Annotated in this window: 57 protein-coding genes and 1 pseudogene (1 of these 58 running past the window's edge); 41 read left to right on the plus strand and 17 right to left on the minus strand. The window is 43.1% G+C overall.

The features are described from left to right. On the plus strand, window positions 1–334 hold a 334-nt coding region (locus G475_RS25240; protein ID WP_035711335.1), incomplete at its 5' end, for an aldehyde dehydrogenase family protein. A 103-nt stretch (window positions 335–437) separates the two neighbouring features. On the opposite strand, the gene G475_RS25245 is transcribed toward G475_RS25240, so the two are convergent. Continuing rightward, a complete protein-coding gene (locus G475_RS25245; protein WP_051302564.1) occupies window positions 438–773 on the minus strand; it encodes a hypothetical protein in 336 nt (111 codons plus the stop codon). A 306-nt stretch (window positions 774–1,079) separates the two neighbouring features. On the opposite strand from G475_RS25245, the gene G475_RS28050 reads away from it, so the two are divergent. Then, complete coding sequence (locus G475_RS28050) at window positions 1,080–1,316, plus strand: ester cyclase (protein WP_084414139.1); 237 nt, start codon at window positions 1,080–1,082, stop codon at window positions 1,314–1,316. Window positions 1,317–1,755: 439 nt separating this feature from the next. On the opposite strand, the gene G475_RS27280 is transcribed toward G475_RS28050, so the two are convergent. Beyond that, complete coding sequence (locus tag G475_RS27280) at window positions 1,756–1,929, minus strand: hypothetical protein (protein ID WP_156911727.1); 174 nt, start codon at window positions 1,927–1,929, stop codon at window positions 1,756–1,758. A 99-nt stretch (window positions 1,930–2,028) separates the two neighbouring features. Here G475_RS27280 and G475_RS0114600 point away from each other — a divergent pair, with 99 nt between their 5' ends. The 15 genes from G475_RS0114600 to G475_RS0114675 all read left to right on the plus strand — a co-directional run bounded on the left by G475_RS0114600 (window position 2,029) and on the right by G475_RS0114675 (window position 19,117). Next, the gene (locus G475_RS0114600; RefSeq protein ID WP_051302566.1) at window positions 2,029–2,871 is read left to right on the plus strand and encodes an alpha/beta hydrolase family protein; all 843 of its coding nucleotides are present in this window, start codon (window positions 2,029–2,031) and stop codon (window positions 2,869–2,871) included. Window positions 2,872–3,060: 189 nt separating this feature from the next. Continuing rightward, window positions 3,061–3,741, plus strand: coding sequence for a response regulator transcription factor (locus G475_RS0114605; RefSeq protein ID WP_035711337.1), 681 nt, complete (start codon window positions 3,061–3,063; stop codon window positions 3,739–3,741). After that, window positions 3,738–5,081, plus strand: coding sequence for a sensor histidine kinase (locus G475_RS0114610; RefSeq protein ID WP_026701909.1), 1,344 nt, complete (start codon window positions 3,738–3,740; stop codon window positions 5,079–5,081). The genes G475_RS0114605 and G475_RS0114610 overlap by 4 nt, the downstream gene beginning before the upstream one ends. A 132-nt stretch (window positions 5,082–5,213) precedes the next feature. Further along, window positions 5,214–6,140 (plus strand): ABC transporter ATP-binding protein, encoded by a 927-nt coding sequence (locus G475_RS0114615; RefSeq protein ID WP_026701910.1) that lies wholly within the window; start codon window positions 5,214–5,216, stop codon window positions 6,138–6,140. Then, a complete protein-coding gene (locus tag G475_RS0114620; protein ID WP_026701911.1) occupies window positions 6,118–6,849 on the plus strand; it encodes an ABC transporter permease in 732 nt (243 codons plus the stop codon). Before G475_RS0114615 ends, G475_RS0114620 begins: the two co-directional genes overlap by 23 nt. Window positions 6,850–6,890: 41 nt before the next feature. Beyond that, a complete protein-coding gene (locus G475_RS0114625; protein WP_026701912.1) occupies window positions 6,891–7,070 on the plus strand; it encodes a hypothetical protein in 180 nt (59 codons plus the stop codon). 164 nt (window positions 7,071–7,234) lie between these two features. Continuing rightward, a complete protein-coding gene (locus G475_RS0114630) occupies window positions 7,235–7,894 on the plus strand; it encodes a response regulator transcription factor (protein ID WP_026701913.1) in 660 nt (219 codons plus the stop codon). A 343-nt stretch (window positions 7,895–8,237) separates the two neighbouring features. Continuing rightward, the gene (locus G475_RS0114640) at window positions 8,238–8,420 is read left to right on the plus strand and encodes a plantaricin C family lantibiotic (RefSeq protein ID WP_026701915.1); all 183 of its coding nucleotides are present in this window, start codon (window positions 8,238–8,240) and stop codon (window positions 8,418–8,420) included. 97 nt (window positions 8,421–8,517) lie between these two features. Beyond that, a complete protein-coding gene (locus G475_RS0114645; protein ID WP_035711339.1) occupies window positions 8,518–11,706 on the plus strand; it encodes a type 2 lanthipeptide synthetase LanM family protein in 3,189 nt (1,062 codons plus the stop codon). Beyond that, window positions 11,699–13,837 carry a peptidase domain-containing ABC transporter gene (locus G475_RS0114650; RefSeq protein ID WP_233275789.1) on the plus strand — a complete coding sequence of 713 codons (2,139 nt, stop codon included), beginning with the start codon at window positions 11,699–11,701 and terminating at the stop codon, window positions 13,835–13,837. Before G475_RS0114645 ends, G475_RS0114650 begins: the two co-directional genes overlap by 8 nt. Window positions 13,838–13,866: 29 nt before the next feature. Continuing rightward, complete coding sequence (locus G475_RS0114655; RefSeq protein ID WP_035711341.1) at window positions 13,867–14,046, plus strand: class II lanthipeptide, LchA2/BrtA2 family; 180 nt, start codon at window positions 13,867–13,869, stop codon at window positions 14,044–14,046. Between the two features lie 168 nt (window positions 14,047–14,214). Next, window positions 14,215–17,112, plus strand: a complete 2,898-nt coding sequence (locus G475_RS0114660) for a type 2 lanthipeptide synthetase LanM family protein (protein WP_026701919.1) — start codon at window positions 14,215–14,217, stop codon at window positions 17,110–17,112. Between the two features lie 422 nt (window positions 17,113–17,534). After that, entirely contained in the window at window positions 17,535–17,681 is a 147-nt protein-coding gene (locus tag G475_RS27285) for a hypothetical protein (RefSeq protein ID WP_156911729.1), read from the plus strand. Further along, the gene (locus G475_RS0114670; protein WP_026701920.1) at window positions 17,674–18,555 is read left to right on the plus strand and encodes an ABC transporter ATP-binding protein; all 882 of its coding nucleotides are present in this window, start codon (window positions 17,674–17,676) and stop codon (window positions 18,553–18,555) included. The genes G475_RS27285 and G475_RS0114670 overlap by 8 nt, the downstream gene beginning before the upstream one ends. Continuing rightward, the gene (locus G475_RS0114675; protein WP_026701921.1) at window positions 18,542–19,117 is read left to right on the plus strand and encodes a hypothetical protein; all 576 of its coding nucleotides are present in this window, start codon (window positions 18,542–18,544) and stop codon (window positions 19,115–19,117) included. The genes G475_RS0114670 and G475_RS0114675 overlap by 14 nt, the downstream gene beginning before the upstream one ends. 207 nt (window positions 19,118–19,324) lie before the next feature. Here G475_RS0114675 and G475_RS0114680 read toward each other — a convergent pair whose 3' ends face one another. Then, entirely contained in the window at window positions 19,325–20,185 is an 861-nt protein-coding gene (locus tag G475_RS0114680) for a LysR family transcriptional regulator (RefSeq protein ID WP_026701922.1), read from the minus strand. A gap of 117 nt (window positions 20,186–20,302) precedes the next feature. On the opposite strand from G475_RS0114680, the gene G475_RS0114685 reads away from it, so the two are divergent. From G475_RS0114685 to G475_RS0114715, 7 genes are all read left to right on the plus strand, one after another. After that, window positions 20,303–20,875 (plus strand): NAD(P)H oxidoreductase, encoded by a 573-nt coding sequence (locus G475_RS0114685; protein ID WP_026701923.1) that lies wholly within the window; start codon window positions 20,303–20,305, stop codon window positions 20,873–20,875. A gap of 126 nt (window positions 20,876–21,001) precedes the next feature. Further along, window positions 21,002–21,907 carry an ABC transporter ATP-binding protein gene (locus G475_RS0114690; protein ID WP_026701924.1) on the plus strand — a complete coding sequence of 302 codons (906 nt, stop codon included), beginning with the start codon at window positions 21,002–21,004 and terminating at the stop codon, window positions 21,905–21,907. Beyond that, a complete protein-coding gene (locus G475_RS0114695) occupies window positions 21,904–22,641 on the plus strand; it encodes an ABC transporter permease (protein ID WP_026701925.1) in 738 nt (245 codons plus the stop codon). The genes G475_RS0114690 and G475_RS0114695 overlap by 4 nt, the downstream gene beginning before the upstream one ends. Before the next feature lie 6 nt (window positions 22,642–22,647). Continuing rightward, complete coding sequence (locus G475_RS0114700) at window positions 22,648–23,796, plus strand: sensor histidine kinase (protein WP_026701926.1); 1,149 nt, start codon at window positions 22,648–22,650, stop codon at window positions 23,794–23,796. Further along, complete coding sequence (locus G475_RS0114705) at window positions 23,793–24,395, plus strand: response regulator transcription factor (RefSeq protein ID WP_026701927.1); 603 nt, start codon at window positions 23,793–23,795, stop codon at window positions 24,393–24,395. The genes G475_RS0114700 and G475_RS0114705 overlap by 4 nt, the downstream gene beginning before the upstream one ends. Before the next feature lie 14 nt (window positions 24,396–24,409). Continuing rightward, entirely contained in the window at window positions 24,410–24,826 is a 417-nt protein-coding gene (locus G475_RS0114710; RefSeq protein ID WP_026701928.1) for an ester cyclase, read from the plus strand. A 23-nt stretch (window positions 24,827–24,849) separates the two neighbouring features. Next, complete coding sequence (locus tag G475_RS0114715; protein ID WP_026701929.1) at window positions 24,850–25,524, plus strand: O-methyltransferase; 675 nt, start codon at window positions 24,850–24,852, stop codon at window positions 25,522–25,524. Here the strand turns inward: G475_RS0114715 and G475_RS0114720 are convergent. From G475_RS0114720 to G475_RS0114740, 4 genes are all read right to left on the minus strand, one after another. After that, window positions 25,519–26,781, minus strand: a complete 1,263-nt coding sequence (locus G475_RS0114720) for a cytochrome P450 (protein WP_035711345.1) — start codon at window positions 26,779–26,781, stop codon at window positions 25,519–25,521. The genes G475_RS0114715 and G475_RS0114720 overlap by 6 nt on opposite strands. A gap of 180 nt (window positions 26,782–26,961) precedes the next feature. Further along, window positions 26,962–27,840 carry a hypothetical protein gene (locus G475_RS0114725; RefSeq protein ID WP_026701931.1) on the minus strand — a complete coding sequence of 293 codons (879 nt, stop codon included), beginning with the start codon at window positions 27,838–27,840 and terminating at the stop codon, window positions 26,962–26,964. A gap of 22 nt (window positions 27,841–27,862) precedes the next feature. Continuing rightward, a complete protein-coding gene (locus G475_RS25255) occupies window positions 27,863–28,543 on the minus strand; it encodes a TetR/AcrR family transcriptional regulator (RefSeq protein ID WP_051302568.1) in 681 nt (226 codons plus the stop codon). 277 nt (window positions 28,544–28,820) lie between these two features. Then, on the minus strand, window positions 28,821–29,693 hold the full coding sequence (locus G475_RS0114740) for an SDR family oxidoreductase (RefSeq protein ID WP_026701933.1): 873 nt from the start codon (window positions 29,691–29,693) through the stop codon (window positions 28,821–28,823). Between the two features lie 104 nt (window positions 29,694–29,797). On the opposite strand from G475_RS0114740, the gene G475_RS0114745 reads away from it, so the two are divergent. Both G475_RS0114745 and G475_RS25260 read left to right on the plus strand, forming a co-directional pair. Next, window positions 29,798–30,757: a helix-turn-helix transcriptional regulator gene (locus tag G475_RS0114745; RefSeq protein ID WP_026701934.1), complete on the plus strand. Its 960-nt coding sequence runs from the start codon at window positions 29,798–29,800 to the stop codon at window positions 30,755–30,757. Window positions 30,758–30,903: 146 nt separating this feature from the next. Then, entirely contained in the window at window positions 30,904–31,146 is a 243-nt protein-coding gene (locus tag G475_RS25260) for a hypothetical protein (RefSeq protein WP_035711348.1), read from the plus strand. Window positions 31,147–31,166: 20 nt separating this feature from the next. Here the strand turns inward: G475_RS25260 and G475_RS0114755 are convergent, their stop codons facing one another. After that, window positions 31,167–31,535: a hypothetical protein gene (locus G475_RS0114755; RefSeq protein WP_026701935.1), complete on the minus strand. Its 369-nt coding sequence runs from the start codon at window positions 31,533–31,535 to the stop codon at window positions 31,167–31,169. Window positions 31,536–31,768: 233 nt separating this feature from the next. On the opposite strand from G475_RS0114755, the gene G475_RS27955 reads away from it, so the two are divergent. The 3 genes and pseudogenes from G475_RS27955 (at window position 31,769) to G475_RS0114765 (ending at window position 33,083) form a co-directional block, all read left to right on the plus strand. Then, entirely contained in the window at window positions 31,769–31,945 is a 177-nt protein-coding gene (locus G475_RS27955) for a hypothetical protein (protein ID WP_324603220.1), read from the plus strand. A 21-nt stretch (window positions 31,946–31,966) separates the two neighbouring features. Continuing rightward, window positions 31,967–32,317, plus strand: a pseudogene (locus G475_RS27960) (GNAT family N-acetyltransferase); the annotation flags it as partial. A gap of 13 nt (window positions 32,318–32,330) precedes the next feature. Then, a complete protein-coding gene (locus G475_RS0114765) occupies window positions 32,331–33,083 on the plus strand; it encodes a class I SAM-dependent methyltransferase (RefSeq protein ID WP_026701936.1) in 753 nt (250 codons plus the stop codon). 31 nt (window positions 33,084–33,114) lie between these two features. Here G475_RS0114765 and uvsE read toward each other — a convergent pair whose 3' ends face one another. Next, entirely contained in the window at window positions 33,115–34,071 is a 957-nt protein-coding gene (gene uvsE / locus G475_RS0114770) for a UV DNA damage repair endonuclease UvsE (protein WP_026701937.1), read from the minus strand. Window positions 34,072–34,477: 406 nt separating this feature from the next. Then, window positions 34,478–35,833, minus strand: a complete 1,356-nt coding sequence (locus G475_RS0114780; protein WP_026701938.1) for an MFS transporter — start codon at window positions 35,831–35,833, stop codon at window positions 34,478–34,480. A gap of 137 nt (window positions 35,834–35,970) precedes the next feature. Between G475_RS0114780 and G475_RS0114785 the strand changes: the two genes are divergently transcribed. Continuing rightward, a complete protein-coding gene (locus tag G475_RS0114785; RefSeq protein ID WP_026701939.1) occupies window positions 35,971–36,888 on the plus strand; it encodes an aldo/keto reductase in 918 nt (305 codons plus the stop codon). A gap of 432 nt (window positions 36,889–37,320) precedes the next feature. After that, window positions 37,321–37,902 carry a protein-L-isoaspartate(D-aspartate) O-methyltransferase gene (locus G475_RS0114790; protein ID WP_026701940.1) on the plus strand — a complete coding sequence of 194 codons (582 nt, stop codon included), beginning with the start codon at window positions 37,321–37,323 and terminating at the stop codon, window positions 37,900–37,902. Window positions 37,903–37,984: 82 nt separating this feature from the next. Here the strand turns inward: G475_RS0114790 and ppsA are convergent, their stop codons facing one another. The 7 genes from ppsA to G475_RS0114825 form a co-directional block, all read right to left on the minus strand. Further along, window positions 37,985–40,612: a phosphoenolpyruvate synthase gene (ppsA, locus tag G475_RS0114795; RefSeq protein WP_026701941.1), complete on the minus strand. Its 2,628-nt coding sequence runs from the start codon at window positions 40,610–40,612 to the stop codon at window positions 37,985–37,987. Window positions 40,613–40,636: 24 nt separating this feature from the next. Continuing rightward, the gene (locus tag G475_RS0114800; RefSeq protein ID WP_026701942.1) at window positions 40,637–42,241 is read right to left on the minus strand and encodes an ABC transporter permease; all 1,605 of its coding nucleotides are present in this window, start codon (window positions 42,239–42,241) and stop codon (window positions 40,637–40,639) included. Next, window positions 42,241–43,140 (minus strand): ABC transporter ATP-binding protein, encoded by a 900-nt coding sequence (locus tag G475_RS0114805; RefSeq protein ID WP_026701943.1) that lies wholly within the window; start codon window positions 43,138–43,140, stop codon window positions 42,241–42,243. Before G475_RS0114805 ends, G475_RS0114800 begins: the two co-directional genes overlap by 1 nt. A 14-nt stretch (window positions 43,141–43,154) precedes the next feature. Then, window positions 43,155–43,778: a TetR/AcrR family transcriptional regulator gene (locus G475_RS0114810; protein ID WP_026701944.1), complete on the minus strand. Its 624-nt coding sequence runs from the start codon at window positions 43,776–43,778 to the stop codon at window positions 43,155–43,157. 96 nt (window positions 43,779–43,874) lie between these two features. After that, a complete protein-coding gene (locus tag G475_RS0114815) occupies window positions 43,875–44,978 on the minus strand; it encodes a Ger(x)C family spore germination protein (protein WP_026701945.1) in 1,104 nt (367 codons plus the stop codon). Continuing rightward, on the minus strand, window positions 44,975–46,066 hold the full coding sequence (locus G475_RS0114820; RefSeq protein WP_026701946.1) for a GerAB/ArcD/ProY family transporter: 1,092 nt from the start codon (window positions 46,064–46,066) through the stop codon (window positions 44,975–44,977). The genes G475_RS0114815 and G475_RS0114820 overlap by 4 nt, the downstream gene beginning before the upstream one ends. After that, the gene (locus G475_RS0114825) at window positions 46,059–47,564 is read right to left on the minus strand and encodes a spore germination protein (protein ID WP_084414143.1); all 1,506 of its coding nucleotides are present in this window, start codon (window positions 47,562–47,564) and stop codon (window positions 46,059–46,061) included. The genes G475_RS0114820 and G475_RS0114825 overlap by 8 nt, the downstream gene beginning before the upstream one ends. Window positions 47,565–47,714: 150 nt before the next feature. Here G475_RS0114825 and G475_RS25270 point away from each other — a divergent pair, with 150 nt between their 5' ends. From G475_RS25270 to G475_RS0114880, 10 genes are all read left to right on the plus strand, one after another. Then, the gene (locus G475_RS25270; protein ID WP_051302570.1) at window positions 47,715–48,059 is read left to right on the plus strand and encodes a TIGR04104 family putative zinc finger protein; all 345 of its coding nucleotides are present in this window, start codon (window positions 47,715–47,717) and stop codon (window positions 48,057–48,059) included. A 676-nt stretch (window positions 48,060–48,735) separates the two neighbouring features. Continuing rightward, window positions 48,736–49,386: a GntR family transcriptional regulator gene (locus tag G475_RS0114835; RefSeq protein WP_035711352.1), complete on the plus strand. Its 651-nt coding sequence runs from the start codon at window positions 48,736–48,738 to the stop codon at window positions 49,384–49,386. Window positions 49,387–49,469: 83 nt separating this feature from the next. Further along, window positions 49,470–49,706 (plus strand): indolepyruvate ferredoxin oxidoreductase subunit alpha, encoded by a 237-nt coding sequence (locus G475_RS0114840; RefSeq protein ID WP_026701949.1) that lies wholly within the window; start codon window positions 49,470–49,472, stop codon window positions 49,704–49,706. Window positions 49,707–49,735: 29 nt separating this feature from the next. After that, window positions 49,736–51,028, plus strand: coding sequence for a Rieske 2Fe-2S domain-containing protein (locus G475_RS0114845; protein WP_026701950.1), 1,293 nt, complete (start codon window positions 49,736–49,738; stop codon window positions 51,026–51,028). Next, window positions 51,009–52,223, plus strand: a complete 1,215-nt coding sequence (locus G475_RS0114850; RefSeq protein ID WP_026701951.1) for a dipeptidase — start codon at window positions 51,009–51,011, stop codon at window positions 52,221–52,223. The genes G475_RS0114845 and G475_RS0114850 overlap by 20 nt, the downstream gene beginning before the upstream one ends. Window positions 52,224–52,391: 168 nt before the next feature. Next, window positions 52,392–53,783, plus strand: a complete 1,392-nt coding sequence (locus G475_RS0114860) for an Asp-tRNA(Asn)/Glu-tRNA(Gln) amidotransferase GatCAB subunit A (RefSeq protein WP_026701952.1) — start codon at window positions 52,392–52,394, stop codon at window positions 53,781–53,783. A 99-nt stretch (window positions 53,784–53,882) separates the two neighbouring features. Further along, complete coding sequence (locus G475_RS0114865) at window positions 53,883–54,338, plus strand: TRAP transporter small permease (RefSeq protein ID WP_233275790.1); 456 nt, start codon at window positions 53,883–53,885, stop codon at window positions 54,336–54,338. A gap of 12 nt (window positions 54,339–54,350) precedes the next feature. Further along, window positions 54,351–55,670: a TRAP transporter large permease gene (locus tag G475_RS0114870; RefSeq protein WP_026701954.1), complete on the plus strand. Its 1,320-nt coding sequence runs from the start codon at window positions 54,351–54,353 to the stop codon at window positions 55,668–55,670. Window positions 55,671–55,795: 125 nt separating this feature from the next. Then, window positions 55,796–56,842: a TRAP transporter substrate-binding protein DctP gene (dctP, locus tag G475_RS0114875; RefSeq protein WP_026701955.1), complete on the plus strand. Its 1,047-nt coding sequence runs from the start codon at window positions 55,796–55,798 to the stop codon at window positions 56,840–56,842. Window positions 56,843–56,964: 122 nt separating this feature from the next. Next, on the plus strand, window positions 56,965–57,671 hold the 5' portion of the coding sequence (locus G475_RS0114880) for an NAD(P)/FAD-dependent oxidoreductase (protein ID WP_026701956.1). The gene runs 295 nt beyond the window's last position; 707 of the gene's 1,002 nt are visible here — the first part of the coding sequence; its start codon is at window positions 56,965–56,967; its stop codon lies beyond the right edge, outside the window.

Below are 57,671 nucleotides of genomic sequence, written 5' to 3' on the forward strand. Positions count from 1 at the left end.
CGGGGTAACGACCGACATGACGATCGCACAGGAAGAAATTTTCGGTCCGGTGCTGGCGCTGATGAAGGTGGATTCGATGGAAGCTGCAATCAATTTGGCCAACGATGTTGAGTTTGGCCTGAGTGCCTCGATTTTCACCACCAACATCCAGAACATGCTAGATTTCATGGATGACATCGAAGCCGGCCTGGTCCGTGTGAATGCTGAAAGCGCCGGCGTTGAGCTGCAGGCCCCATTTGGCGGCATGAAAAAATCAAGCTCGCATTCGCGGGAACAGGGGGAAGCTGCCATCGAATTCTTTACCGATATTAAAACGGTATTTGTCAAAGGCTAGAACACAATCGGTTATAAAGCTGATTGGTCCAGACTGTAAGAAGTTAGGTCTTTATGGGCGTCCCATAAAGACCTTTTCTGGGCTGTCAGGATAATTTCGTCCCTCACTGTCGCCAGGCAGTGTACCCCTTTGCTGCCACGTAAGCCAAAATAAGCAGAAAAGCAAGGCTGCCGTCTACAATGGCAATAAACAGGGCCTCTCCCGTTTGCTGAAAAAGAAAAAATGCGGAAACGGTCACAGCGAGCTTATGAAAGATGACCAGCTCCCATATCCCAGGGTATTGTCTCGGGCGCAGGGCAAGCAGCAGAAAAATACCGGCAAAAACAATAAATCCGAATAATCTCCAGGCCTCGACTATCATCTGATCGGAAGAAGCAGTCGAAACATTTTCCAAGCCTGTAATAAAAGCAGTAACAGCACTTAACGAACAAACAATCATAAGAAATCCTGCCAGTTTTTCAGCTATGATCTTCAGCTCCTTTCAATAAAATAAAAAATTACGAAATAAATGGAGGGGTTCATACTGAGAGAGGATCCTTTCCAGCGATGTCGAAAATGTTATATAGAAACTATACCATATCGAAAAGGAACTGGTTGGCATGGAGGAGTCCAAAAAAGACATCATTCGCAGATTCTATCAGGAAATATATAATAAAGGGGATTTGAATAAAATGGATGAAATCGTTTCACCGGATTATTAGGTGCAGATTACGATGGAGAGCGGAGTGTATTAACGGTAGAGCATATTCGGGAAGCCTTTCCGGATATTTATTATGAGGTACAGCAGGTTGTCGTTGACGTAGAGATGTCGGCTGTTCATTGGATACCTTCCGGTACACATCAGGGGGGGTTGCAGGCTATCCCGGTACCGCCCACGAACAAGCAGGCGTCAATACGAGGGATCCATTTTCTTCGGTTCTCGAATGGAAAAATTGAAGAAGTGTGCTGCATCTGGAGCTGCTTGGCCTGGCACAGGCATTAGGTGTTGCTCCATCATATATCTTCTGTCTGCTTTGCTTGGTCAGATTTTATCAACCCTCATCCTTTTCTTTACAGCAATTTTTTTGAACAGAAGCGTAATATGGTACACTAATCATACATTAAATGAAAGGCAGGGACAAGATGCCCCTACCTGTTGATTGATGCATCGAATACCCTGCTAAGGGAACAGCCCAATTCAAGATGTGTTAACGAAAACCATCCTTTTAGAGCCGCCACTCTAAAAGGATGGTTTTCATTGTTTCATGCCAGTTACAGAATATCCCAAAGTTTGACATAAGGCCACCCCCGAGTGGCTGTCCACCCTTAAAGAGTTGGCCGTCTGCATCTAAAAACTATTATAAAAAAAGATCTTTATGATCATTTCATAATAGCCTTTCTACTTTAGTTTTGAATATTCGGAACAGCGGAGTTATCTTATTTTATAGTGGGTTGCCGTCTTCATCCGTTTCAATGATTTCATCTTCAAGGGGAAGGTCTGTTCCGTATTCTTCTTCGATTTCCCCGTCTTCTGTGCCCTCCACAAAAGGGTCGGCCACCTGTTCCTGCGGTGTGGGGAAGTCCTCGCCGTCTTTCGGTGTTTTTCTTGGCGGCATCCTCTTATCCTCCTTCCAGCTTTTCCCCTTAGAATAAGCGGATATCGTACGAAATATGTATGGCTTTGTGATACCATGCAGGAAAGGAGGAGATACTTAATGACTGGGATCGAACAACAGCCGTTTACGGTGGAGCTGGGAAATGATTTATTTCTGCGGGGCAATGTACATGCACCGAAGGAACAAACCGAACGCCCCGTTGTTATTATCTGCCATGGTTTTAAAGGGCATAAAGACTGGAACTTTTTCCCTTACGCTGCAGATGAACTGGCAGCAAACGGTTTTTACGCCATTCGTTTTAATTTTTCCTGCAACGGGGTGAACGAGGAAGATTTTGATGAGCTGGAGAAATTTGCAGGGAACACGTATACGAGAGAATTAAAAGATCTGGACGCTCTGTTTGAACAGATGAAAGCACGTACTCTTCCATTTTCCGGGCATTTTGAGATGGACCACATCGGAATGGTCGGCCACAGCCGCGGTGGAGCAAGCAGCATTATTTTTGCCTCAGAACATCCGGAAATAAAAGCCGTTGTCACCTGGAACGGTGTTGCTGAAGTGGACTTTCTTGGAGAAGATCTGAAAAATGAGATCCGGGAAAACGGTGTCGGTTATATTGAGAACAAGCGTACCAAACAGGACATGCCGATTAAATCTAACTTATTAGAAGATATCGAACACAATAAAGAGCGGTTTGATATTGTGGCTACATTAAAGCAGATGAACACCCCGGTTCATATCGTGCAGGGTGGTGCAGACGGACAGTGGCTGCGGGAAGGGGCGGAGAAGATGAATGATACGGCTGCTCAGCATTCGCTTGCCATCATCGAAGGCGGCACCCATACGTTCAATGCCGCTCACCCTTTGCAGGACGTACCAACGCAGCTGCGGGGGGCCTTAATTGAAACAACAGCCTTTTTTCAGCAGCAAATCAAAAAATAAAAGGCTGCTGTACCTCCACACCGCCTCAGTCTTGGTATGATACTCTGAGGCGGGTTTTGTTTTCCATGACGGAATTTACAGGAAAGAATTCCCTGATATAAGGGTTACATCTATTTCAATTCTTTCCGGTTTATGTTAAAAACAATAGTAGTATAGCGGTCTAATGTGTTTGACGAGATAGGGGAGGGAATGGTGTTGGCCAATCACATTTTGTACATTGAGGATGACGAAGAGGTTGCCGATTTGGTGAAACAGGACCTCTTTGATAACGGATATGACGTAACCTGGTTAACGTCGGGATACGATATGGAAGCCTATTTGGACCAAGTCGATCTTGTTATTCTCGATATTATGCTCCCGGGATTGGACGGGTTTACTGTTGGAAAACGGATCCGGGGAAAAAAGAACAATCTTCCCATCTTATTTTTAACAGCCAGAACCGCCATAGAAGATAAACTGACCGGGCTGGAATTTGCCGATGACTACTTGACCAAACCCTTTCATCCAAAAGAACTGTTATTAAGAATCGATATTTTGTTAAAACGATTTGATAAAGTCACAATGGAGATCTTGTACTTAAAGCATTTAAAAATTGATTTACAGATGAATCAAATCATTAATATGGAAACCGGTGAAGAAGTCATATTGACCGAAAAGCAATTTAAAATCTTTCAATATCTGCTGAAAAATGCGAATCACATATTAACGAAAGAACAGATTTATTCGAGTGTATGGCAGGAACCGTACATCGAAGGGGATAAAACGTTAACCGTTCATATCCGCTATTTAAGACAAAAAATCGAAAAAGATCCTCAGAACCCTGAAATTATTGAAACGATCCGCGGGTTAGGGTATAGGGTGAGACGGTGAAGTTATCAACAAAATACATAATAATTATTCTGTTGTCCATTTTGATCTTTCCTGTCTCATTTTTAGGTGTTAATTTTCTGTACTACCTTGTCATTATGCAGCTGGCTGATTTTTCCCCGGAAGAATACTATGCTCCAGAAGAAATAGAAGAAACCTGGGTTCAGGAGATTCAATCTCTGGAAGAACGGGCTACGCAGGACATCACATCATCATTACGGAATGTGGATAGGTATCCGGAGTCTGTTATCTTTTGGGTAAAGGATAACGGGCAATTATTGATGTCAAATCATCCTTCGAAGGATTGGAGCGAGGAGTGGAATGTCTCCAGTTTGATCCGCCATTTGGAAGAGGACAGGGGCGAAGAGTATTTCACGACTTCGGCCTATTTGGAGGGAGCAGAAGACAGCGGCTATGCGTTTTTGCAGATCCCTTCTTCCTATTTAGAAACGAATATTGGAGTGGGGCAGTATCAATACTCCACGATTTGGTTCATTGCCATCGGGTCTTTTTGGTTTTTGTTTATTTATATTTCCTGGTTATTTTTTAATCGAACGAGAAAGCGGCTGGTTCGAATGCAGGAAAAAATGGAGACCAATGAAAACCAGCTCATTCCTTCCAAAATGAAAATAGAAAAGGACGATGAAATAGGGCAGCTGGAACATTCGTTCAACCAGATGGTGGACCAATTAAATGAAAGCCATGAAAAAGAGAAACATGAAGCAATGATACGCAAGCGCCTGATTTCCAGCTTATCTCATGATTTACGGACCCCGTTGTCTATCATGAACGGCCATATCCACAAGTTAAATCAGTATGATTTAAAGGATGACATGGCAGAATCGATTCACGTTATCAACGAAAAGATCGTTTTTCTTTCGGAACTAATCGACAACCTCTCTTCGTTTACGGTGTTAAGCGAGGGGAAATTGCCAATGAATAAGCAACAAACCGATATAACAGGAGTCGTTCGGTCTTCCTTGATCGCCTGGTATCCTGTCTTTGAAGAGCAGGGTTTCGAGATTGATGTAGATTTGCAGGAATCTATTTCCTGGAATGTGGATGAAATGTGGTTCCGGCGGATTTTGGATAACCTCCTGCAGAATGTCCTGCGTCATGCGGCGGGAGGAAAATATGTCTCCGTACGGACGGAAAACGAAAAAGAAACGACCGTCCTGAAAATTCAGGACCGGGGGGAAGGAATGCAAAAACCCTCCAAGAAAAGCGGGGCCGGCATCGGCTTGTCTATTGTTGATATGATGCTGGAACAGATGGATTTAGAAAAAAGGATATTCACCGGCACCAGCGGTACCACGATCACCATTCTCCCCAAAGAAAACTGACTTCTTCTCAAAAGGAAGTCAGTTTTTTTACGGCAGCGGACGTCATTTTTAACCTGTTTTTAACCTCATGCTCCCTTTGGTTTAACCTCAGCTGGTTATAATGGCAGTAAATCGAAAGGCAGGTGCAGACCAATGTCCTCTTTGTTAACAACAGAACATGTACATGTAGAAATGAAGAAAGGACAAATTCTAAAGGATGTGAACCTTTCCTTTGAAAAAGGGAAAATTTATGGCTTGCTCGGCCCTAACGGAGCGGGAAAAACAACATTGTTAAAAACGTTATTAGGAGTATTTCAACCAACATTCGGTGCGGTCCATTTTCAGGGAGAGGATTTATATAATCATCCAGGGAACGACCTTCTGAAATCCATCGGCAGTATTATCGAATTTCCTGGATTTTACGATAACTTAACTCTATCGGAAAATTTAACCCTGCATTTGAGATATTTACAGCAGCAGCCTTCCCAGGAACGTATCGATACCTTGTTGAAAACGGTCGGCCTTTATAACGAAAAGCATAAATTGTTTTCGGATACTTCTTTGGGGATGAAGCAGCGTCTTGGAATAGCAAGATCCATCTCCCACCAACCGGTGCTGTTACTCCTTGATGAGCCCACCAATGGATTGGACCCCCAGGGAATCAAGGAAGTAAGGGAAATGCTCATTAAAGAAGTGATCGAAAACAATACCACGATTATCATTTCCAGTCACTTATTAAATGAAATCAATTTAATGGCGGACGAATTAATCTTTATCAATCACGGCGAAGTTATTTTCGAAACGATCAATATGGATGTATCGGATAACTATTTATATAAACTTCGGACTCCCTTTGAGATTAACCGTGAATTCATGGCTGAACTGGAAGGTCAAATGGTGCTGCGTAAAGGGGATGAGCTCGAGTTTGTTTCGCCGCTGCCCATGGAGGAAATCGAAGCGATTTTGATGCGGAAGCAGATTTCAATAGAAAGGCTCGAGATATTTGAACTGTCTCTGGAAGATTTATATTTAAAGTTGTTGTCGAAAGGAGAATCCTATGAGTATGTTGGTGAAAAATGAATTGATGAAGCTGAAACGGCTGAAAATGGTTTACGTTATTTTAGTGATAAGCTTTATCCCCTATGTGGTTAACACCGGGGGTATGCTGGTAACAGGGGCTATGGATCCTGATAATTACTATTTCTTTGTTTTTAACCAGTATGCAATTTTATTCCCGGCTCTTGTGTTTATTTTTTCCGGTTTCTTTTTCTATACCGAGTTTCAAAATGGAACAACGTTAAACTGGATCTCTTATCCGTTTCATAATTTCCGTTTAATGTTCTCGAAGATGGCAGCTACATTTTTGTTATTGCTGGGGACGTCTCTGATCAACCATGTGATTCATTTGATTACTCTCTGGATATTGTTTAGAACAGAAACAGGGTTCCCAGATATTTTATCCAGATTCTTTCCTTCTTTTCTTTTTACCGTATTAACGCTGCTGGTCATACCAATCGCAGCCCTGCTGGCGTTTGCCACGCGAAATATTTTAAGTGTGGTCATCGCAGGTCTCGGATCCATTTTTATTACCACGGTTTTATTGGGAGCTGATTTTTCCATTGTATTTCCGTTTTCGTTCATTTATCGTGTAACGATTCAATTTTATGATGCAGCCATGGGGTATGAAGGTACGCAGCTTGTGTTTTGGGGAGGACTTCTCTTATTCGTTTATATCAGCCTTTCTCTGTTCGGGCTGTACAAATATTCCCAGAAAGCACGGATGAGTTAGCCGCAGGCTTCACTCTCATTTCTAGTAGAGGAGGGAAAAACATGGAACAAATCGTATTCATCATTGCAATGATTTCATTAGGTGCTGCCCTTGTTCTTTTTATCGGCAGTATTCTAAATTTCGGCCTGAAAGGAATACGTCGGTATAGTAAATGGTTAGCGGCGCTGTTTCTAGTTTACGTCGTGACGTATGCTATCTATCTTTCATTCCAGTTTGTTTAGACGAGACTTGGGTTGTGAGGAATGTCTGGTGAAATGCCGACGGAACTATTTCTTCACAACCTAATTATTATTGTATCCCCTGACCCTTAAAAGGGCTAATGATTCCATCATCTCTTATTTCCCCCTTTTAAGTTTTACTTTAAACATCGTTGAGGGTGAATAGTATGAATAAAATACTTTTGGTGGACGATCACGAAATTGTAGCAGAAGGGATTAAGTTAGTATTAGAGAAAAATAAAACCATGGGCGTGGATATCATCACGGACAGCAGAGAGGTAAAGAACAGAATAGATCAAGAAGAATACGACGCTGTTTTAATGAATTTACATATGCCTTATTTAAATGGGTTAGAGTTATCCAAGCAAATTTTAAAGGAGGATGCAGCGAGAAAGATATTAATTTTTGCCGATGAAAAGGATATTCATGCTTATTTTAATTTACTTGTAGAAGCAGGAGTCTGCGGTTTTATTAATAAAACCGCCTCCCCAAAACGAGTTTTTTTTGCAATAGAGTGTGCGATACAGGGAGAAACAGTACTTCCTGCCAGTCTGCTGCGTCAGTTAAGAAAAACAGAGGACAATACTGATCCCCCCGCTCCATCCCGTAAATTAAAAGAGGTGACATTAACAGAACGGGAACAGCGGATTATTGTATATATCTCGGAAGGGTTAACCAATCGGGAAATTGCTAATAAGCTGTTAGTATGCCAACGATCTGTAGAATACACGTTAACCGGAATCTTCAAAAAGCTGCATGTAAAATCCAGAGCCGGAGCTCTAGCAGAAGCGAGCAGAAAATCGCTGATTACCCATTACAGCATGTGAGGAGGTACGGGAAAACAGCGGATCTTTCTTATTATAAAGGCAGATGATGAAACTTTCCTTTATCCGTGTTGTTTTTATAAACAACATGAACAAAGGATTTTTTTTTTGCGTGATAGCGTGGGAGTTTCCGAAATAGTTCCAGCCTGCAGTTAACGCTGATATTCCTTAAATGGAGATAAAAAAATACGGGTTTTCGAAATAAAGAAATCATTTTTTTCGGAAAGCTGCACAGAAAAATTCGTTTTAACGCATGCAAGTTTTCGGTGAAATATTCTGAATAATATAATACTATGAAATTGAACAAGTTAATATACAAAAAAAACCAAAAAAGGAGGAAGGAGTAATGACAGAAAAATTTTATGCGGCAGCTGGCGACGTTGAACAGGAACTAGAAGACATCTCCCTAAAGTCTATCAATGGCGGTGCAGACGTTGAAACCAGGGGGCTCTCTCAGGGTAATGACGGTGACTATTGCACTATTACCTGGGAATGTGGCATGTGCCCGACTCATACTTGCTGGTGCTAGGTTTCCATTTTACTTAAAAAATCAAGTCATGAAGAAAAGTTGGCAGGGAGGCGGGGTCTTTCCCCTCTCTTCCTTCCTCTATTCAAAGGAGTTGATAATGTTGCCTGTTTTTACCGATATTCTGATGAGCAGAGAGAAAAAAGATCAAGGCTCGATAGTAGAAGAAACACTCTTCGATCGCAATATTAATATTGTGTATAAAGGAGATACTCAATTACTTGAGGACAGTTTGAGCAACGTATTAAATATCAACTCTTTAGAAAAAGTCTATCGGCTTTACAGTACCAGTGAGCATGATTGTGATTATAGAATAAACGTTTACCAATACATAAAAGACCAATTATCCCGCCAGGAAATAGTGGAAACGGATCGTTCCGACAATATTATGTTTCATACATTTGGATTGAAACTTGCCTCCTATTTTGTAAAAGATTTAACAAATTCTTCAAAATACCAAAAGAATAAACATGTTATTAAGAATGAAAACAAATTTTTGGATGACATCTCAGACCAGTTTCAACGTAGTGTACTGAAATTATCCTACCGAACGCTCGTGTTCGATCTAAATGTAAATAGAGAAAAGAAAACGTTACAAGGAAATACAAAAGAAGAAAAATACCAATATTACAATGAAAAGCTGTTAAATGACGCGGATTATATGAATCAATTTTTCGAATTATATCCAAGTCTATTAAGAGTTATTTCGAATGAAATAAGAAAGTTCAAAAAGTTAATCAATGAAGTCCTTTCCAGATATGAAAGGGATAAATGGGAGATTGCCCGCCATATATTCCAGCAGAAGGAGACAGAGCAAATCGAGACGATAGAAACGGGGCAGGGCGACAGCCATTCCGATGGTAGAAAAGTTACTAAACTCATATTGGACAAGCACTTATTAATCTATAAACCCCGTTCGTTAACCGTAGATCTTCTGTACCAAAAGCTCACCCATTATATAAACGAAAAAACCGGGCAATTACGTTACTACCTGTATACGCCCGAGGTCCTCACCAGAAAAAATTATGGCTGGGTGGAATTCATCCATTATGAAGAGTGTACCACCGAGGAACAAATTAAAGACTTTTACCGCAGAATAGGCAGTCAAATTGCCTTATTATATGCCTTAAATGCTGTTGATTTTCATTCGGAAAATCTCATCGCAAACGGCAGCTATCCCGTACTGATAGATTTAGAATCATTATTCCATATTCCCTATGATCAAGAAAATAGAACAGATGCCTACGAAAAAGCGAAAGATAAGTTAAACGTTTCTGTAAAAGCCTTAGGCTTACTGCCGTTCTTTTTTGGTGATAAAAATGTTGATATCAGCGGAATTGGACGGCAGGGAGAGGTTCAATCCTTCATGAAGCTGCCGCAGATCAAAAATCCTAATCAGGAAAATATGAAAATTGAAAGAGAATATGTTTCGCTAAAATCTTCCCCCAATCATCCAAAATTAAACGGAGAGTTTGTTGATTCCAAAGAATATCTTCGTGAAATAGAAGAAGGCTTCTCCAAAATCTACAGGGTCATGATGGACGATGCCGGGGAAATACTAAATAGGATACAAAAGTTTAATGAAAGAGAAGAAGTTTTCGTCCGCTTTATTCCAAAGGCAACAGCAAAATATGCTTCTTTTCATGAGTTAAGTTTACATCCGAGGTTTCTGCATAACACAATGGACCGGGAAATATATTTGGCAAATATATGGAAGGATGCGAGCGAAAATCAGCACTACAGGCCGCTCGCAAAGTATGAATACCGTGATTTAATCAACGATGATATTCCCTACTTTACATTACCGATAGATTCCACTGATTTGTGGACTTCCAGGAATAAATGCATACCGGACTATTTTCGTTATTCCCCGCTGGAGCGGGTATGGGAGAAAATCACAAATCTGAGCAACGAGGATCTGGATTTCCAACGAAAAATGATAGGATTGTCGATGCTCGCTACTGCCAGTGATAGAGAAAAGGCATTAAAAAAATTTGAAACAAAACATCCAGATCATTACACAACTCCGTTTGTGTCTCATGCCTATTTTATTCAAAAAGCAGAAGAACTGGCAGAAATCATTTATGGCGAATCCTTTCAAGGTATTCATCAAGGCCGGACGACCTACTCCTGGATTAATTCGACCCCGGTTGGAGTAGATGAGATTCAATGGAGATCAGCTCCAATGGGAGATACATTGTACAATGGATTGTCCGGTATGGCAATGATGTATTTGTCATTATGGATTGTCACAAAGAAAAGAAAGTACTGGGAGACAGCAGAAGATATTGCAGCAGATCTTCATTCACGGTTTCAAGGACGGGAATGGTTGGATGAAAAAGAAGATACGATATCGATCGGAGCTTTCACAGGAATGTCTTCCATAATCTATGTCCTCATGAATTTCTATCTATTCACCCATGAAGAGAAATATAAAAAATCAGCTTTAGAACTAACCTTAAAGATCCCGGACCTTCTTTATAAAGATGAAGAATTTGACATTATTGGTGGAGCAGCCGGAGCGATTGTTGTTCTAATTAACTGTTACAAAAAGACGAAGCTGGATATATTTTTAAAAACTGCTGCTGAGTGCGGAACGTATTTAATGGAGAACAGGGTAAACATCAACGAGGAGCAAGTATCCTGGATAGGCATAGCGGAACAGCCTCTAACCGGTTTTTCTCATGGAAATGCCGGGATCGTATATGCACTTTCTATGCTCAATGACTATTTGCAGGATGAAACAATGTTTAAGGTGATCTCCAAAGGAATGAATTATGAAAATAGCCAAATGATTCAAAACAACTGGATGGATAAAAGAAAAGCAACAGACGAAGCTTCCGTAGCGTCCTGGTGTCATGGCTCGCCGGGGATCCTATTAAGTCGTACCGGACTTGCCCAATCTTATAAAAAAAGTTTAGCGCAGCAGGCGGAAATAGATAGGAGAAAAGCATTTAATAATATATTCTTCGATGGGTTCGGTAGAGAACACAGCCTCTGTCATGGGGATATTGGAAATGCGATCACGTTAATAGAGTACGCTCGTCAGGCGAACCAGCCGAGTGTGACAGAAATGGCCCAAAATCTCATGCTGGAAAGTGTGGAAAATGGGGCACAAAATGGATACAAATGCGGTGTCGGGGAAGGGGTGCAGGCACCTAATCTGATGGTAGGTCTGGCAGGTATCGTTTATGGACTGGCCTTTGCCTGTGATGAACGGATACCCAACATTTTGAATCTAAACCTTGGTAAAACAAATCCCCAAAGGGGCATACATCATCATGTTTAAAAAGAAAACCCCAGTAATCATGCAGAAAAACAAATATGACTGTGGCATAGCCTGCCTGGCCATGATAATCAGCCGGAGCGAGGGATACAAAGTCGACCCGCGAAAATTGAAAGGCAGCGGCAATTATACAGGAAGAGATGGCACTAACCTCCAGCATTTAAAAAATCTATCCGAAGAATATGGTTATTTATGTAAAGTGTATAAAGTACCCAATCCAAAGGAAGAAAAGAAAAACAATCAACTGGATTTCCCGTTGATGGTTCACTGGGAACAGAACCATTTTGTCCTGCTTGAAAAAATAAGAGGAAATCATGTGATTATTGTTGATCCAGCATCGGGCAGAAAGAAAATGTCATTGGAAGCATTTCACAATTCCTATACTGGAGTCGCTGTTTCGATCACAAAGGAAGCAGAGACAAGCGATGACATTGTGAAAGGGCTTAAAGATGCTTCTTTAGTAAAAAAAATAGGCAAGTATTTGTTTCAGGAAAAAAAAATGCTGGTGTATATTGTTTTACTATCCTTTGTGTTTCAGGGACTAAATGCCGTCACCCCATTTTTGACGCAATATCTAATTGATACTTTCATGGGAAATGGACAGGACATGATTCAGATAGATGTCTTAGCAGGTCTGGCAGGGATCACCGCCCTGTTGTTCTTTGGACTTTCCATATTGCGGATGTTTTGGATTATTAAGCTGCAGGTGCGTATTAATAAAGGGTTAACGAATCAATTTATTAAGAAAATTTTTTCATTGCCGATGAAGTTCTTTGAAGTCAACACTTCCGGAGATATAGCAACCAGGATTCACAATATAGCCGCCATCAGAGAAATTATCTCCAGACTGGCGTCCACCCTTATTTTGGATATCAGCCTGTTAGTTGTCTTTTGTATCGTTATGCTCTATTACTCTCCATTACTATCTGTATTAGTATTTGTTGGAGCTGCGCTGCAAATCATCTTTACCAGTATTTTATTACCTAAAATTGAAATGTTTACGAAACAAGAAGTGAACAGTCAGGCTAAATTTCAAAGTCAGCTTGTTGAACTGTTACGGTCCATGACATTTATAAAGACTGTCGGCAATACTCAATCTATTGAATCTCAAATGAATCATTTGTTCGATGACCAGATAGGATATTTTTCTAAAAGAATGAACACATCAGCGATACTTGGTGGAATATCAAACTCTGTTAATTTATCTCTGCCGTTATTTGTATTAGTTGTCGGTGTTTGGATAGGGGTGCAAAATGGTCTCACCATTGGTGCGATTGTCGCTTTCTCTACCATTGCTGGAAGATTTATGACACCGCTGGGTTCCATTATCGGCAGCCTGGAATCTGTCAAAATGGTGGAAGAAATGGTGGATCGGATTGAAACAGTCCTTCAGGAAGAGGACGAACATTACAATGCAGACAGCAATGTAGTATTCAATCCTTCCAAAGATAAAATCACCCTGGACCATGTTCATTTCAGCTATGACAATGGAGAAGATGTTTTAGCCGATATTAACCTGGATATAAACCCCGGAGAAAAAATATCTTTCATTGGGAAAACGGGAAGCGGCAAATCTACTTTATTTAAGCTGATCTCCGGACTCTATCAACCTACCAAAGGTTCCTTATATTTTGGGTCTCACCCTATAGAAGACATTAATATCATTCAACTAAGAGAAAAAATAGGATTTATTGTACAGGATGTTCATTTATTCAATGACACAATCTTGAATAATATTAAATACTTCACTGATTCTGTGTCGGAAGAAGATGCTGTCCAGGCAGCAGAAGACGCTTGCATTCATGACTTTATCCTAACCCTTCCCATGGGATATCACACACTCATAGGGGAAAATGGGATTAGTCTTTCCGGAGGTCAAAGACAACGGATTGCCATAGCGCGCGTATTAGCGAAAAAACCGCAAATTCTTCTCATAGATGAGGGAACCAGCAATCTCGATAAGGAGACAGAAAAGAAAATACTGGAACATCTTTATGATAAACATATTACCATCATTTCTATTACTCACCGCACTGATGTGATCCAGGAGTTTGAATCTATCTATGAATTAGATAGAGGCAGATTAAAACAGTGGAAGGCAAGAGATATCGGAGAGTTAGAATCAACAAGTTGAACTGAATTCCCTGAAAGGAGGTGAGAAGGATGAAAAAGTACAACGGAGTAGAAGAAATCACAGAGCAGGAATTAAAGGATCTTGCTGGCGCAGCAGATAGTGATCAACAGCCCGCCAGCCATCCAACGACAACGGTTACCATTCCCATTTCTGCTTGGGGCTGCCCAACGACAAAGTGTGCTTCTGTCGTAGAGCCCTGCAATGACTAAAGTACTTATAAGGGCTGTCTGAAGGGGACAGCCCGGTACGATGTGTAACAATAACCCCCGAATGATCCTGGCAGACGTTCAGGGGGTTATTGTTTTTAACTATTCATGCGGAGACCAAAAATGACTTTTTAAACCATCCTGGTAGTTATGAGAAAGGAGAAAAATTCAATGGAGATCATGAAGGAAACACGTGACAATAAAGTTCTCCAGACCAGCTCTCCCCAATCGAAAAAGAAAGAAATATTCGCCCCTTTTTATGTTCACATAGTGTCCAGGTTTGAAAAACGTTTAGATGGTGAATTAGATAAGATTTCGGATACAATGGTTCAGAAAGAAGCTGTATCCCTTTCTTTAGTAGAGAATTATAAAAGAAAGATCTTAGAGATCACTCGAAAAGTGTTGATATATGAATTTCATCAAACGTTTGATGTGTTGGATCCAGGGGATGAATCAAAACATTACAAAGAATTTTGTAAAAAGTTAGAAAGTCCTGATTACATAAGGAATATGCTGAATAAGTATCCTGTATTACAGAATATGATGGAATCCATTGAAATGAATTTTCTTTATAATTGTACGCTAATCATTAAACGATTTCAAGATGACTGTTGCCAAATTGAAAACAGACTGGGGAAACAATTAGGTAAATTGCGGACCCTGGCGTTTGATATGGGCGATACCCACCGCAATGGGAGCAGCGTGGCTGTTGTGGAATGTGAGAACGATAAGATTGTCTACAAGCCCAGATCCTTAAAGGCAGATTGTTTATACGAAAAGGTAATTGCATATTTTAACGAGCAGTATAAACAGGATTTGAAAACAACGAAAACGCTGGATAAAGGGGACTATGGCTGGCAGGAATTTATACGTTTTTCTCCTTGCTCCCGCGAAGAGGATGGCAGGGCATTTTATAAAGAGCTGGGTATGCACCTGGGATTTATCTACATGTTTAAAGGAACAGATTTTCATTATGAAAATATCATAGCCCAGGGAGCGAAGCCGGTTTTGCTTGATTTAGAGACACTGTTTCAATCAACGCTGAATTTCACAGGGGATTCCAGTGAAGATCAGCCGGTGCAGCTTTTTGATTTTCTAAGCCAAACTGTTTATAAATCGCTTGTATTAGACAATATATCGCATCCTGAAGAAACAAGCTCTAATAATTTAAGCGGGTTGTCCAATATGGAACATCAAGCCTATGATGAAGAAAAAGTGTTATATCCTGGCACCGATCATATTTGCATTAAGAAAATAACGGTTGAAATGGATAGAAGCATGAATCTTCCAGCCTGTAATGACCGGGTGGTGGAGATTTTCGGCTTTGAAAAAGAGTTTATGGAAGGGTTCGAACATATCTACCGGTTTTTTCAGACGCATGCAGATGCTGTTATATCCATCATGAGGGAATTTCCGGATTTTCCGGTAAGAATTATTGTGAGGCCGACTTACATCTATGCCAGTTTTCTACAAGCATTGCTGCACCCGAAGTATCTGGGGCGTTCGGAAGAAAGAGAACGGATATTATCGTTTTTTGATACCTCCTATACCTCCTTTCGAACCTTTCAAGAGATTGTGCCATATGAAATGGATGATTTATATGGAGGAGACATCCCTTATTTCTATGCTCCGTTTCATCATCCTACGCTGTACAGCAGCAAGGACACCCTGATACCTTGTGAATTACTTCAATACAGCCCAAACCATGAAGTCCAAAATCGAATGAGAAATTTGTCTGATAAAGATTTAACATACCAAATGGAATTAATTAATATTTCCCTTGCGGCGTCACGCGCGAATCACAAGAAAAAGCACCAGTCCAAACGCAAGAACAATTTGTATCAACGGCCAATAAAAATAAAGGCCATTGAGGATTTCATTAAAGCAGAAACCGAAGAGATTCTAGAAAAACAACTAAAGTATCAGGATCAAGTTCAATGGCTTTCTTTGGCGGTCAGCCCAGGTGGTCAAATGACAGCCGGCCCTTTAAGTTATGGGTTATACGATGGCCTTTCCGGTATTGCTTTGTATTTAGCAGCTTTTGCTCATGTAGAAGGTAAAAACTTAAAAAGCATACAAGAGGATACGGTTCACTCCATAAAAAGTTTATTACACCGCAGCGTCTTAAGCGACCATTTTTCTGCATATTACGGTCTTGCTTCTTATGTATATTATACGGAAAAATTAAGAGAGTGGAAGATGGTACACGAAAAAGAAGCATTTAAAATATATAACGATTTTTGTGATAAGGTGATGGAGCAATATGAAGATATTTCCTCCTCCGATTTCATTGGAGGAGCAGCAGGAGTACTGAAAGTGTTGTGTCTTCTTTATAAGAAACACAAAATATTTTCTGCAAAAAAGGCAGCAGAGCTTGTTTATCAATCGCTGATTTCCAGGGCTTCCGTGGAAAAAGATATGATGTACTGGGCAGATAAGGACTCTTTTAGTAATAACGTGCTGGCAGGATTTTCTCATGGGCTGACAGGTATTTGTTTTGCTTTGTCTGAATATGCAGCTATCTCCTCCGTATCAACAAAAAAACAGGTGGCTGACGTAATAAACCGAGCCCTGCGTTATGAAGACACGTTGTTTCATGAAGAGAGAAACGATTGGAAAGATAATCGGAAAGACTATACGGCATATTCCTATCCCTTTTGGTGTCACGGAGCAGCAGGGACTTTGCTGGGAAGAGTCAGAATTCAGCAAAATATGGGACCGATATGTCAGGTGAGCCATATCCATGAGGCGTTAACAACAACGATGCAGGCCGGTGCTGAGCATTCGCAGGGAAACTCTTTATGTCATGGTCTTCTCGGTAATTTGGATATTTTACTTGAAATCAGAAACGCCCCCTTTTTAGAAAATAGAAAACAAGAAATTGAACAAATCATTGAAACATGGATAAATAAATACGTAAGTGAAATGGAGGAGACCGGCTGGAATAATGGTGTGGAGAAGGATTTTTCAGGCCTTGGGCTGATGCTTGGAAAAGCAGGACAGCTATACACTCTTTTGAGATGGAAAAATCCCAACACAAGTCTGCCGTCCGTTTTATTACTGGACTAAGGTAATCAAGAGGTGGCAGTATCTCCGACAATCCCTCTACGAGACGAGGCAGTACCAGAGATAAGGATGTCGGTTCCTGCATTTTCTAAAGAAAAGTCGGGGCCTCCCTTTCGAAAGCGAGCGGAGTCCATCGGGCCGTTCTTCATTTTACTGCCGATGAAGACGGGAACGAAGTGCATAAGGAAATAGAGGCGTTCTTTTACTTAAATTAAAAATTCAGAAGGCAGGAAAGCGGTGATCTCTTATGAGGAGATCGCCTTTTTTGTTCCGTTAAGCAGTGTGGCTCGTTCATGGCCACTGCAGCAGGACACTAAAAGAAAAATGATAATGTACTGAGAACATCCTTTTTTAATTTCTTCAAAACACAATTGATAAAAATAAAGGTTTACTATGCTTTTAAACAGCGGGGAGTGGGCATATTTGTGGCAGAAGGAGCAAAAAGCCGGCTTCTTGCGGAACGGAAGGAAGATTTTCATATTCAATACGTCAAGCCTATGCTGGAAGAAGCAAAGCGCCTGCAGATGACAAAGGAAGAAATCATTCATTTTATGGAGGAGAAGTATGATTGATATACATGACTTGACGTTTTCCTACGGAAACACAAAAGTAGCAGACCGTCTCACGTTCCGTGAAGATGAACCAGTCATTACCGGCCTATGGGGGCGGAATGGTTCAGGAAAAACGACGTTGATGAAATTGATTTCCGGGCTGGAAAAACCGGGCCAAGGAAGAGTTTACGTGGATGGTATTGCTCCGTATAACAACCCGGAAGCCATGAACCACGTGGCATATATGCAGGAAAGCCATCCATTTTCCTATTTATGGAATGTAGAAGACGCGCTTCGCTTTGGAGCTTATTTCAATGCAAACTGGGACCAGAAGCTTGCCGAGGAACTGGCAGCTGTTTTTGAACTGCCGAGGAAAAAGAAGATTCATACATTTTCAAAAGGTATGCAGACCATGATTAAAATCACGATCGGGCTGGCTAGTAAAGCCCCGGTAACGATCATGGATGAGCCGTCCAATGGGTTAGATGCCCATATGCGCAAGCAGTTTTATGACGTATTACTGGATACGTATGAAGAACATCCCCGATTATTTCTGTTATCGACTCACCATATCGATGAAATCGAACCACTCTGTGAAAAAATCGCGGTCCTTGATCACCAGAGGGTGATCCGCCATGAAGAAACCGAAGATTTGAAAAGGGATGGTATCCATTTAACGGGCAGCACGCCGGCGGTGGAAATACTGATGGAAAACAGCAGAGTCCTTGATGAACGAAAAATCGGAAAGCAATCGAACGTGATGATAGATGAGATGTATACTGCAGAGTGGGAGAGACGGGCGAAGGAAGCGGGTGTCACCATTGAAAAGGCACCGCTCCAGGATTATCTTGTTCAATTGACAAAAAAGGAGGGGAAAAGACATGAATACGTTTAAAGGGCCGTTCCGACTTCTTTTAAAAGAGATGCGCCCAACATTTTATATTAATACCCTCGTTACCTTGGTGTTAATGGCGTTTTTTATCATCCTCGGTTTTTGGACTGAAAGTGCTGATAATTCCACGGTTGCGGTAGGTGTAATTTTTGGGCCGTATTATGCGATTTTTCTCGCGTATCCGTTTATCATTTTTCCAGGCTACCGGTATATTCTTTCGTTAGGAGGGACGAGGAAACAGTTTATGAAGGCGGCTCTAATGTCGGCTGTCCTTTATGTCCTGCTTGCCATGCTTATTCTAAATGGTCTCCACTTTTTGAGCGAATCTATTGTATCGTTTGGAAACCATTCCATTTCCTTTTTTCATATGGCTGACCTTGTAAATGGAGAGAATCCACTTCTATATTTATGGGTGGACATATTATGGTGCTTGTTCCTCTTCGGCGTTGGCATGATTGCAAAATCGATTTGGTTCAACTTTGGCCCCTTAAGAACGTTGATGGCTGTTACAGGGTTGTTGATTCTGGGAATTGCAGCGGTGACGTTTCTTGATCTCAGCCAGTGATAGAGTTTATGGTCGTGGATCACCTATTGTTTGTCCATCTTTTGGCAGGGATTTCTATCCTGTTCATGCTGCTATCGTATCTTATGATGAAAAACGGGCCATTGGAACGAGGGGGAAGAAAGGGATTATTCGAGCCCCGGCCCAATCCAGAATAAAAACGATCATGGGAGCGTTCTATGTCTGACTGACAGGGGAACGCTCCATTTGTTAATGTTTAAGTTTCTCTGCAATAAAATCCATGAAAACCGTTAAGCTGGCAGGCTGCCACTTTTTTTTATGGACAGCGGCATAAATAGTAAGGAGATTTACCGGTAAACTGGTTTTTCTCTCTATGAATTTCCCGGATTCTACTTCTTTTTCCACACAGAAGTGCGGCAGCAGGGACGTGCCAAGTCCGCACATGATACACTTTTTAATCGCCTCTATGCTGGGCAGTTCAATGGTAGTGACATCCTCTGCTTTGTTCGCATGTATCCATTCTTCGAATATCGGCCGCCAACTGCAAGCTTGCTCGTTTAATAACATGGTCTGTTCAGATTGTGCAGGCCCGCTGGCTGTTTGTACCAGCGACACCTTTTCGGTTTTCAGGGGATAGGTTTTTAAGTCTGTTGGTTTCCATCCGGAAGTTTCCACCAGTACCCCGACATCAAATTCTCCTTTTTTTAACTGGGTGGAAAAATGAAGATAATCGATTGATTTTAACGTTAGGCCTACATTCGGGTACCTATTTCTGAATTCCATGATCCATTCGGGCATTTTATATATCATCAGAGACTCAGACGTACCGATGATGAGCGGACCGGATGGTTCTTCGGGTTCATTTACTGCTTCCCGGGAGGCAGCATAGAGGTCGATGATTTCTTCTGCATACGGAAGAAAACGTCTACCTGCCTGGGTGAGTATCACATTCTTTCCGAGACGGTCAAACAACGGCTGATTCAGTTCCTTCTCTAAATCTTTAATGTGAGCAGTAACAGAAGACTGGGCATAGCCCAGTTCCTCTGCGGCTTTCTTAAAACCGCCGGTTTGAATGATAGATTGGAAGGTGAGAAGCTGTCGAAGTTCCATGTTCACTCCCCTTATCAATTATATTGAATTATTAATTTATAAATATCAATTTTACTGATTAGTTTGAACCATTATATACTTTACATACGATAACTTCAAGAGAAGGGGAGAGCGTTTATGAAAGTTTTGACAGTGATTGCCCATCCAAGGCGGGATTCGTTGACATTTGCGGCGGCTAATTGTTTTATAGAAGGTCTTCGTGAAGCAGGGCATGAAACGGAAGTTCTTGATCTTTACAGAACTAATTTTAATCCCATGCTGTGGGAAGCGGATGAACCGGATTGGTTAGCAGCTTCCCAACAGTACTCCCCCGAGGTGGAGTGGGAAATGGAGAGGATGACACGGCAAGATGGGCTTGCTTTTGTTTTTCCGTTATGGTGGTGGAGTATGCCGGCTGTGATGAAGGGCTACATTGACAGGGTCTGGAATTATGGTTTTGCTTATGGATCTGGGAAGCTTACGCATCAGCATGTTCTGTGGCTTACCCTGGCAGGAGCACCGGTGGAACGCTTTGAAAAGCGGGGCTATGACAAAATGATCGATCACTATTTTAATGGGGGACTTGCTGATTATTGCGGAATCTCCAGTTCCAACGTAAAAATGCTGTATGAAACGATCCGCGAAAACCCGGAAAAAAAGGAGAGATTATTGGATAGTGCTTATCTATCAGGACGGCATTATGGGCAATAGCAGAAATGAATTTGTTTCGGAGCAAGTTTTTAATGACACTTGTCATATCAAAAGCATGACACCTTCTACTAAAACCGGGAATAATTCCTGGTTACAATGAAATTAAAATATAGGAGGTGCTGCTTTATGAGTGACATGCTGTGCGTCCAAGATGTCACCAAGCGTTTTAAAGATAAAACGGCTGTCGATCAAGTATCGTTCAGCGTTCAAAAAGGGGAAATTGCCGCCATTCTAGGGCCAAATGGAGCGGGAAAGTCCACCATCATTTCTATGATTCTTGGTCTCCTGCAGCCGACAGCAGGGACGGTTCAGATATTTCAGCAACCCCCGCAAAATAGAAAAGTTCGTGAAAAAACGGGCGTCATGCTGCAGGACGTAAACCTTATGCCAGGAACAAAGGCAAGGGAGCTTCTGAACCTTGTCCGTCATTATTATCCGGCCCCTTTATCTATGAAAACTCTCTCCGATTTAACGGGACTGTCGAGTAAAGATTTGCAAACAAGGACAGAAAAATTATCGGGCGGCCAAAAACGACGTCTTGGTTTTGCTTTGGCTTTATCTGGCGATCCTGAGCTGCTTATTCTGGATGAACCGTCTGCCGGCATCGATGTTACCTCGCGAAAACGTTTTTGGGAAACGATAGGATATATGGCAGAGCAGGGGAAAACGGTGATGTTCTCCACGCATTATTTACAGGAAGCAGAAGAAGCCGCCGAACGAATTTTATTATTCCATCACGGGAAGCTCGCAGCGGATGGCCCCCCTGAAGCGATAAAGAAGCGCGTGGTGAAGCAGGCTGTAACATTTAGAGTGAGGGCTGATGTTTCTTTTTCCCATTGGGAAGGATTTTCTTTCATTCAATCTGTCAGACGTAGACAGGACCGGATCTATATTGAAACCAGCGATACAGATAGAACGCTAGAGCTATTGTTTGAAGAAGAGACCGGGGCTTATGATATCCAGGTAGAAAATGGGAAACTCGAGGCAGCATTTGAACAGCTTACTAGTGCTGAAAGGGGGGCCGTTCTATGATAATGGTACGACTGCAGTGTAAGGCTGAGATCTTGAAAATTCTGCGGAATCCTTACTTTGTATTCTGGTCGTTGGTGATGCCGATCGTTTTTTATTTCATTTTCACCAGGATTGTTAATGCGAATGCTCCGGATGAAAAGTTATGGCAGGCCCATTATTTAATGTCCATGACGACGTTCAGTGTGATGGGATCGGCGATGATGACGCTGGGTCTCCGAATGGTCCAGGAAAGAACCCAGGGCTGGTCGACCTTCATGAAAGTGACCCCCCTGCCGGACAGTATATATTTTTTGGCGCAAATGACCGCCCAAACCATGATCCACCTTTTTTCCATTATTGTTATATTCATTGCAGGAATGCTTATTAATGGTGTGTCTCTGGCACCGCAGGAATGGATCATGTGCGGCTTCTGGATATTACTCGGCTCTGCTCCGTTTCTTGCGATTGGAACATTAGTCGGGGCGATGCAGAAAGTCGAAACGGCCGCCGGAGTGACCAATATCCTCTATTTACTTCTTGCTCTTGCAGGAGGATTGTGGATGCCGCTGGAAATGCTTCCCGACATGATGCAGGCTGTTGGAAAATGGCTGCCTTCTTACAGTTTAGGAAACGGGGCCTGGGAGATAATAAGAGGAAATTTCCCGGAAGGAAAAAACGTTGTGATTTTACTCACCTATTTTGTTTTATTTATGCTACTCTCTAAGTACGTAAGAAGAAAACAAGAAGCGGTGTGATTGGTTATGCAGCTGTTTGGCAATCGAAGGACGTTCCGCCTGTTTCCGAAGATGTATGGCGTCATGCCTTATGTTTTCCTCATCTATTTAACAATCCCTCTGTATTATTTAACAGAGGAGCCCGTCGTAAAAGCCTCCTTGGGCTATGGTATGCTTCTGCTGTTTGTACTTTCCTACCGCCAGCTGTATTTTTCGCTTCAGAATCATGAACGTTATCTGATTGGGTGGCTGGCGGTGCATATCCTCATTATCCTGATTTTCAGCTGTTTTTACGATCTGTTCTATTTATTTTTGGGTTTCTTTCCTGCGAACTTCATAGGCTGGTTTCCGAAGAAAAGACAGTTCCATATCGGCTTGGCCGCGTTATTTATTCTGGGTCTGGTGCCGGTTGTCTATCACAGCCTGACCGCTTCCATCGAAGATGCTTTTTTTCTTCTCCCATTTCTTATCATCATGCTTTTGTCGCCTTTTGGGATCCGTTCCATGAATAAACAGGTAGAACTGGAGCATAAGCTTAAAGCTGCCAATAAACAGATTGATGAACTGGTGAAGCGGGAAGAACGGGTAAGAATTGCCCGGGATCTCCATGATACACTCGGGCATACCCTTTCTCTAATTACCTTAAAAAGCCAGCTTGCCCACAGGTTAATAGAAGTCCAGCCGGAGCGGGCAAAAGCTGAAACAAAAGAAATAGAAACAACGTCCAGGACGGCTCTCCATCAAGTCCGGGAACTGGTAACAAGCATGAAAGCCGTGACGATCATGGAGGAACTTCAAGAAATACAAAAACTGTTAAGAGCGGCGGGGATTACTTTTCATATAAAGAGAGAGGTTTCCCTCGAGGATATTCCGCTATTGACCCAGAATATTATAAGCATGTGCCTGAAAGAAATCACAACAAATGTAGTGAAACACAGTCAGGCCGTAAATTGTTATCTTACGCTTGGAGGTACGGATAAGAACCTTTTTGTGAGGGTGAAAGATGATGGGACGGGGCTGGAACAGAAACACGGGGATGGAAACGGGATCCGCGGCATGAAAGAACGTCTTGCCTTAATTGATGCAAGCCTTTCTGTAGAAAACAGTCAGGGCACCTTAGTGGAAATGGTCATTCCGATTGTGAAAAAGGATAAAAAGGAAGAGGATGCCTTATGATCCGTCTATTTATTGCAGAAGACCAAAAAATGCTGCTGGGCGCGTTAGGTTCTCTGCTTGATATGGAAGATGATATGGAAGTTGTGGGGCAGACGACAGATGGCCAGGAGGCGCTGGCGTGGATCGATAAGCTGACGCCTGATATATGTCTGTTGGATATTGAAATGCCTGGGAAAAACGGGCTGGAAGCCGCAGAAGAAATAAAGCAGAGAAAGAGTTCCTGCAAGGTTATTATCCTGACCACTTTCGCCCGGCCCGGCTATTTTGAACGGGCTGTGAAGAGCGGCGTATGCGGGTATTTAGTAAAAGACAGTTCCATTGATGAATTGGCAGCCTCCATTCGAAAGGTCATGGAAGGAGAAAGGGTTTATAGTCCAGAATTGATGATAGAGGCGATGCAGGAACATAATCCCTTAAGCGCACGGGAACTGGAAGTCTTGCGATTGGCTGCGGAAGGGAAAACGACAAAAGAAATAACTCATTCCCTGTTTCTCTCTTCTGGTACCGTGCGAAATTACATGTCAGAGATTCTACAGAAACTGGAGGCGAAAAACAGGATGGAAGCGATCCGTATTGCAGAGGAAAAAGGATGGTTGTAAGGAGTGTAGAAGAAATGGAAGGGAAACAAGTGTATGAGTTGTGGGTGAAAGCATGGAATGAAGATCTTTCCGTCCTTGATGAGATGGTGCATCCAGAATGTGTTGTTCATCAAGCGAGAACGGATGGTAAATCTTCCGAGGAGGCAAGAGGGTCGGCGGCGTTAAAAGGAATGATTGCAGATGCTGGTGCTTTTTTTTCTGATGTAAAAATGACCGTCACGACGGGTCCGATTGAAGAAAAAGGATACATTTCGGCCCGCTGGCAGTTTAATGGTGTTTACAATGGGAAAATGCCGGGAGCAAAGGCAGAGGCAGGGAAAATAGTCCGCTTTCATGGGATGGACATGTTTCGGCTGGAGGAAGGCCGAATACGAGAATACTGGGTGAGCTCGGACGGGATTGATTTAATGAAACAATTACAATTATTTTAAAAGAAGGAAGGTAAAAGTATACGATGTCCTCACAGGAAGATTGGGCAAAAGTTGACCATTATATCACGGAGGCCTTGGACATAGCAGATACAGATATGGAAAATATCCAGAAGAGAAGTGCAGCCGCAGGGCTTCCTTCCATCGAAGTAGCTCCGAATCAGGGGAAATTGCTGCAGTTAGCGGTGCAGATGAGTGGTGCGGAGAAAATACTGGAAATTGGAACGTTGGGCGGGTACAGTACGGTATGGATGGCAAAAGCCCTGCCTGCGGCCGGGAAGCTGATCACACTGGAAGCGGACCCCCGCCATGCGGAGGTCGCCCGTGCGAATTTTCAGAGCGCCGGGTATGATCATTTGATTGAATTGAGAGAAGGCCCGGCGCTTGAGAGTCTTCCCCGGTTGGAAGGAGAAACGTTTGACCTTATATTTTTAGATGCCGATAAAGAGAATACGCCGGCCTATTTCAAATGGGCGCTGCGGTTGGCACACAAAGGAACCGTTATTATTTGTGACAACGTCGTTCGTCGTGGAGAAGTGGCGGATGAAACCCGGGAGAGCCCGGTCAACGAAGGCATCCGCCGTTTTTTTGAAGAGGCGGCAAAAGAACCGCGGGTGAACGCAACGGCTGTACAAACGGTTGGGGAAAAAGGGCACGACGGCCTGGCCGTTTTGATAGTCACCGAAGATAGTTCCTCATGAGGGTTCATGGGTCCGGATGTTTTCGATAACGAGCCCGCTTTTTGGAAGCGTGGGCATTCGTGCCATGTTATAACTTAAATCCTGCGTCGGTACGTCATAAGTCATACGTTTGGTTAGAAACTCCAGGCTTGTTTTCATGAGCATGACCGTGATCCACTCCCCCGCACAGCGATGGCCGGTATAATGATCACCTCCGCCCTGCGGAATAAACGAAAAAGGGTGCCCTTCCCAATCGCGGAAGCGCTCCGGCTGGAAGGTTTCCGGGCGTTCCCACAGATCCGGATGATGATTCGTGCCGTAAATATCGAGGAGAACCAGCGTCCCTTTCTTGAGACGGTAGTGATTCCACAGAAAATCCTTGCGCACCCTTGCTCCGGTAAATGGACCGAAAGGATAGAAACGACGTACTTCCTGCACAAACATTTGACTGTAGGAGCCGTCCCCTTTCTGTAGATGCTCGATGGTCTCTGGATATTCGTGAAGTGCCAGTGCCCCAAACATAATAAAACGTCCGATCGCCACAATCGGGCGTAGAACATTAATAAGTTCGACGGCCGCAGTGGAGGTATCCATTTGTTTACCATTTCTTTCGGTGTGCATGGCAATAACATAAGCCGCGGTATAGGCCGGAGGTGTCAGTTTGCCGGATCGTATCTGTTTTATCACCTGCTGCATCCATTTTTCCGAACGTTCTCTTGCCTTTTTACCGCGTTTATACCGGGAGCCTGTTCCTCCAAACGCATCAATCATGTCGCTGAATTCTTTCGTGCGCTGTTTCACCTCGTTTTCCGACAGCGGTACACCGGCCCACTCACAGGCTGCCCGGCCCATGATTTCCTCCGCTTCATCAAACAGCACGATCTGAGATAAGTCTTCCCACGCTTTGGCTTTCCTTTCCCAGTGGGCCAGGGTGATATTGTTGAGTTCCTGCAGACGGTCGGGGGTCATTAACGATAAAAACATCCGCTTTCGGTGCTTATGATCTTCGCCATCCATCCCCTGTACTCCGTTCTGTCCGAATAGTGTTTTCTGTACTCGTTTCGGCGCGGCTCCTTTCCGCTGAAAAAAGTCATTGTCATAAAACACGCCTGCCGCCTCTTTTCCGCTCAAGCAGATGGCTTTCTGTCCCATTACCCGTGTCTGAAAGATATTCGACTGAAACTTTTCACGTCGGTTTGGAATAAAGTGAAACCCTTCTGATAATAAATCAAGCGTGTGATCCAGTCCTTTTTCTGTCGGGATCTGCCTATGTGCCATCAAAACACCTTCTTTTATTTATATTTCTATAGAAAGAATTCCACTATTTCCAGATATTTAATCTATCCTGGACCCAAAAAGTACAGATGATGAAAGATAAATGCGTCCTTTATAATAAATGAAAGAGGGCGGGGTTTATGGTTTTCCTCTCCGGACAGTGGCCCTATGACATCATGAAACTTAGGAGACCCGGTGTTTATCCCGGAATAATGGAAGTTTAAGCTGGAAGTACTTCCATGCCGCCCATGCAGCGACGCTGCCCCAGATCATGAAGCTCAGAAATGCTGCGAAGGGGAGGGCTTCGAAAGTGAACACGGAGCGGCCGGTCACGGTTTGGATGAAGATAAGAAATAGAGCAGCCATCCAGGAAATTCCTCCGATATGCACCAGCCGGTGGAGCCGGACCGGACTCCTATGAGAATGAAGCAGGAGAAATCCGGTAAGCGGCAGTGTTTGCAGGGCATGATACCCAAGGCCGTGAAGCACAATAATATTTCCGGTCTCTCCTGTATGACTTCCCTGGATGACAATCATCCACAGCCCGGCAGCATTGGCAGCCAGTACGGAAAGAAAAGCATATCGAATAGAGGTGACAAATGGTTGATGGGAATATGTTTCTTTTTTTCGGAAGAAGGCTGCAGTAATCCAGATTGTGGCTGTAATGATGACAAGCGTGATTACCCCGAAAAAAGCGCCGATGATACTATCAAACACGCTTCCGGCCTCTGTGAAACGCGGGTTAATACCGCGGAGATGCTGAATGGTTTCAATGCCATAACTGAGCAGGGTGGAGTAGAATAACAACCCTCTTACTTTTTTTCTGGAGCCGGTATTCATACCGGCAAAGGGAAGAAGTATGGCAATGGTAAGAACAAATAGGCCGACCGCAGCGTCAAATGAAAAGGCACGGCCTACATCCCCCTCTGGTAAAATAACAGTATCAAACCATAGCATATACAAGGCAAGACCAGCAGCTAATACTAATCCAGTGACACCGGCGGCGGTCAACTTTTTTTCTTCTTTGAAGAGGGAAAGAACCCGGGTTAATGTTCCATTCACATGTATCACCTCGTCGATTATATTAGCTTTCCCAATAAGTAATGGGATGGAAGGAAGCAGCACCTGCCTCCGGTTTCTGCCGGATCAAATTCAAATGCATATCATAATATGCTTTTATATTCTGGATCCCCAGGGTATGGGCGGTTAAAAAAGCACCATAAAAGGTGGTTACGACCGTGTAAATCAATTGGTTTGTGGAAAAATCGTCCCGAACCTCCCGCAGCTCCCGGGCTTCTGTCAAAAATTCCTGAAACTGCTGATACAAATGAGGCAAAGCGGGACTGGAAAGTTTATGGTCCGGGTATAATACTTGTTTTTCTGCCTCCGTCACTTCAGGAACGATCGGACAGGCAGGCTCACTGGCCAGGAACCGAATCAAACTTAAGAACATACCAGGGTGTTCGGCGGCATCCTCCGCCGCTTGATAAAAAATACGCTGAATTCCATCGATTCCATGTTTAGGTTTAAGCTTTTGATCAACGGCTCGATGAAATCCCCAGATCGCCATGTAATAACTGAACAGCTCCTCCTTTCTGGTAAAATAATTAAAAAACGTCACCTTTGACACTTCGGTTTTCCTGCAGATCTCCTCGACATACAGGTCTTTGATCTCCTCCTTTCCCGCAAGTTCTATTGTCGTTTGAAGCAGGGATAATTTTGTTTTTGCTTTTTTTGTTTCTCTTAAGTTAATTTTTTTACTCATATAAAAAATTTAACTTAAGTTAATAAATAAGTCAAGATAATAAATGGTAGAGGACACGAGAAGAAGAAAACCAGCAATCCCTGGGCTTCAAATTGTTTTGGAAGCCGGAAGAATCTTAAAAAAGGGTAACAGTGTCTTCCAACGAAAAATGGAAGACACCAAGAAAATTAAAAGGAATGTCAGCGGCCTCCATCTATATTTGGAGCCCAGTGATCATGTTATTTTTACGGATTAGAAGTTTCGAGCACCAATAGGATCGTGATCTATTTCTTACGGCTTAAGCAAGACCCAGATTTTTAAGGTAGTTCCCAAAATGGGGGCTTCTTCCGTCGATGTCAGAGAATCCGTATTCATCCGCTAAATCCCAGCTTGCCAGGGTTTTGCCACTTTTTTTGAAAACATCCGGGTCCGCCGCCAATGCAGCTACGCCCTGCCCCAGGAAGTAAGGCGTTTCCGATTCAATAAAATGCGGCTCCTGCTCCACCGCATCTTTCCAATTATCTTCAGCTACTCCGAAGTAATCCAGCATTTCTTCGGAACGGAGAAATCCAGGCGTCACGGCCAGGGCTGTAACATGATGAGGCGCAAGATCTTCAGCCATCGCCGAAGCAAGATGGATAGGAGAAATTTTGGCCAGACTGTAATACATATTCCCACGGTACCTGTAATCTTTTCCGTCCGTCACTTCAATGATAAGCCCACCTCTGTTCTTCACCATAAGAGGGGTCCCGATACGGCTGGTAATGAGATGAGTGTGAACCGCCCGCTGCTGCATCAAAAGGCCATTGGATAAGGAATGTTCCCAGAAAGGCACGTCCCACTCGGTTAATTGCTCGCCGCCCCAAATATCATTGATGAGAATGTCGAGCCTGCCGTCCTGTTCGTCTTCCACTTTTTTAAACAGCCGTTTTACCTCGTCTGGTTTCGTATGATCGGTCTGAACCGCGATCCCGGTTCCTCCCTGCGCGGTTACCATGTCCGCAGTATCCTCAATCGTTTCGGGACGGTTCAAATCAGAACGGCTGCCGCGGACACTGCGGCCGGTACAGTACACCACAGCTCCTTCCTTTCCCAGAGAAACGGCAATGGCCCGCCCGGCTCCTCTTGTAGCTCCTGCGACGACTGCTGTTTTTCCTTGTAATGATGTCATAGAAAAATCCCTCCTGATTCAGTTTTCTCCTATAGTCTCTCACGGGATATATGACAACCCCTGTCAAGTTACTATGATAAAATGATGAAAAAAGGAGGGGTTTGATGAGGGCGGACCGATTACTATCGATTCTTTTATATCTGCAGACGTATGGAAAAGCTACCTCCAAACAGCTCGCTGAAAAACTGGAGGTATCAGATCGAACCATTGTCCGCGATATGGAGGCACTAAGTATGGCAGGAGTGCCGGTGTATGCAGAGCGCGGGTCACAGGGTGGCTGGAGACTTTCCGAAAACTACCGCACCGAATTAACCGGCATGAAAACAGGGGAAATACAATCACTCCTGCTCTCCAACCAGAACCGGCTCATGAGTGATTTAGGACTGAAACAAGATTTTGAACAGGCTCTGCAGAAATTAATCGCCGAAACACCACAAGCGGTTCGTCAGAGGGCGGAGGAGGTCAGGCAGAAAATACATATTGATGCAGCCGGCTGGCATCAGGTGAGGGAAACCATTCCTTATTTAACCGCAGTACAGCAGGCGGTGTGGGAAGAACGGGTTCTTTTGATCCATTATCAACGGGAAGAAAAAACAGTGGAACGCCGTGTCCACCCGCTCGGTCTGGTTGCCAAAGGCTCGATTTGGTATATGGCGGCCGAAGTGGAAGAAAGTATACGCACTTACCGGGTCTCCCGCCTCAGCAGTGTTCAACTGTTGGAAGAAACGTTCGTAAGACCGGCCGATTTTAATCTGGAATCCTACTGGGAAACTTCCATCAAGGAATTCAGATCCAAACTGCCGCGGTATCCTGCGGTAATCAAAATGAAAGAAAGCCTGCAGGAACGTTTTTTTAAAGAACGCTTTGTGAGCCGGCGGAACAATGGAACGAAACAGTCGGACGGATGGGTTGAAATAGAGGTGGAATTTCAGACGCTTGCTTCCGCGACAGAATTGGTGCTTGCCTCTGGGGCAGGGATAGAGGTCACCGCTCCCGGGGAGTTAAGGAAAAACGTAGCTGCCAGTGCTTCTTCCATCGTGGCTTTATACGAGAAGGGAGGGTAGGCCCAATACGGGAGGAGAGGGGGAGAGATATGATCGAATTTATTTTTGGTAACATTTTCCTTATATTAATAGTGGTAGGTCTGTTATTTTTGTTATACTTAAGAATAACAAGAAAATAGGAAATATATTTCGGGGAGGGGATCATCTTGAAAAAGTTTCTATCATTTATCATATTGTTTTCGGTTCTGTTTTTGCTCTTTCAACTTGTTTCCGGCATGCTTGTTACCTGGATGTATGACCCGGAAATCAAGCCGGGAGTTGTGATGCCGCATTATTCTCTGTTTGGGGAAAGCAGCGGGGCCTTTCTTATCGCTCTTGCTGCCGCAGCAGGAGCTTATGGAGTGATTCATATTGCTGGGACAAAATTTTTTAGTCAGGCACTTTCCTGAACCTGGCGGCTATTCCATGGTTATTCTTGGCCTTCCTGCCGGGCTTTCAGTACCTCAATCGCGGTTTCCAGATAGAAGACATAGGCGGATTCTTCTTCCGGTTCTACGTTGCCTGGAATGATCCGCTGCAGCCGTTCAAAGTTATCAATAATTAAATAACGGTCTAGATTCCGGGAGGTCCGTATGTTATCGAGCCATTCTGTGTAATTCATAAAAAAATCAATATTATCCATCTCATAGGTCGTTTCCAGATGATCAAGGTGCTGGACATTGTCTTCTTTTGTTTTCTCATGGCCGCGTTCTTCAAACTGATCCCATAAATCAGGGAACGCATCATATATTTCTCCGACGACCTCGCGTACAATCACATCTTTTGCCATATCATTCATCAGTCTGCCACAACCTTATATCTTCTAATTTCAACAGCCATTTTCTCGACCTTGATGTTAGTCATTTTAACATATATTCACCGATGCATTTAAGCATTTTAATGCCTTCGCGTAAAAGAGCAAAAATCGATCCATTATCGATGGACGGGCTGGGAAAATAGAGGTGATATTCTTATATTCAGGATGGACCAGAGATAATAAATGAAAAAGGAAAAATGGAGGAGAGAGGTTACATGTTTATATATCAGCTGGATACTTCATCGAAGTTGAAATTACTGGATCAGCAGGATGCCGAAGCTCTGTTTTCTTTGATTAAACAGTCAGAGGATCACTTAAAAAAATGGCTGCCGTGGGTGGAGTTTACGAAGCAGGTGGAGGACACGAAAACGTTTATTGCCTCTGTGATGTAGCAATATGCCGACAATAACGGCTGGCAGGCGGGAATTTGGTACAAGAATAGGCTTGCCGGAGTCATTGGGTTCCATTACATAGACTGGTCCAATCAATCGACCAGTATCGGTTACTGGCTTGGTCATGAGTACCAGGGGCTGGGGCTGATGACGAAAGCCTGCCGGGCTTTAATGGAATATGCGTTTGAAAACGTGCATCTTCACCGCGTGGAAATCAAAGCAGCTGAGAAAAATGAGAGAAGCCGTGCGATCCCGGAAAGACTCGGATTTCAGAAGGAAGGCTGCCTCAGAGGTGCTGAACAAGTGAACGGCAGGCATCTGGATGTTATTGTTTATGGGATGCTGCAGAAAGAGTGGAAGAAAGAAGAATAAGGAGATGGCAAATATGGGATGGAATGCGGAATTGTATGACAGCAAGCACGGATTTGTTTCTGCATTTGGCAGTGACGTGGTGGAGTGGCTGGAGCCGAAGGAAGGAGAACGTATTCTTGATCTTGGCTGTGGTACGGGGGATATTACGAATGACTTGTGCCAGCGGGGAGCTCAGGTGACAGGCGTGGATGCCTCAAAAGATATGATCGAGCAGGCCCGGAATAAGTACCCATCCCTTTCTTTTTATGTAGCTGACGCCGAGGCGCTGATGTTTGAAGATGAATTTGATGCCGTTTTTTCAAACGCAGTCCTTCATTGGATAAAAACACCGGAACCGGTCCTGGACGTTATCTATCGCTCTCTGAAATCCGGAGGCCGCTTCACGGCCGAATTTGGCGGCAGCGGCAATGTGAAAATAATTACTGATGAAATTAAACGGCAGGTTGAAAAAAGGAACCTGCCTTATAAAGCAGAGAACTTTCCCTGGTATTTCCCTACAGTCGGGGAGTACACCGGATTGATGGAGGACGCAGGGTTTTGTGTGTCCCAGGCTCTCCACTTTGAGCGGCCGACCGTCCTGAATGGAGAAAATGGGCTGCGCAACTGGCTTCACATGTTCGGCCGCTTTATGTTTCAGGAATTGGAGGAAACGACGGTCGAAGATCTCATTACTGGAGTGGAGCAGCAGCTTGAACCAGAACTCTGGAATGGCAGGGAATGGGAGGCAGACTACAAAAGAATCCGGGTCAAAGGCTGGAAACGATAAGGGACAAAAGTTTATTTCTTGATCATCCTGCTTACCACAGCAGCACCCCTTCCTCCAGACGTTTTACGCCGCGGAAGGCGGCTAATTCTTCGATCAGGCGCAGCATGGCCTGGTCTTTTTTCTTGGCTTCAATCATAACATCGACATCTTGGCCGCATTGTTTCAACGCATGTAGAAACGGATGCACGAAGGTTGCATCGACGAAGCCGGCATGGCTTCGGAACGCCTCCTTGGATTTTGGGGAGGAGAGGTGGGCTTTTGGCGGAAACGGCTGGTCTTTCCATAAGGCCAGGAAACGGGGCAGGATGTCTTCCAGCGTTTCATCCTCTGTTTTGTTGGCCTGATAATGATGATAATCGAACATAAACGGAATGTTTTCTCTCTCGCAGATATGGAGGACGTCCGTAGCGGTATATGTTTTATCGTCGTTTTCAAGCGTCATTCGGCTCTTCACTGCAGAAGGAACCTTCTGAATATTTTCATGGAAACGATTTACGGCGGCTTTTTTATTGCCGTAGGCGCCCCCGATATGAATATTAATATAAGCCTCTTCGGCAAGCCCCATAGCTTCCAGCAGCCTGTAATGGTAATTCATATCAGTCACGGCATTGTTGGTAACATGGGGTTTGTCACTTGTGAACAAGGTGAACTGGTTAGGATGAAAGCTGGTACGCAGCTGATGCTTTTTCACAAGTTTTCCTATCTCCTTATAGAGTTCCCGGAATGGAGAAATATAGTCCCACTCCACTTCCGGGTGGGTGGCAAGCGGAACAATGGAGGAAGAGAAACGGTACAGCGGTATACGATGGGCGATGTTAAAATGCAGGGCCCGGAGCGTACTCTCCAGGTTTTGACGCGTGATAGATTTCAGTTTTTCCGTTCGTTCTTCTCTATTTAATTTTTTCCAGTTTGTATAAGTTATTGTCTTGGCAGGGGAAGCGTCCCAAAGCGATAATGCATGAGATACATAACCAAATCGAAGAATCATGGCAGGACTCCTTTGCTGTGGTGGGTATACTGCTTTTGTTTTCTGGATAATAGTTATCATGCCCATGCCCTCAACTCCAAAACCTATTGTTGATCATTTTTAGGTTCCCCGCCGGAGTTATCCGTGCCATAATGATAGTTGTTAAGGGGGTCCTTCTGTGCAAACCATTTTGATCGTAGAAGATGATGCGAAAATTGCGGAATTGCTGCATTCTTACATAAAGAAGTATGGTACAAACCGGTAATCGTAGAAAACTCTTCATGATTGTCCGTTATTTTTATATCAGGCAAATTAAATCTGTACTATGAGTTCGGACCCGAGGCCGACAGTTGCTGGTCCATAGAGGAAGACCAGCATTGACAGTTTTTCATAAGTCACTGTCCTTGGCACGTAGATAGCTTTAGAATCACTCGGAGGAGGAACGCTGTTTCTTTCCGGGAAGCCTTATGGAAAGACCAAGAACAATGGTGCAGAAAAAGAGGGAGACCATCGCTACGTGGTGGAGCTGATCAATTGTCATTGCTCCGGTAAAAAAGATCCCGAGTACACTGGAGGATAGGATCGCTCCAAGATAGCGGCTCGTCTGAAAAAGGCCGGAGGCGGAGCCTGTATCTTCGGCGCGGACCTGTTCAAACAGCGCCCGCTGCATCGAGATATTATTGAAGCCACTGCTCATGCCTAGTACGATCATGATGGAAATCAGCCACCCAAGCGGAGATTGGTTATTGAACGTAAGGATCAGAGCCGTTCCCGTGGTGAGTGCGGTTGCTCCCATTACAAGCGGCACCTTGGCGCCGTACCGGTCCACGAGTTTCCCGGTAAACGGTGCAATGATCATGCTCATGCCAGCCAGCGCAAGCATGATTAATCCGGTGGACTGTTCATCGTAATGCCTCACCTGCTGCAGGTAAGCCGGGAGCCCGAAAAAGTACGTGTAATAGACGAGACTGATACTGATAAACTGAGCATAAATCAGCGTGACATTATAATTTTTCTTTAACGTTATCACGTTGATAAACGGTTCCTGTTTTCTTTTTTCATAAAAATAAAACACGACAAAACCTGCCAGGCTGAGAGCAAACATTTCCCAATTCGCCTCATTTTCGAGAGACAGCAGCCCGAGTATTAAACTGACAATGGAGACGACAAACAGACCGATGCCTGCAAAATCAATGCGGCGCAGTTGAAATTTTCCGCGTCCGGTGTTGGGCAGGATGAAAAGGGATAACGTAAACGACATGATAATAAATGGAAAATTGATTAAAAAAATCGCGTGCCAATCCCACCACGAAATCAGAAATCCACCGATGGAAGGGCCGAAGGCAGCAGAGGTGGTGGAAAACAGCGATAATCCTGCCAACGCCTGCCCCTGTCCTTCCGTAATATGGCCGCGGATCATCGACATGGCACTGGGGAAAAGCGTCGAACTTCCCAGGGCCTGCAGCGCCCGCCAAATCAGTAAGAAGATAAGATTTGGCGAGAAAACAGCAAGCAGTGAAGCCAGGGCAGAGATACTTAATCCGCTTAAAAAAAGACGTTTCGGTCCAAACATATCACCCAGCTTTCCCATTACCGGCTGCGCCGCAGCACTTGTCAAATAAAAAATAGATACCAGCCAGGACGCTTCCGCGAACGTTAACGAGAATTCATCCTGCAGCCTGGTTAAGGCAACGGAAATCATCGAAGAGTTTAAAGGGTTTAACAGTGTGCCCAGGCCAATGGTGACGATGAGCAGCCAGGGTCTTTTTATTACGTCGCTCATGTTAAGATCACCTGATTTATATGTAAGTGCATCTATTCTATCATATGTACAGCTGCGGCACCGCAGAAATGTTAGCGTTTTCTATAAAAAGAAAAACCTGCTAGAATGTTAGTATCCAAGGAAAAGAGGTGCTTTTTGTGAATAAACTCCAATTAGGAAAAAGTGAACTGGAAGTATCAGATATCGCTTTGGGCTGCATGAGGATGAAGGATTTGACAAAAGAAAACGCCGCTGCTGTGATTGAAAATGCAAGAGAAGAAGGCATCGACTTTTTTGATCATGCCGATATATATGGCGGCGGTGACTCGGAGGAACTTTTTGCAAAAGCATTAAAGCTGACATCTGTGTCCCGTCAGAATTTGATACTGCAGACGAAATGCGGAATTCGCCCGGGATTTTTCGATTTTTCCAAAGAACATATTATAGCTTCGGTGGAGGGCAGCTTAAGGCGGCTGAACACAGACTATATTGACATATTGCTGCTGCACCGTCCGGATGCGCTGGTCGAGCCGGAAGAAGTGGCGGAAGCGTTCACGGAATTAGAGACAAGCGGGAAAGTACGACACTTTGGTGTGAGTAATCATAATCCCATGCAGGTCGAACTTTTGAAAAAGCATGTGCAGCAAGAACTGATCGTTAATCAAATGCAGCTCAGCCTCATGCATACTCCGATGATCGACGCTGGTCTGAATGTAAATATGCACAACGATCCGGCTGTTGTCCGCGACAGCAGTACCTTGGATTACAGCCGGCTGCATGATATGACGATCCAAGCCTGGTCGCCGTTTCAGTACGGCATGATCAAAGGGGTATTTGTTGGTAACGATAATTTTCCGGAAGTGAATACCAAACTGCAGGAAATTGCGGAGAAAAAAGGCGTGTCGGACTCAGCCGCAGCGGTGGCCTGGATCCTGCGCCATCCGGCCCGTATCCAGACGATCGTTGGTACGATGAACACTGAACGCTTATCCAGTATTGCGAAAGCGTCTGGTGTCCAGCTGACAAAAGAAGAATGGTATGAACTGTACCGCGCCGCCGGCAATGAGCTGCCGTAAAACGGGAAATGATTGATTGTTAAAATCAGAGCCGAAGGCGGGTTCAGCAGAAAAGTCATGTTCACATTTTCAGGAAGAGATAGTAAAAGTGACGCTTACAACAAGGCTAAGCGTCACTTTCTGCATTCGAGCAGCCAAAAGAGATGATTAAACGTTGGCTAAATATTACAATAAAAGCGGAGGACGGCAATTGTGACGAAAAGAATGGTATCAACTCCTTTGCTTCCACAGTAACGGCGGGATTAGTGTTTAATGGAGATTTTGGAGGGAGCTCCAGGAAAGTTTGACTATTTGAATTAAAAAAAGGAAGGGAAATGGCTGCTCCTTTAAATTAATAGACATTTTTCTTAGGTATCTGTCTTTAAACGTTGGTTTCAACGGAAGCAGACACGGTAATGGAAATGTAAAAAGACCAAAAAAGGAGGATGTTCGTTGAGCAGGCAGGATTCTGACATCCGCGAGTATTTTACACGAATGGACCGCAGTTTTTACATGGACAAAGACAAGCGCCTGGCCAGGTTTGATCAGGCGGTATCGATCGGCCATGGCCAGACTATTTCCCAGCCCTCTCTTGTACTTGCGATGACGCTTGCCCTGGATGTGCAGCCGGAATCCAGAGTGCTTGAAATCGGGACAGGTTCAGGATTTCAGACAGATCTTCTTGCTTCCTCTTCTGATTCCGTTTATACGGTCGAGCGGATTGAGCCTCTGCATCACCGGGCCAAAGAAAAACTGACAGAGGCTGGCTTTACGAATATTTATTTCAAGTTAGGAGATGGAAGTCTTGGCTGGAAAGCCCACTCCCCGTATGACCGGATAATGGTGACAGCGGCGGCGCCGAAGGTGAATGAGACCCTTCTCGAACAACTTAAACCTGGCGGTAAAATGGTCATTCCTGTCGGCGATTCTCTGGATCAAGAGCTGCGTCTGATTGAAAAAGATCAACTGGGAGAGGTCACCTCCAGCTTTCTGGAACGTGTCATGTTTGTACAGCTGATAGAGGACACGGTCTGATACAGAAATCATCGGTTCCGGGTCTGCAGGAGGCGGGTCGAAAAGGGGCGGCCATATGACGCTGCCTGATTAAAACTTTACTTTATAGAATTTCGACGTATCCTTCGGTTCCATGAACCCGTATTTGTTGTCCGTCTTTTATATGAGAAGTAGCGTTTTCCACGCTGACTACTGCCGGTAGCCCGTATTCACGTGCGATGACGGAGCCGTGTGTCATAACACCGCCTACTTCGGTTACTAGTCCGCCGATAGAAACAAACAACGGTGTCCAGCTTGGATCGGTGAAAGGGGTGACGAGGATATCTCCTTCTTCTATATCGGCGTCTTCCATGTTCATGATAACCCGTGCCCTGCCTTCGATTACCCCGGAGGAAACAGGAAGCCCCGGGATAGCTCCCGGAGGCAGGGAAGCGGTTTTTTTGTATTCTCCAAATAAAATTTCTCCCTCCGATGTCATGAGACGCGGAGGCCTTAATTTTTCATAGGTGTGATACTTTTCCTGTCTATGGACGATGGTTTGGTAATCCACCTCCCCAATTTGAACAGTGTTGCGGAACTCTTCAAACGATAAAAAATAGACGTCTTCCTTTCTTTGAATGACTCCTTTTTCGACGAGAACTGCCGCTTCCTTCAGCAATGCTTTTTTATAATGAAAATAGCGGCTGACAAAAGCATATTTCGGGTATTCCCGGTATCCGGAAAAATTCCGAAGAACGCGGATTGCTTTTTCTGTCTTTTTGGCTTTCCGTTTACCGCCCCGAAGGGCCCTTACCCGGGAGAGCAATTCTTTCTCTTTTGCTTTCGCTTCTTCCAGCCCCTTTTGCCATTTATACTCTTTCGCGTTTGGTTCAAAGTTTTTGATGTTGCTGAGAATCATGGGAGCAAGAGCTGCAGGATTTTCGCTCCAGCGGGTTGTTGTTATATCAATTTCGCCGGAACAGCGCATCCCGTATTTGTCGAGGTAACTCTGGATTGTCTCAGCCACAGCTTCGCCTCCATGTACTGCAGTAAGCTTTTTAAAAAATTCTTCCTCACTCGGTTGAGAGAGATACGTGATGACTTCCGGGTAACGACGGGCTGTGTCGGCTACTTCCAGTAAATCAAGCCCCATTTCGGAGGTGATGTTATAAGGGACCGATTGGGCCAGGGTATCGGCTGCATTTTTTTCGCCAAGCCATTTTTTCATTTTTTCATTAAGCCATCTTCCAGCAAATAAGCCGGCCGTCAGCGTGCCCATGCTTTTGGCCTTATATAAATCTGCTTTCAGCTGTTTGTGATCCTCCAGGATAAAGGTAAACACCTCCTCCCCGGATTTGTGCTGGATGTCATGTTTAAGCTTCTGAAGGGAGCGCTCATAGGAGGCTATCAGCTGCGGCACCACGGAGACGTCATTTTCTCTATACTGTTTCCATGTTTGGTACAAAAGGTTTGGGGACAGGCCGTCTGTTTTAAAGCTGAAAATTTTTTTGCCGTGCGGGAGCGCTTTGATAAAATCCTTTCGTTTTATCAAGCGGGCAAGTGCGTTTTTCATCAGCGGATCGTTCCGTCCCATCGTACTCATCAAAATTTTCCGTCCGAGCGGAGAAGCAAGGTCATGGGTCAATTCCACGAATAATCTGCCGCCTGCTTCGAAAAGTGGAAATCCCCTCGAAAGAAACTGAAAAAAAGATATTCCGAGCGGTTTGATCGGTTCGGTCATCATTTGCTGATGTCCCATCGACATATACACACGGTTGTTGTCGTCTGCATGATCAGGGAGCGGATACAGGGTAGTGATTGGACGGCTCTGAACAACATAAATGGTTTCCTCCACGAGGCACCATTCTATATCCTGGGGAGAAGAAAAACGTTCTTCTATTTTACGCCCAAGCTGTTCCAGTTTTAAAATATGGGAATCGCGCAGGACTTGTTGATCCTGGAGTCCGACTTTTAGGGTTCGTTGTTCCGTTCCCCCACCTTCGAGGCTGTACACGGCTGTTTTTTTGGAAGCAATGTTTTTTTCTATAATGCTGTTCTCTTTCACCTTATAGTTATCGGCGGCTGCTGTTCCAGAAACGATGGGTTCCCCGAGTCCAAAACCGGCATCAATGGAAATAATATGGCGGTTCGAGGAGACCGGATCTGCGGTAAACATAATTCCCGAGGCTTCCGGGACAATCATCTGCTGGACAATCACGGATAAATAAACGTTTTGATGTTCAAATCCATTCTGGAGTCGGTACATGACAGCCCGCTCAGTAAAAAGAGAGGCCCAGCATTTTTTTATGTGGGATAAAATCGACGTTTCTTCCACGATATTTAAAAAAGAGTCCTGCTGCCCGGCGAAGGAGGCTGTTGGAAGGTCCTCGGCTGTGGCACTCGAACGTACAGCAAAAGCCTGCCCATTCGAAAACCGGGACAACTGCCCGAGAATCCTTTGGTTCACTTCCGCAGGTATACGACCTTCCTCGATTAACTCCCGGATGCTTTTCGAGACACTCTTAATGGCTTCTTTTTCGCTTAATGATAACCAGGAGAGTTCTTCTATTTTTTTCTGTATTTCCGCGGAATCGTTGAGCATCGCTCTGTAGGCAGCCGTGGTAACACAAAAGCCGTCAGGCACCCGTATGTCCTCTATTTCTGCCAATTTCCCAAGGTTGAAGCCTTTTCCTCCAACGGCTGAAACATCTGTACTCGCAAGCTCTTTTAAATCTTTAACAAATGAGTGCATCATGGGCCTCCTTTTTCCTTTGGGTTATCCTTCTATATCCCGGCGGTTATAACTGATGAATCCCGCCGCTGCGAGAATGATGGCGATACCTGTAAGACCAGCGGCGGCAGCCAGTTTAAAATCTTCCACCGGCAGCTGAGGAATATGGCCGAACGGCGTCAAATTTGTCACCCAGTCGGGAAATTGGAATAACCCGCCCAGGTAAACGACAATAAAGGAATAAAGCAGGTATGCCCAGGTTACTCCGGCAAAGGCCGGGGAGAGTCCGATGAAAAATAACGCCATTCCGATCATAATCCACATGGCCGGGAGATAGACAACCGCCGCTTCATAAAACCCCCAAACGCTCAGGCTCTCCTCCATCACAGCATTGCCGGCCAGCCCCATCCCAAGGCCTGCTAGAGAAAGCATGATAAATCCATGAAGCAGAGCTAACAGCGCATAACTTCCCATTAATTTATTCCGGGAGACAGCAAGGCTCAGCAGGTTTTCGCTGCGTTCTTTCTTTTCTTCTGCCTTCAGCCGCATCATCGCCATTACCCCCGGTATTGTCGAAGCCATGGCCATCACTGCCATCAGCATCGTTAAAAACTGTTCTGTGATCGAATATCCCGCTTCCGGCTGGATAAATTCCTGCAGCATGTCGATTTCTTCAAAGAAAGATTCTGTTTCGCCAAGCACAGAACCGTACATGGCGCCAAACATCAGCATGGCAGCGCCCCAGGCGATGATTCCCGTGCGCTGAAGCCGGAAAGCAAGACCAAAGGGGTGGTGGAGAAGAAAAGAGGCATGTTTCCTCCCGGGTTTTGATGGAACAAAACCAGCTTCCAGATCACGGATAGCGTTTAAATAAAAGGCGAATACGGTAACGATAACAGCTGTTCCAAGTGTGACAGCGATCGGCCACCAGTAATTGTTCACGTAGGCTTCGGTTCCAAGCACCCATCCAAATGGGGAGAGCCAGGAAAGAGTTTCATTACTGACGTCTCCGATGGCGCGCACGGCATAAGCCAGAAGCAGGATGCCTATGGAAAAGCCGGTGACTCCGCGGGCGCTTTCCGAAAGTTGTGCTAATAATCCGGTAACAGCGGCAAAGAACAGTCCGATTGCTCCAAGCGCGGCACCGTAGAGCAGGGACCCTTCCCATTCCATGCTTTCTATTTGCAGGGTATACAATCCGAATCCAATAACGACCGCCAACAAAAGGTTTATGATAACCGCTGTCAGCATCGCCGCACCTATATTGGACAAACGGCCGGTCGGAAGGGAACGGATCATTTCCAGACGTCCGTCTTCTTCATTCGCCCTCGTGTGGCGGGTAATAAGAAGTATATTCATAATGCCGGTAATAAGGGCCGTCATGCCCAGCATTTGGTGTGCCATCATGGCCCCGTACGTATAATTATCTATACCATATCCGGGTCCCACGAGTGCGGTGACTGCCGGGTTAATCATAGATTGGGCAATTTCCTGAAGCTCACGTTCGTTGGTGTATAAATTAGTAAAGGAGATAGCAACAATAAGTGTAAAGCCTGCCAGTCCTGCCAGCCAAAGCGGAAGCTGAAGGCGCTCCTGCCGGCATATCATCCCAAGCAGCGGTAAAGTATTATTAAAACGTTTCTCTGCCATCAGGACGGGCCTCCTTCCGAGGTTCCTTCGTAATGCCTCATGAACAAGTCTTCCAGGGTTGGCGGCGCACTTTCCAGTTTAACAATGCCAAAACCGCTTACATATTGGAAAAGGGAATCCATATATTCGGTGTCTATCTGAAAAGAAACCCCGTCTTCTTTGATTTCGAGGTTATGGACTCCTCCCTGTTCTGCCAGTGCCGGCACAGGCTGTTTGGTTTCCAGGTAGATAGATGTTCTTGTTAAGTGGCGGAGTTCTTGTAACGTTCCCGTTTCAATCATTTTTCCATCCCGGATGATACCAACTCTGTCACAGAGCTGTTCGACTTCCGATAAAATGTGACTCGACAGGAGGATACTTTTTCCTTCCTGTTTTGCTTCCAACACGCTTTCCTGAAAGATGCACTCCATTAAAGGATCGAGCCCTGACGTTGGTTCGTCGAGAATGTATAAATCTGCGTCTGTTGCAAAGGCAGAGACAAGGGCCACTTTCTGACGGTTGCCTTTCGAGTACGTCCGGCATTTTTTCTCGGGATCAAGGTCAAATCTACGGAGGAGTTTTTCTCGTTTCTCCTGATTCATGTTTCCCCGCAGTTTTCCAAACAGGTCAATGACTTCCCCGCCTGTAAGATTCGGCCAAAGATTCAGATCTCCGGGTACGTATGCGATATCGCGGTGAATATCAACTGCTTTACGCCAGGCGTCTTTTCCAAATATTTCTGCCTCTCCCTGTGTTGCTTTCATCATACCGAGCAGAATGCGTATCGTTGTGGATTTTCCGGCTCCGTTCGGCCCGATAAAACCGTACACTTCCCCTTGATTGACCTGAATATCGACCCCGTCCAGCGCAGTAAACGAGCCGAATTTTTTTGTTAACTGCTTCGTTTGCAAGACCGTCATTTGCGCTCCTCCTTTTACTCATAAAATGTCTTTTTTAACACATCGAGATACTCATAAAACTCATCCCAGTAATAGGACATGTCAATTGAAGTCATTTTTTCTCCTTTCAATTTGTTTTTAAGATGGTTCTGATAGCCCTCGATCGCCCATTGGATAAGGTGGTAGGCTTTTTCTACGTCTATATCGTCCCGGAACAGGGTGCGGTCAATATTGTCATATATCCTGGCATTTCCTTCCCGCTGCAGGGTCTCAAAACGGGTCTGAAGGTTTTCAGGCAGTTGTTCCTCAGAAGCCAGCAGAAACGTTCCCATAAAATTAAAAATATGGGGATGTCTCGAAAAACACTGCATTTTTACCTGTGCTGCCTGTTTTAAACGTTCCACAAAGTCTGTTTCTGAGAGATCGATACGCTGGAAATATTCCTCCATAATGATGTCCATGGCGTATTGGAGTAAATAGTGATACAGCTCCTGTTTGTTTTGAAAATAATAAAACAACATCCCTTTTCCGATCCCGGCCTGTCTTACAATCTTATTTGTCGAAGCCCTCTTATACCCATTCTCTGCAAACTCTTCCAATGCAGCGTTTAGAATACGTTCTTTCTTTTTAGGCTCAAGGTTTTCAAATAACTCTGTCACTGTTCTGCGGCTCCTTTATAAAATTAGACCAATCTGGTCGAATACATTATATACTCATTCGACCATACTGGTCAATATAAAAATTCCTCTTCTTTTCTAGGTGAAAACACCAGTATTATTTATTTTCGTATCCACTTTAATGGTAATGGGAACATCCGGATAAGTCTCCTGCCAGTTCAATTTTTTCCATTCATTATAACTCAGGCGGTTCCGCACCGATTTGCCAAGCCCTGCGCTGTCCACCTCGTTATCCTGCAAAAGCTTCACCAAATTTTCGCACCGTCTTTCAATGCTGGCTCCCAGCTGTGATTTCAATTTATTCAGGTCTTTATTATCCCCTAGATCTAACGAGCCGTCGTATTCCAACAGTGCCCCTTTTACCTTAATTTCTATGACTATCTCCAGGGCTTCCGGATCGGAAGGATTTTTTACTGTAATGGAAGAGGTGTGATGAATTGCATTGAATAATGCTTCCACCGGGTTTTCTTCTTCCTGGGATAAATTTAAATTGACCGCCCCGGAACTAGAGTTTCCGATTAAAAAAAAGAAAATTCTTGCTTCAGAAGGATCCACTTTATCTACATATTGATCATTTTTAAACAAGCCGATGCCATCCAGCACGACTTTATCGTTCCCTTGTTTGATGACTGCTGTGACCGGATCTACCCCGTCATCATACAAATCTCTGGTGAATTGATGGATTCTTGTTTCGGGGACATTTTTGAGGCGGCTTTCCTTTTTCAGGAGGCGGTCGATATATTGACTTGCTTCCGGATGCTGGGTATAAGGCTGGCTTAACAGCTGATTGGCCTGCCCATTGACAACCACCACCTGGGCACGGGTACCAAAAATTGGATCACGGTTCATGGTGATAATATTTTCTTTGATCCCCTCTTCGGCTAATTCTGATCCGAACAGGATATTTCGCAGCTGTCCATTTTCAATTTCCCGGTTGGACTGCCGCCCCAAGTCGAGTATTCCCTGTTCTTCACTGCTTGTAATGGTGGTGAGCAGTTCTCTGTCATTTCCAGCCTCCGGTGCGATTTGAGGAACCACTCCGGTAAGAAGAATCTCATCCTCTTCCGAATTTTCCTCTTTATCAAACCCAAGCGTATTCACAAACCCGACCTGCTCAATCACGTGGCGGTCACTGCAACCTGTGAGAATGATAAGGACCATCAGCATCCAGCACCTTTTCATCGTTTCACCTTCTTTTTAATAAAAATTAAAAACAACATAAGCAGCGGGAGAAAAAACATCAGCACGGTTCGCGATCTTCCGGCCCACTGCAACGCTATTTCCATTTCTGCTCTCGTCGTGTAGGGAATGGTCAACACCACGGAGAGGACTATAAGGCTGAGCGGAATTACCCATTTTCCCTTCACTTTAATTACTTCTTTTAAGGCAGAGGTACTGACCCAATAATTAAAAACTACCGTTACCAGTGCAGTAACGAGAAACACACTGTGAACGAGGTTTTCTATTCTTATCAAAAACGGAAATTCGATATAACTAAACACGTTGAGGGTGGGGTACAGTATGTGTTTTACTTGTTCGAAGCTGTAGAATCCAAAACATAGGATGGTGGTATAGACGTAGATGAGGGTTGTTAGGGCATTGCCAAGGTAAAAGGAACGGAATAAATGGGAACCGGCAGTGACATAGGGAAATAAAAAGAAACAAATTTCGTAGCTTAAAAATGGCAGATATATATCTATTTTTGACATAAGGTCTGAGGAAGCAGCCGCTTCTTTAAATAAAAACGGGGTCAGCCTGGAAAAAGAAAAATCATTCCATACAAAAACCGTAACAGCGAGCGTACCCATCGCCAGCCCAAACAGAACCCCAGCGATACGAACCATCTTATATACCGGGTGAGCCAAAAATAATAGGACGGCTATCATAAACGCACATAATAAATAGATCGCAGGAGTGGTGGAAAACGTGACAAGCTGAATCAAATAAACGTACTGCTTGGAAATAAAGACAGCATCAAAGGTAAAAAAAACAGCGATGATGATATAAATCGGAGCCCGTATGACCATAGGTAATGTATCATTCATAATAGAAAAAGCGGAGGCCCCGCTGCCTTTATTGTAGACCAGCTGAAAAAGGTAAATATTCAGAGTGACGATAAGGGAATAAACAAACAGCATGATCCAGCCATTCGTTCCGTACGCCTCTGCCACCTGGCGCGGAAGACTGAACACAACCAGGGTGGTTTGAAGCATAAACCCCAGAAACACAAGCTGCACCGGATGCAGTTTTTCCACATTTCTATTATTCATTGTTTCTCGCTCCTATGGACTTGATATCGTCTTTGTTATGCGTTCTCGCTTGGGTGGGGCGCATGCTTTGGCTTCCGTAAGGCGGACGTAAGATGGCTCGCAGCAATTCCCGCGGATGCAGGGGGGCGATAGGATTGAAATATGGCGTTGATAAACTGCTCAAGGTGCTCAGATGAATAAGTAAAATGACGATGCCAAGTAAGAGTCCGTAATTCCCCAGGGCTCCGGCTAATAGAATCAGACCAAACCTTGCAATCCGCAGACCGGCGCTCAGCGTGTAGTTCGGCATGACGAAAGATGCAATGGCTGAAATGGCAACCGCAATAATAAGCGTATTGCTGACAAGCCCGGCCTGCACCGCCGATTGTCCGATCACAATACCGCCAACGATCCCGATCGTCTGCCCAATTTTAGTAGGAAGCCTGGCTCCGGCTTCCCGCAGCAGTTCAATCGTTATTTCCATTAATAACGCTTCAATTAATGGCGTAAACGGCACTTTGTTTCTCGACTCCGCCAGGCCGATAATTAATGCTTCCGGGATCATTTCGTAATGATATGTGGTAACGGCTACATAAAAAGCCGTAAAAGTAAGTGTAATAAAGAAAGCCAGCATTCTTAACAGTCTGGTCGCGGAACTTATGGCCCAGCGCTGACTCCAATCATCCGGCGAATGAAAAAAATCAAAAAAGTTGGAAGGAGCCAGAAAAGCCGTCGGACTGTTAGCGGCAAACCCGGCAATTTTTCCTTTGCATAAATTACGAATGACGACATCCGGTCTTTCAGAATCAAAATATTGTGGAAAAAAGGAATAAGGAGCATCGTCGATCATCTGTATGAACATGGGAGAGTCAAGAATAGCATCTACTTCCACATCGTTAATTCGTTCCTTAACATTTTGTAATAACTCTTTATCGACCAGGCCTTCAATATAGGTGAGTGTAATTTCCGTTCTGGATATTTCTCCGGCATATAAGGTGATGACCTTCAGCCGGGGGGTTTTTAACCGTCTCCGGATCAAAGACAGATTGACCGATGTGGATTCAATAAATGCATCATGATTGCCGAGAATGGTAGACTCCGTTTCGGACTCCTCAACGCTTCTGGTTTGCGGACCGTAAAGGTTGGTGACAAATACTTTGTCTTTTTCCAGAAAGACGGCAATAAAGCCCTGGACAATTTTTTCTGTGATGTCTTCACTGGTTTGCAGTTCTTCGAATTGTTCGTTCTGCAGAAAAGAGGAAAGCTCCTCTTCCGGTATTTCCTCTAACGGCTGCATTACTTCCCGGTTTAAGGTGTCTTTATCAAGCAGATGATCAAAATATAAGAAATGAATATGTTTATGGTTTAAACTGGATTGAGTTAAATCCGAACAGTCATTAAACGTGGCTAACGTACGAGACCATAATGAATTGTCTGCAGGAGCTGCTGGACGCTGCTGGTTTCCCTGGTTGGATCCTTTCGTGCGACGGGTAATACGATTGATGCTTTTTCTTTTCATCAGTCTCCCTCCTTGCTGCAAGATCCATACAGTAGCAAGGATGCCCCACTAAAGAGAAATTTAGACAAATAGTGACACGTGACAGGCACCTGTCGAATAAAAGTTATGTTACAATTTATGTAAAGCACTCTGAGGAAAGAGGTGCCTTTATTGCCGACATGTCAGAACTGCGGGGAAAAGTGGACCTGGGTACACTCTTTTTTCTTTGTCCAAGGCAAACCTTGCCCGTATTGCGGGAAAAAACAATATGCCAACCGCCGCAGCCGGAAGATATTTTTTCTGATCTCCTTTATTATTCCAATGCCGGTCCTTCTTCCAGCGTTTGTAGATGTGTCCCCGCTGGTATCATTAAGTGTCCTGATTGGGACCTTTCTGCTGTGCAGCGGCAGTTATCCGTTTTTATTAAAACTGAGTAATAAGGAGGAGTTTATATCGTTATATATGATAAAAATACGGCACCGTTTCATGTCGGTGTTGAAAATAGATTCCAGGTGAAAGGAGAAAAAGGTCCACTGGAAAAACTATGGATGTCTTCCAAGCTTCGGAGTTAGACGGACCGAATAAATGGATCAGACGCTCATATTCCTTCCACCTTCGGGCAGCCTTCCAGCGGCAATTGGAAACTAAAAGCGTATGTTTGAGATAAATTATTTGGAAGAATTGTTGTAAATGTTCTATCTTAAAGTGGTTATTTCATGAACATCTGGTCTTGAATTGCTTTGGAGGAGAAACGATTCCAAACTTTTGTAGTTATTTTCTTTTATACCTATTGGGGGTGATTAGGCACTTTGTGGAATTGAAGCGGGGGACTCATCGGGAGTTGGAAAAGTGCAGTTTTCGTTGATTATACATACCGGAAGTAGTACAGGCTACAGTTGGTCGTTCGTCTTAAAAAAAAATATAAAAGCGGTTGCATTTTTCAGACTTGTTTGATAAGGTAAAAAACATAAATAAATAATAGACTGAAAGGTAAAAAAAGGATGTTTGATACTGTTGAAAAATAATAAACACTTTTGATGTAAGATATCTTAACAAGGCAATTGTATTTAGATTGTAGAAATAGTAATATTTTTTTAAAGTAGTTGTGATCACAAATCATTTAAACCACTTTTTAATTTTAAATTATATGTGATCACAAATCATAAAAATTTAGATGGAGTTGTTTTCTGATATGGATAGTGAAATATTAAACGTTCCGACTGTGAGCGATGAAGTTTATAAACGTATAAAAAATAAGATTATTAATGGAGAGTTACGCCCTGGTGAGAAAGTTACTATCCGGCAAATAGCTGATACGATGGGCGTTAGTACAATGCCCGTACGAGAATCATTGAAAAAACTTCAGGTTGAAGGGTTTGTTAGATATGAAAGGAGGAGTGTTGTTATAAGTCAGTTATCAATAGAAGAAGTTGAAGAAATTTTCAAAATTAGACAAAGGTTAGAGCCTTTAGCAATTGAATGGGCTTTACCAAATATTGTAGAAAAAGATATAAATCTTTTGAGACAAATTGTCATGGAGATGGATGAAAATTTAGAAGATAAAACAGCTTGGGAACGATTAAATAAAAAATTCCATTTAAATCTTTATTCATATTCAAATTCTCATAAACTTAATCAGATATTAACGCAAGTTTGGGGGACTGTTGAACCGTATATGCATATCTATTTATCCTCAGATTCTGAGTATTCTTTGAATTCAGCTCAGAGTGACCATTACCTTATGCTTGATTATATACAAAACAAACAAACTGAAAATTTGATTGAATTAACAATTAAACATTTATCAAATACTTGTGATGACATTGTAAAAAAACTCAAATAATAATAGTTAAAATTTCATAGGTATTTAGTATTTTAGAGCTTTATTAAGATATGATTGAACTTCTTCAAAAGGAGAGGATGATCGTGGCTTTCATTATTACATCCCCTTGTCAACACGAAAAATCTGCAGAGTGTGTAGAGGTTTGTCCCGTAGACTGTATTCATGAAGGAAGTGATATGTACTACATCGACCCTGATGTTTGTATTGAGTGTGGAGCATGTGTAGAAGTTTGTCCAGTAGAAGCCATCTATAACGAAGATGAAGTGCCTGGTAATGAGAAGGACTTTATCGAAAGAAATAGACTCTTTTTTCAAGAATAGGTTGATTATATAAAAGGAGGGATTTTTTTATGTTATCCAAAGAAGATAATCAATTACTTACAGAGACTGATGCTGACAAACCAATGGGGCAATTATTTCGCAGGTACTGGATCCCGGCCGTAACATCAGACGAACTGGAAGCCGATGGATCTCCTGTGCGGCTCAAGCTATTAGGTGAAAACTTAGTCGCATTTCGAGATACAGAAGGAAATGTTGGATTAGTGGATGAGCGTTGTCCGCACCGGGGTACCTCTCTTTATTATGGAATCAATGATGGCTGCGGGCTTCGCTGCTGTTATCACGGGTGGAAATTTAACACGGAAGGAGAGTGTACTGAAATTCCTTCCGAAGAAGAAAATGAAAAATTCAGAAAGACAATTCAATTAAGAGCTTATCCGACAAAAGAAGTGAGCGGCATTATCTGGACTTATATGGGACCGGAAGAAAAACAGCCTCCTTTTCCGGATTTTTATTGGATGGGGCTCCCGAAAAAAAATAAATTGATAGAACGAGTATGGCAGGAATGCAACTATGCCCAGGTGATGGAAAATGATCTTGATTTTGTACATGCAGCCTTTTTACATCAATCGTATGATAATCAGGAACTAGAAGCTGAAGGAGTATTAAGTACGGATTTAGGGATTGATCCGGATCACCCGCTTGTAAAAAATCCACCTGTAAAACAGCACATACAGGATACCAATTATGGAAAACGGTGTGTAGCCATCGGAGACGCAACAAAAGATGAAAATGCATTTATGGAAATTCATTATATTTTTCCTTTTTATACGTATCCGCCTCGATTCAGCGGTGAAGATGGGATGTGGCATGCGTTTATTCCACGGGATGATCACAGTACATGGAGTTGGGATGTTCAATTTTCACATTCTTCAGAAATTGATGTGAAGGCACAACATGAACGTCGAGGGTTGGAAGTAGATAAAAACCTGCGTAAAGTTCAAAATCTGGACAATAACTATAAACAAGATCGCTCATTACAAAAAGAAGGAAATTTCACAGGTATCCGTGGGATTGCCAATCAAGATCACGCAATTACAGAAGCGATGGGACCAATTGTGGATCGTTCCATTGAAAGACTGGGAACAAGTGATAAACCGGTTATTCAAATGCGGCGCTTATTATTAAAGGAAGTAAAAGCTTTTCAAGATAACACTGAACCAATGGAATTAGAAAATGAATCTCTTGCCACATTATTCAGTGAAGGATGGTATGACAATAAAACAAAGCATTGGAAGGATGTATTTCCATTGAAAGAACAGTTTCAAGTAAAGGAAGAAAAAGATGCACAGAGTACTCAATGAAAAACAATATGATGGCTATCAATCATTTAACTATTTAAACAGCGGAACAGATTATCAATCTTTTTCCCTCTCAGACAAAATAAATCGAGTTCCTTCTTATGATCTAGCATTAACCGAAGATCAGGAACAAAGCGTAAACGAACTATTTAAAAAGAACTCAATCATATCGTTACGGGACCACGGATTTATTGTACCTGAAAAACGTGAAGACATTGTTCCGTATTGTAGCCAACTGCATACTTTTTTTCATTATGAAGGGCTTTCGTACTCCGGAATTGATGCTATGTTTGAAAATTTTATGGATGGCATCACCATAACTTCATCGAAAAACGGTTTGAAATGGGCAGAGGTAATCGAGATGCTTGGTATTCGTTATGCAGATATTACTAAACAAAGAACTGTTTATATTGCAACAACTTTTGAGGACATAATTAATGCTAAAGAATTAAAAAAGGTTGCTTTATTACCATCTTTAGAAGCCGCAAATATTTTGGAAAATGAGCTGGACCGGGTAGATATTCTATACGGTCTTGGGATTAGATGTATGGGAATCACTTACAATGAGGCGAACACTCTTGGCTCTGGTTTAGTGGAGAAAAACGATGGTGGATTGACGAACTTCGGTCGCCGTGTCATTGAAAGAATGAATACCTTGGGTATGGCGATTGATATTTCTCATTGTCACGATCAAACAAGCTTGGATGTAATTGAATGCAGTCAGGACCCGGTCTTTATTACTCATGCAGGTGCAAGGGCTTTGTGGCAGACTCCTCGGATGAAACCAGATGAAGTATTAAAAGCGTGCGCAAAAAAAGGCGGGGTGATCGGTATGTGTGCAGCGCCCAACACAACATTAACCCACACCCACCCAGATCACTCCATAGAATCTGTAATGGAACATTTTGAGTATATTTATGAACTTGTAGGGATTGATCATATCGGTCTGGGTCCAGACACATTTTACGGCGATCATACAGCTCTCCAACAAGAATTTGACAATCGCTTACGTTTATCGGATTCCCATCAAGGAGAATCATTTGAGGAAAGTGACTATGTTAACGGATTGGAAAATCCGTCGGAAGCCATGATTAACATGGTCAAATGGCTTGTGAAAAATAATTATATAAAAACTGATATCCAAAAAGCTGCAGGAGAAAATGCATTACGTGCATTAAAGGTAATTTTGCAGAAGTGAAGGGGATATAATGCTAAGTTAAATAAGTAATTTTTATCAAAAGGGGGTAAATCATATGCAGTTAGAGGAATTTTTAAAAAGTAAACTAGACGAAAACGATATCTATATGTTTATAACTGCCCCAATGTTTTCGTTTTCCCTTGAAAATGTAACAAGGGAGGTCAAGAATTGAGCGAACTTTTATTTCAAACAATAGAATGCGTCAGTTCGAAGATGAAAAACAAGGAACTATCTCCCGTTGAAGTAACCGCATCAACACTCAAAAGGATAAAAGATTATAATCCAACAATTAACGCATTGATTACCGTGGCAGAAGAAAAGGCCCTTGCTGAGGCAGAAAAAGCGGAACAGGATATTCAATCCGGTTATTATCTTGGACCTATGCATGGGATTCCTATTGTGGTGAAAGATATCCTGCAGACTGAAGGAATGCTGACTACAGGTGGGTCAAGAATATTTAGTGATTGGATCCCTGATGAAGATGCGGAATCTATAAAGAAGTTGAAAGCGGCAGGGGCGATCGTCATTGGAAAAGCAAATCTTCATGAATTTGCAATGGGTGCAACCTCAGAAAACAAGTGTTTCGGAAATGTAAAAAATCCTTGGAATATAAAAAGAATTCCAGGAGGTTCCAGCGGCGGCTCTGCTGCTGCGACTGCTTCTGGAATGGCTTTTGGAGCTGTTGGCACAGACACAGCAGGATCCGTACGTCTACCTGCAGCTATGTGTGGAATTGTTGGATTTAAACCAACATATGACCTTATAAGCAGAATAGGGTGTTTTACATTCAGCTGGTCACTTGATCATATTGGTCCCATGACTAGAACGGTAAAAGATGCAGCAATAATGTTTGATGCTATGAAAAAGAATGAATCACCTGCATTATCTTTTGGGGAGAAGGATTCATTGCACACGTTAAAAGGTATGAAAATCGGGTTCAATGAAAGCTATATGTATGACGGAATTAAACATGAAGTTAAAAAGGTTATAGATACAGCTTTTCATCAATTGGAAGCTCTTGGGGCTGAATTGATCCCCATTAAACTCCCATTACTTGATGAGGGTCTCAACGCTTTAAAGATTATCGCTCAATCAGAAGTGAAGGCCTATCACGAACCATTGTTAAAAAAATATGGTGATTTGTATGGAGACGACTTAAGATATCGTTTTGATTTTGGCAGTGAAGTATCAGCAACAGAATATATTAATGCACAACGTTCCCGGAATCAATTTATCAATCAAACGATGGCTCAGATGGAAGAGGTGGATGCCTTAATTGGTCCGACCAATATCCAGGAACCATTTGAAATTGGGACTGTCCCGCCGGAACAAGCTGTCAGCAATATGTTCACCTTAGGAAAAACTCCACTAGCAAACATACTGGGATTCCCGTCATTATCAGTTTCGTGTGGTTTTACGGAAAATCACCTGCCTGTAGGTCTACAATTTATAGGTGTTCCCTACTCAGATAAAAAAATATTACAAATGGGCGATTGTTATGAATTGCAAGTGGGATATAGCGGTGAATTAGAATTAAATTCCCATTATAAACAAATCTAAAAGAGAATTATTTCGAGGAAGCTCATTGATTTAAAAGAAGGGGGGCTGATGCCCTTGACCTCAACAATAAGGAAGGCTTTTGATTTATTGATAGATATTATGGCATCTGTTGGCAGATTATTACTAATAGTCATAATAGTATTAATACTAATAGATATCATTGCTTTGAGCACTTTGAATTATTCATTTTCCTGGGTTTTTGAAGTTACAGAGTACTTGTTATTATTTATTCCGTTTCTGGGAGTAGCTTTCGTGTTAAAGCGGGAAGAGCATATAAAACTGGATTTCCTATTAAACTTATTGAACATTGAACAGCGGACCATGGTAGAAATAATTAACTCCTTTATTGGTCTTATCACGTCATTAATTATCGCCGTTTTTGGATTTCTGGTCACTTGGAAGTTTTTAGTAAATAGTGCAATGACTGAAGCAGTTTTGCAGCTCCCCCGTTTTATAATTGTAGGCATTATACCGATTAGTTTTGTTTTCGTTACTATACAATTTCTGCGGAACATTACCAATAAAATTGAGAAATATAAAAATTCAAAGGTGTAAGGGGGTGATGGTATGGAATGGTGGGGGCTGCTCATTATAATTTTTGGAGGAAGTATCTTTTTGTTTATGCTCGGGCTTCCCATTGCTTTTGCGTTTCTGACAGTTAACGCAATAGGTGCATTCTTTATGTGGAATGGGGCTGCAGGGCTGGAACAACTTATACTCAACATGTCTTCTTCCATTTCCAATTTCTCCTATTTACCAATTCCCATGTTTATTTTGATGGGGGAGATTATGTTTAGGACAGGATTAGGAGAAAAGATATTCAGCGCATTGGGGAAATGGTTCGGAAAACTTCCAGGCAGGTTAAGCATAATCGCAGTAGGAAACAGTGCTTTGTTTTCTATATTAAGCGGGTCGAGTGTTGCGAGTACAGTTTTGCTGGGAAAATTATTAGTGCCGGACATGATGAATAGAGGATACAATAAAAAAATGACACTAGGCCCTATTTTGGGCGGTGCCGGTTTGGCAACGATGATCCCTCCAACAGCATTAGGAATTTTGCTTGCATCTTTAGCCTCTATTCCTGTTGGCCAGTTCTTATTTGCGATTATTATTCCAGGCATAATACTGGCTGTTTTGTTTGTCACCTATATTATAATTTTCTGTTGTCTTTATCCCGACAGCGCTCCTTCGTATGATGTGGAAAAAGTTTCGTTATCCGAAAAAATACGAGATACCTTGAAATATATTTTGCCTCTGGGTTTGATAATCTTTTTGCTTTTAGGAGTTATTGTTCTTGGGATCGCAACACCGACTCAAGCAGCTGTTTTAGGTGCTTTAGGTACGGTCGTTCTGGCTTATTTTTATGGGGGCTTGACTTGGAATGAAATCTGGGAATCTCTTACCGGAACTTTCACATCCACAACAATGATATTTATGATTCTCGTTGGCTCCACTACGTTCAGTCAGTTGCTGAGTTTTACCGGAGTTACAGATTCGCTCGTTGGACTTGTCAGTGATGCTGCATTGCAGCCTATAGTAATACTTATTTTTATTCAAATCATTTTACTATTGTTGGGATGTTTTTTAGAACCGCTATCCATCATGATGATGACAATCCCCTTACTTATTCCTATTTCAGAAAGTTTAGGTTTTCACCCGATTTGGTTTGGGGCCATAATGCTTCTTAATATGCAAATGGCTACCATCACCCCTCCATTTGGAATGGACTTGTTTGCTATGAAGGGCGTGGTGTCAGAGACATCGATTACCATGAAAGATATCTATAAATCAGTTATTCCTTTTCTTATTCTAAATGTTATATGTCTGGTTCTAATGATCATGTTCCCTTGGATAACCACGCTTCTTCCAAGTTTTGTACAAAATTAAAATATTTTCCTTTATATTTTGAAGGAGGTGAAATATTAAAAAATTGTAACAATATATCTTGAAATAACCGGGAGTGATTAAGAAAGAAGCGATACTTTTTTTGAATCAACATGAGGGGGATTAAAATGAAATTAATACACAGATTTAACTTCTTATCACTACTTCTATTAATAACTTTATTAGCAGCATGTGGTGATTCGACTGATCAAGAAACAACTGAATCCAATGCGTCAGAAGATGAATCCAGTAATACGGACGATGAAATTGTCACATTAGATGCTGTAAGTTTTCTTGGAAAAGGTGACCCTTTGACGGCAACAATTGAAGATTGGATTAACAGTGTGGAGAACGCAACAGAAGGCCGTGTGGAAATTAATTGGCGCGGTGGTGCTGATGTTATCCCCATTGAAGAACAATTTGAATCAATGAATTCTAATGTTATCGATATTAACTTCACTTATATCGGGCAGTATCAATCTGATTTACCAATTTCTCGGGCCTTACCTCTTTCACAGTTGAAACCTTGGGAAGAAAGAAACAGTGGATTTTATGACTTTATGGACGAACAACACAATGAAATAGGAGTTAAATATATTGGAAGATGGCTTACAGGTTCACCGAGACTGTGGTTGAATGAACCGGTGGAAACGGTGGATGACCTCAATAATAGGGTGATTCGTTCAACACCGAACTATACGAGATTTTTTGATGAACTTGGTATTTCTTCTTCTATGATCGACCCATCGGAAGTGTATACTGCACTGCAAACAGGACAAGTTGAAGGATTTGTTTACGGTGGTTTAACAGGGCCGCGGAAAGATGGTTGGACAGACTCTGCCAAATACGTGCTGGATGAGCCTTTTTGGACACAAAATTGTACAATCTTAATGAATAATGACAGTTGGGACAATATTTCTTCGGAAGATCAGGAAGCAATAATGGAAGCAACGGCAGAGTATGAACGAGATATGGTGGAATATTATGAAAGTCAATTTGAAGAAGAAAGACAAACATTAAAAGAAAATGACGTAGAGTTCATAGAATTCCCTGAAGAAGAGGAAGAAAAATTTCTTAACACTGCTTATGATGTGGAATGGGAATCCCTTCAAAGTGAATCCTCTACAGAACTCGTTGAAAAGGCCAGAGAGTTAGCCACGAAGGAAGAAGGGTAGCAAGTTGGATGGTCAATATACTTTCAATTAAATACTAGTCAGGCAGCCGTAAGTTAAAAAACTTGATTAGTATAAGTGAATATATCGGTATATTTACTTTTACTGGATCGGAAGGATGGTGAATCGTGCAGCAACATGAAGTTTATGACATTACAATTATCGGCGGCGGGCCTGCTGGTCTGTTTACAGGCTTTTATGCTGGGATGCGTCAACTGTCAGTGAATATTATTGAAAGCCTCCCCCAGCTCGGCGGACAATTATCTGCTCTATATCCGGAAAAATATATTTATGATGTTGCAGGATTTCCTAAAATTGAAGCTCAGGAATTAGTAGACAATCTAATAACACAAATGAATCAGTTTGAACCGTCTATTACTCTAAATGAGTCTGTTCAAATGGTCGAAAAGCAACCGGATGGTTTGTTTAAACTAGTTACTAAAGAAAGTACTTGCTTATCCAAAACCATCATAATTACAGCTGGGAATGGTGCTTTTCATCCAAGAAAATTAAAACTTGAATCTGCAGAAAAATATGAAAACGAAAACTTACATTATTTTGTGGATGATTTGAATAAATTCAGGGATAAAAGAGTTCAATTGTTTGGCGGCGGAGACTCTGCTGTCGATTGGGCTCTAATGCTTGAGCCGATAGCAAAAGAAGTAACAATAGCTCACAGGAGAGATGAATTCCGGGCCCATGAACACAGTGTTAATTCTTTAAAGGAATCAACCGTCAATGTTATGACTCCTTACGTTCCTTCGGAGTTAAGGGGAGAAACTAAGATTGAACAGGTTGTGCTCGATGAAGTGAAAGGGAGTAGCAGCAAAAT

The sequence above is a fragment of the Salibacterium aidingense DSM 18341 genome, assembly GCF_000429685.1.
Classification (GTDB): Bacteria; Bacillota; Bacilli; order Bacillales; family Marinococcaceae; genus Salibacterium; species Salibacterium aidingense.

What these genes read in the sequence shown, in the direction of transcription:
- G475_RS0114605 (WP_035711337.1), top strand. Translation starts at nt 3,061, where the DNA reads ATGGTGTTGGCCAATCACATTTTGTACATTGAGGATGACGAAGAGGTT.
- G475_RS27955 (WP_324603220.1), top strand. Translation starts at nt 31,769, where the DNA reads ATGTTTATATATCAGCTGGATACTTCATCGAAGTTGAAATTACTGGAT.
- G475_RS0114755 (WP_026701935.1), bottom strand. Translation starts at nt 31,535, where the DNA reads ATGAATGATATGGCAAAAGATGTGATTGTACGCGAGGTCGTCGGAGAA.
- G475_RS0114780 (WP_026701938.1), bottom strand. Translation starts at nt 35,833, where the DNA reads ATGAGCGACGTAATAAAAAGACCCTGGCTGCTCATCGTCACCATTGGC.
- G475_RS0114850 (WP_026701951.1), top strand. Translation starts at nt 51,009, where the DNA reads ATGCACAGAGTACTCAATGAAAAACAATATGATGGCTATCAATCATTT.
- G475_RS0114620 (WP_026701911.1), top strand. Translation starts at nt 6,118, where the DNA reads ATGAGTATGTTGGTGAAAAATGAATTGATGAAGCTGAAACGGCTGAAA.
- G475_RS25245 (WP_051302564.1), bottom strand. Translation starts at nt 773, where the DNA reads ATGATTGTTTGTTCGTTAAGTGCTGTTACTGCTTTTATTACAGGCTTG.
- G475_RS0114655 (WP_035711341.1), top strand. Translation starts at nt 13,867, where the DNA reads ATGAAAAAGTACAACGGAGTAGAAGAAATCACAGAGCAGGAATTAAAG.
- G475_RS0114805 (WP_026701943.1), bottom strand. Translation starts at nt 43,140, where the DNA reads ATGACGGTCTTGCAAACGAAGCAGTTAACAAAAAAATTCGGCTCGTTT.
- G475_RS0114700 (WP_026701926.1), top strand. Translation starts at nt 22,648, where the DNA reads ATGCAGCTGTTTGGCAATCGAAGGACGTTCCGCCTGTTTCCGAAGATG.
- G475_RS0114680 (WP_026701922.1), bottom strand. Translation starts at nt 20,185, where the DNA reads ATGGAACTTCGACAGCTTCTCACCTTCCAATCTATCATTCAAACCGGC.
- G475_RS0114740 (WP_026701933.1), bottom strand. Translation starts at nt 29,693, where the DNA reads ATGACATCATTACAAGGAAAAACAGCAGTCGTCGCAGGAGCTACAAGA.
- G475_RS27280 (WP_156911727.1), bottom strand. Translation starts at nt 1,929, where the DNA reads ATGCCGCCAAGAAAAACACCGAAAGACGGCGAGGACTTCCCCACACCG.
- G475_RS0114865 (WP_233275790.1), top strand. Translation starts at nt 53,883, where the DNA reads ATGGCATCTGTTGGCAGATTATTACTAATAGTCATAATAGTATTAATA.
- G475_RS0114650 (WP_233275789.1), top strand. Translation starts at nt 11,699, where the DNA reads ATGTTTAAAAAGAAAACCCCAGTAATCATGCAGAAAAACAAATATGAC.
- G475_RS0114630 (WP_026701913.1), top strand. Translation starts at nt 7,235, where the DNA reads ATGAATAAAATACTTTTGGTGGACGATCACGAAATTGTAGCAGAAGGG.
- G475_RS0114600 (WP_051302566.1), top strand. Translation starts at nt 2,029, where the DNA reads ATGACTGGGATCGAACAACAGCCGTTTACGGTGGAGCTGGGAAATGAT.
- G475_RS0114720 (WP_035711345.1), bottom strand. Translation starts at nt 26,781, where the DNA reads ATGGCACATAGGCAGATCCCGACAGAAAAAGGACTGGATCACACGCTT.
- G475_RS0114660 (WP_026701919.1), top strand. Translation starts at nt 14,215, where the DNA reads ATGGAGATCATGAAGGAAACACGTGACAATAAAGTTCTCCAGACCAGC.
- G475_RS0114675 (WP_026701921.1), top strand. Translation starts at nt 18,542, where the DNA reads ATGAATACGTTTAAAGGGCCGTTCCGACTTCTTTTAAAAGAGATGCGC.
- dctP (WP_026701955.1), top strand. Translation starts at nt 55,796, where the DNA reads ATGAAATTAATACACAGATTTAACTTCTTATCACTACTTCTATTAATA.
- G475_RS0114765 (WP_026701936.1), top strand. Translation starts at nt 32,331, where the DNA reads ATGGGATGGAATGCGGAATTGTATGACAGCAAGCACGGATTTGTTTCT.
- G475_RS0114685 (WP_026701923.1), top strand. Translation starts at nt 20,303, where the DNA reads ATGAAAGTTTTGACAGTGATTGCCCATCCAAGGCGGGATTCGTTGACA.
- G475_RS0114705 (WP_026701927.1), top strand. Translation starts at nt 23,793, where the DNA reads ATGATCCGTCTATTTATTGCAGAAGACCAAAAAATGCTGCTGGGCGCG.
- G475_RS0114820 (WP_026701946.1), bottom strand. Translation starts at nt 46,066, where the DNA reads ATGAATAATAGAAATGTGGAAAAACTGCATCCGGTGCAGCTTGTGTTT.
- G475_RS0114710 (WP_026701928.1), top strand. Translation starts at nt 24,410, where the DNA reads ATGGAAGGGAAACAAGTGTATGAGTTGTGGGTGAAAGCATGGAATGAA.
- G475_RS0114690 (WP_026701924.1), top strand. Translation starts at nt 21,002, where the DNA reads ATGAGTGACATGCTGTGCGTCCAAGATGTCACCAAGCGTTTTAAAGAT.
- G475_RS0114670 (WP_026701920.1), top strand. Translation starts at nt 17,674, where the DNA reads ATGATTGATATACATGACTTGACGTTTTCCTACGGAAACACAAAAGTA.
- ppsA (WP_026701941.1), bottom strand. Translation starts at nt 40,612, where the DNA reads ATGCACTCATTTGTTAAAGATTTAAAAGAGCTTGCGAGTACAGATGTT.
- G475_RS0114645 (WP_035711339.1), top strand. Translation starts at nt 8,518, where the DNA reads ATGTTGCCTGTTTTTACCGATATTCTGATGAGCAGAGAGAAAAAAGAT.
- G475_RS0114715 (WP_026701929.1), top strand. Translation starts at nt 24,850, where the DNA reads ATGTCCTCACAGGAAGATTGGGCAAAAGTTGACCATTATATCACGGAG.
- G475_RS0114845 (WP_026701950.1), top strand. Translation starts at nt 49,736, where the DNA reads ATGTTATCCAAAGAAGATAATCAATTACTTACAGAGACTGATGCTGAC.
- G475_RS0114815 (WP_026701945.1), bottom strand. Translation starts at nt 44,978, where the DNA reads ATGAAAAGGTGCTGGATGCTGATGGTCCTTATCATTCTCACAGGTTGC.
- G475_RS0114615 (WP_026701910.1), top strand. Translation starts at nt 5,214, where the DNA reads ATGTCCTCTTTGTTAACAACAGAACATGTACATGTAGAAATGAAGAAA.
- G475_RS0114695 (WP_026701925.1), top strand. Translation starts at nt 21,904, where the DNA reads ATGATAATGGTACGACTGCAGTGTAAGGCTGAGATCTTGAAAATTCTG.
- G475_RS0114835 (WP_035711352.1), top strand. Translation starts at nt 48,736, where the DNA reads ATGGATAGTGAAATATTAAACGTTCCGACTGTGAGCGATGAAGTTTAT.
- G475_RS0114870 (WP_026701954.1), top strand. Translation starts at nt 54,351, where the DNA reads ATGGAATGGTGGGGGCTGCTCATTATAATTTTTGGAGGAAGTATCTTT.
- G475_RS25255 (WP_051302568.1), bottom strand. Translation starts at nt 28,543, where the DNA reads ATGAGTAAAAAAATTAACTTAAGAGAAACAAAAAAAGCAAAAACAAAA.
- uvsE (WP_026701937.1), bottom strand. Translation starts at nt 34,071, where the DNA reads ATGATTCTTCGATTTGGTTATGTATCTCATGCATTATCGCTTTGGGAC.
- G475_RS0114745 (WP_026701934.1), top strand. Translation starts at nt 29,798, where the DNA reads ATGAGGGCGGACCGATTACTATCGATTCTTTTATATCTGCAGACGTAT.
- G475_RS0114640 (WP_026701915.1), top strand. Translation starts at nt 8,238, where the DNA reads ATGACAGAAAAATTTTATGCGGCAGCTGGCGACGTTGAACAGGAACTA.
- G475_RS0114800 (WP_026701942.1), bottom strand. Translation starts at nt 42,241, where the DNA reads ATGGCAGAGAAACGTTTTAATAATACTTTACCGCTGCTTGGGATGATA.
- G475_RS0114825 (WP_084414143.1), bottom strand. Translation starts at nt 47,564, where the DNA reads ATGAAAAGAAAAAGCATCAATCGTATTACCCGTCGCACGAAAGGATCC.
- G475_RS0114625 (WP_026701912.1), top strand. Translation starts at nt 6,891, where the DNA reads ATGGAACAAATCGTATTCATCATTGCAATGATTTCATTAGGTGCTGCC.